The sequence below is a fragment of the Mesorhizobium sp. L2C066B000 genome (assembly GCF_000502335.1).
Lineage (GTDB): Bacteria > Pseudomonadota > Alphaproteobacteria > Rhizobiales > Rhizobiaceae > Mesorhizobium.
Map to the genome: position 1 here is coordinate 57,672 of NZ_AYWZ01000012.1, position 57,671 is coordinate 115,342.

Genomic DNA, 57,671 nt, shown 5'->3' on the forward strand with positions numbered 1-57,671 from the left:
GCGCCATCAGCGCCAGGCCGGCGACCGCCGAATTGACGAATGTCTTGGTCGCCGCGACGCTGCGCTCGGGGCCGGCCAGAATGTCGATGGCAAAATCCGAAGCCCGCGCCAGCGGCGAATCGGCGGTGTTGGTGATGGCGACGGTGAGCGCACCGCCGGCCCGTGCCGTCTCGGCCATGGTGACGATGTCAGGGCTCTTGCCGGATTGCGAGATGGCGAGGCAAGCGGAACCGGCGAGCTTGAGCTTGGCGCCGTAGATCGAGGCGATCGACGGACCGACCGATGCCACGGCCAGGCCGGCGGTCAGTTCGACGGCATATTTCATGAAGGTGGCGGCATGGTCGGACGAACCGCGCGCGACGGTAACGACGAAGCTCGGATCGCGCTCGCGAATGCCGCGTCCGGCCTCGGTCAGCACCGCCGCCGAGCCATCGAGCAGACGCGCGACGGCTTGCGGAATTTCGTCGATCTCGCGCCGCATATGGGTGGTCTTGGGGATCATGGTCGGCCCTCTTCGCTCGGCCCTGTCAGGCGCAGTTCGGCGACGAAATCATAGGCGTCGCCGCGGTAGATGGAGCGGGTGAACTCGATCACCTTGCCGCTCGCGAGATAGGAAATGCGTTCGATGTGCAGGCCGGCAATGCCGGATGGCACTTCGAGCAGACGCGCATCGGCGTCGCCGAGATTGGCGGCGGAAATGCGCTGCACCGCCCGCACCGGCCGGTTGCCGGTCAGTTGCAGCGCCGCATAGAGTGACGAGCCTATCCCGGCCGGATCCGGCAGCACGCTGGCCGACAACGAGGCGCGCTCGATGGCCAGCGGCGTGTCGTTTGCGATGCGCAGGCGCGCCACGCGCGCCACCAGCTCGTTCGAGGACAGGCCGAGCACCATCATCTCGTCGGGCGAGGGCGGGTAGAGGTCGCGGTCGAGCCAGGCTGAACGCACCGCCATGCCGCGCCTTGCCATGTCCTCGGTGAATGAAGTGAGCCTGGACAGCGACTGCTCGACGCGCTCCATGCGCGGCGCCACGAAGGTGCCGGAGCCGTGGCGCTGCACGAGGATGCCGCCCTTGACTAGGTCCTGCACCGCCTTGCGGACGGTGACGCGCGAAATGTCGGCCTTGGTGGCGATGTCGCGCTCGGAAGGCAGCGCATCGCCCGGCCCGATCAGGCCGCGATTGACGGCGTCCTCGATGCTTTTCCTGAGCTGCAGGTAGAGCGGGGCGCCGCTCTGCGACGACTGCCTCAGCGTGGCGAAGATCTGGTCGGCGGCATCGCTCATCGCGTCGCCTCCGCTTTGACGAAGATGCGGGCCGCCATCTGCACGGCGCCGCCCAGGGCATCGTCGAGCGGCGCTTTCAGCAGCGCCTGGTAGCGCTGGGAAAGGCGCGGCCCATAGAGCGGCGCCAGCCCGCCGAGCAGGCAGAGCGGGGCGTCATCAGAGAGGTCGAGCGCGTGGAGCGACGCCTCGACATCGGCAACCGACTTGTCCACGATCCAGTTGGCGACGCTGTCGCCCTTCTCGGCATGCTCGAAAACCTTGGGCGCGAAGCCGCCGAAATCGCCGGGCTTGGCATTGGTGGTGAACTCGACCACGTCTTCGGGATTGTTGCGGAAAATGGCCATCATGCTGTCGGTCAGGGCTGAGCGCGGCCGGACGCCGTCATGGGCGAGCAGCGTCTGCTCCAGCAGGTCGCGGCCGATCCGGGCGCCGCTGCCTTGATCACCGACCTGAAAGCCCCAGCCGCCGATGGCGCGCGACCTGCCGCCCTTGCGCGCCATATAGGCGGTGCCGGTGCCGAGGATGGCCATGGCGCCGTCACCAGAGCCGACTGCCCCTTCGAGCGCGATCTCGGCGTCCGTCTCGACGCGGCTGATGCTGAACGGCAGGATTGCTTCAAGCTGCTGGCGGTAGGTGCCGACATTGGCGCCGGCAAGGCCGAGAATGGCTGGTGTCTGCGGGATCAGGTCCGGATCTTGCCCGGCGGCGATGAAGGCCTGACGAGCAGCCTCGACGATGTGGGTGCGAGCGCCGGTGAGATCGGTGCGGATGTTGGCGGCGCCGCTTTTGGCACGGCCAATGACAACGCCATCGCCTGTCGCAAGGGCTGCCCTGCAGCTGGTGCCGCCGCCGTCGATACCGAGCACGAATTTCACGCGATGTCTCCTCCGGGCGGATAATACCAATAAAATACCAATAGCCAAGGGATTAATTTCCGTTTTCAAAAAGATTAAGGCGTATCAGGTTGAAAAACCCGGGAATTTTGCCGGCTCAACGCTTTCCAGTTCGCAATTTCGTTAATGCGTGTGGACAAGTGGTATTTTTTTGGTATTGTTCTTCCATCGGAGGGACAGGGATGGCCGAACCGCGCACCGAAGCGCTTCACAGCAATGCCGAGGGACTGGACATCCAGGCCCCGGACGCCATCCTTTCTTCTTTGGTCAATGCGCAGATCGAGGCCGCCAAGGCTGTGCGCGACGCCATTCCCGCCATCGCCGCCGCAGCCGAAATCATCGCCGGGCGGCTGAACGGCGGCGGCAAGCTCGCCTATGCTGCGGCCGGCAGCTCCGGCCTGATGGCGCTGGCCGACGCGCTGGAGTTGCCCGGCACCTTCGGCATCAAGCGCGAACGCATCGCCATCCTCATCGCCGGTGGCGACGACGCTTTCAAGACCCTGGCCGGCGGACCGGAAGACGACACCGACGAAGCCTCGACGGCAATTGCCGGCGCCGGCATCGGCAAGGGCGACTGCCTGATCACGATTTCGGCCAGCGGCTCGACGCCCTATGCGGTGCAGGCGCTGAAGGATGCGCGCAGCCGGGGCGCGGCAACCATCGCCATTGCCAACAACAAGGACACGCCCCTGCTCAGGCTGGCCGACGTCGCCATCCTGCTCGAGACGCCACCGGAGGTGATTGCCGGCTCGACGCGCATGGGCGCCGGCACTGCCCAGAAGATCGCGCTCAACATGCTGTCGACGCTTACCGCCATTCATCTCGGCCATGTCCATGACGGCTACATGGTCAATCTCACCGCCGACAACATCAAGCTGCGCGACCGCGCGGCTCGCATCGTCGCCGCTATCAGCGGCCGCGACCGGCAAGACGCCGTGCGGCTGCTCGAAGCGAGCGGCGGCGTCGTCAAGACAGCCATTCTGCTCGCCGCCGGCGCTGCCAACGCCGTTGCGGCCGAGAAGATACTGGAAGGGACCGGCCAGAAGCTGCGGCCGGCCCTTTCCGCGATCGAGGGGAACAAGGGCGCGAAGGCCCCTGTTCTCAAAACCGAACCTGAAAAAGGTCAACAGGGAGACTAGCATGACAACGAAATTACTGACGGCACTGCTTCTCGGCACCAGCATTCTCGGCACCGCCGGGTTGGCTCACGCCGATGACGTAACGCTCAATATCGAAAGCTGGCGCGGCGACGACCTTGCCATCTGGAAGGACAAGCTGATCCCGGCTTTTGAGGCCAAGAACCCGGGCATCAAAGTGGTGTTCGCACCGTCGGCGCCGACCGAGTATGACGCAGCACTCGGCGCCAAGCTCGCCGCCGGCTCGGCTGGCGACCTGATCACCTGCCGCCCGTTCGACAAATCGCTCGAACTGTTCAAGAAGGGCAACCTTGCCGATCTGTCTTCGCTGCCCGGCATGGAGAACTTCTCACCGGTCGCCAAGGCGGCATGGCAGACCGACGACGGCAAGGCGAGCTTCTGCGTCCCGATGGCCTCGGTCATTCACGGCTTCATCTACAACAAGGACGCCTTCGACAAGCTCGGCCTCAAGGTGCCGACGACGCGTGACGAGTTCTTCGCCGCGCTCGACAAGATCAAGGCCGACGGCACCTACATCCCGATGGCTATGGGCACCAAGGACCTCTGGGAAGCCGCGACCATGGGCTATCAGAACATCGGTCCGAACTACTGGAAGGGCGAAGAGGGCCGCGCAGCGCTGATCAAGGGCGACCAGAAGCTGACCGACAAGGACTGGGTTGCTCCCTATGAGGAACTGGCCAAGTGGAAGCCTTATCTCGGCGACGGCTTCGAGGCCCAGACCTATCCGGACAGCCAGAACCTGTTCACGCTTGGCCGCGCCGCCATCTACCCGGCGGGATCGTGGGAGATCGGCCTGTTCAACACCCAGGCGCAGTTCAAGATGGGCGCCTTCCCGCCGCCGGTCGAGAAGGCCGGCGACACCTGCTACATCTCCGACCATACCGATATCGGCATGGGCCTGAATGCGGCGTCGAAGAATGCCGACGCGGCCAAGACCTTCCTGTCCTGGGTCGCCTCGCCGGACTTCGCCACCATCTACGCCAACGCACTGCCGGGCTTCTTCAGCCTAAATTCCACCCCGGTGAAGATGGAAGACCCGCTGGCGCAGGAATTCGTCTCCTGGCGCGACAAGTGCAAGTCGACGATCCGCTCGACCTACCAGATCCTGTCGCGCGGCACGCCGAACCTCGAGAACGAAACCTGGGTTGAATCGGCCAACGTGATCAATGGCACCGACACGCCGGAAGCTGCCGCCAAGAAGCTGCAGGACGGCCTCGACAGCTGGTACAAGCCGGGCAAATAAGAGCTCAGACAACAGACAGGGCCCCAAGTGGACGGCCCTGCGTTTTTCGACAGCATCATCGACTGCGAACGACGGCGCCGCCCCTCATCCGCCTGCCGGCACCTTCTCCCCGTATAGTGACGGGGAGAAGGATCAGCCGAAACGCAGCCGCCCCCTCTCCCCGTCCTTCACGGGGAGAGGGTAAGGGTGAGGGGCAGCGCTGCCGTCGAAGGCATTGCTAAACCTGATCGGCGGGGACCGCACTCATGGCCGCACAAACACGACCGAAACGACCGTTCCGCTGGCATATCGGCGTCTTCCTGGCGCCGGCGCTGCTGGTCTATACGGCGATCATGATCCTGCCGCTGGCCGGCACGCTGCAGCTGTCGCTGTTCCGCAATGTCGATCAGCATCAGGTGTTCGTCGGTTTCACTAATTTCCGTACGTTGTTCGGCGACCCCAACTGGTCGGTCGGCTTCTGGAACGCGCTGCGGAACAACACCTGGTTCTTCATCATCCACATGGTGGTGCAGAACCCGATCGGTGTCATGCTGGCGGCATTGCTGTCCAGCCCGAGGCTGAGATTCGCCGCCTTCTACCGCACCGCGATCTTCGTGCCGACCATCCTGTCCTTCGTCATCGTCGGTTTCGCCTGGAAACTGATCCTGTCGCCGTTGTGGGGCGTGGCGCCGCATCTGATGGACCTGGTCGGCCTGAAAAGCCTGTTCACGCCGTGGCTCGGCAAAGAACAATATGCCCTGACCGCGCTCAGCCTGATCTCGGTGTGGCAGTTCGTCGGCATCCCGATGATGCTGATCTATGCAGCCCTTTTGTCGATCCCCGAAGAGGTGATCGAGGCGGCCGAATGTGACGGCATCACCGGCATGTCGCAGTTCTGGAAGATCAAGCTGCCGCTGATCCTGCCGTCGATCGGCATCATCTCGATCCTGACCTTCGTCGGCAATTTCAACGCCTTCGACCTGATCTACACCGCGCAAGGGGCGCTCGCCGGCCCGAACTATTCGACCGATATTCTGGGCACTTTCCTCTACCGCGCCTTCTTCGGCTTTCAGCTGCAGACCGGCGATCCCAATATGGGCGCGGCGATCGCCACGATGATGTTCCTGATCATCCTCGGCGGCGTCTGCGTCTACCTCTTCCTCGTCCAGACGCGCCTGCGTCGCTACCAGTTCTGAGGGGCGAGATGTCGAGCTTGAACACCCCCCTCTGGCCTGCCGGCCATCTCCCCCGCAAGGGGGGAGATTGGCAGCTCTGGCCTTGCCGCTCGGCTTGCAACGTTGGCGATTGGCGAAAGCAGTCGCGGCATCTGATCTCCCCCCTTGAGGGGGAGATGTCCGGCAGGACAGAGGGGGGTGCCTTGGCGCCAACCTCGCCTGCCTTAGCTCGTCAGGAGACCTTCCAATGAGCACCGCCACCCGTTCGCTGCCCCGTACGGTCGGCGCCCACGCGATCCTTCTGACCTATACGGCGATCGCGCTGTTTCCGGTGATCCTGGTCATCATGAATTCGTTCAAGTCCCGCGCCGGCATCTTCAGCGAACCGCTGACGCCGCCGACGCCAAAGACCTTCGACCTGATCGGCTATACCACCGTGATCGGGCAGGGCGACTTCATCCATTACTTCCAGAACAGCCTCGTCGTCACCGTCGCCTCGCTGTTCTTCGTGCTTCTGTTCGGCGCCATGGCGGCGTTCGCGCTGTCGGAATATCGCTTCCGCGGCAACACGCTGATGGGGCTGTATCTCGCGCTCGGCATCATGATCCCGATCCGGTTGGGTACCGTCGCCATCCTGCAATTGATGGTGGCGAGCGGGCTGGTCAACACGCTGACGGCGCTGATCCTTGTCTACACCGCGCAAGGCCTGCCGCTCGCCGTCTTCATCCTGTCAGAATTCATGAAGCAGGTGTCGGACGATCTGAAGAATGCCGGCCGCATCGACGGGCTGTCGGAATACACGATCTTCTTTCGGCTAGTGCTGCCGCTGGTGCGGCCGTCGATGGCGACGGTCGCCGTCTTCACCATGATCCCGATCTGGAACGATCTGTGGTTCCCGCTGATCCTGGCGCCGTCGGAAGAGACCAAGACGGTGACGCTCGGCGCGCAGTTGTTCCTCGGCCAGTTCGTCACCAACTGGAACGCCATCCTGGCCGCACTCTCGCTGGCGATCATGCCGGTGCTGACCCTCTACGTCATCTTCTCGCGGCAGCTGATCCGCGGCATCACATCCGGAGCCGTCAAGTGAGCGGAGCCTTACAAATCTCTGCTGGAGCCTTCACCCCACCCGGTGCTGCGCGCCGACCTCCCCATCAAGGGGAGGTAAAAGGTCGTGGCTTCATTCACGACCGCCAAAGGGCGACTTTCGGAGAAGCTTCTTTGGCAGTGAGGGTGTTCGCGCCAACGTCCTACCTCCCCTCGATGGGGGGGTCGGCGCGAAGCGCCGGGTGGGGTGACACCCTCTCAGAAGGAATAACTGGAACGTCTGGAGTAGTTAGGTGACCTCTAAATCGCCCCTTCGCGTCGTCGTAGCAGGCCTCGGTAATATGGGGCGTAGCCATGCGCTGGCCTACCACACTAATCCGGGCTTCGAGATCGCGGCCCTGATCAACCGCTCCGACGTGCTGTTACCGGGCGGGCTGTCGGGCTATGACATCTGTCGTTCCTTCGACGATGCATTGCGCGATGAAAAGCCCGACGTCGCCTGCATCGCCACCTATTCCGACAGCCATGCCGACTATGCGGTGAAGGCATTCGAGGCCGGCTGCCACGTCTTCGTCGAGAAGCCGCTCGCAACGACGGTGGCGGACGCCAAGCGCGTCGTCGCCGCGGCCAAGGCCAACGGCCGAAAATTGGTGATCGGCTACATCCTGCGCCACCACCCGTCCTGGGTCAGGCTGATCGCCGAGGCGCGCAAGCTCGGCGGCCCTTACGTGTTTCGCATGAACCTCAACCAGCAATCGTCAGGCCCGACCTGGCAGACGCATAAGCAACTGATGCAGACGACCTCGCCAATCGTCGATTGCGGCGTGCACTATCTCGACGTCATGCTGCAGATCACCGACGCCAAGCCGGTCGAGGTGCGCGGCATGGGGCTGCGGCTGACCGAGGAAATCGCGCCGGCCATGTACAATTACGGCCATCTGCAGGTGCTGTTCGATGACGGTTCGGTCGGCTGGTACGAAGCTGCCTGGGGACCGATGATTTCGGAAACGGCGTTCTTCGTGAAGGACGTGATGTCGCCCAATGGCTGCGTGTCGATCGTCATGAAGGAAGGTGTGAAGTCGGACGACATCGACACCCACACCAAGACCTCGACCATCCGCCTGCACAGTGCGGCGACCGGCGCGGACGGCAAGTTCGCCAGGCCGGACGAGATGCTGTCGATGGACGGCGAACCCGGCCACCAGGATCTCTGCGACCTCGAACAGGCCTTCGTGCTGAAGGCGATCCGGGAAGACATCGACCTGACCCGCCACATGGACGACGCGGTGAAATCGCTCGCCGTCTGCCTTGCCGCCGATGAGAGCGTGCGCAGCGGCGCCCCAGTTAAGCTCTAGTAGGGCAAACTCTAGAACAAGGACGAAGCCGTGGGCTCGCTGGTAATCGAGAATGTGAAGAAGGCCTTCGGGCCGGTCGAGGTGCTGAAAGGCATCAACCTCGAAGTGACCGACGGCGAATTCGTCGTCTTCGTCGGCCCATCTGGCTGCGGCAAGTCAACCTTGCTCAGGGTCATCGCCGGGCTGGAGGATTCGACCTCCGGCAGGGTGGTGATCGACGGCGCCGATGTCTCGGCCACGCCCCCGGCAAAACGCGGCATCGCCATGGTGTTCCAGACGTACGCGCTCTACCCGCATCTGACGGTGAAGAACAATATGGGCCTCGGCCTCAAGCAGGCCGGCACGCCCGCCCCGGAGATCGAACGCCGCATCGGCGTCGCCTCGTCGATGCTGTCGCTGGAACCGTATCTCGAGCGGCGGCCGGCGGAACTGTCGGGCGGCCAGCGCCAGCGCGTCGCCATCGGCCGCGCCGTGGTGCGTGAGCCGAAACTGTTTCTCTTCGACGAGCCGCTTTCGAACCTCGACGCTGCGCTTCGCGTCAACACGCGACTGGAGATCGCGCAGCTGCATCGCCGGCTGAAGGCAACGATGATCTACGTCACCCATGATCAGGTCGAGGCGATGACGCTGGCCGACAAGATCGTCGTGCTCAACGCCGGCCAGATCGAGCAGATCGGCGGCCCGATGGAGCTTTACAATTCGCCGGCAAACGAGTTCGTCGCCGGCTTTATCGGCTCGCCGAAGATGAATTTCATCGACGGCGCCAGATTGGGCGAGACGGCCAAGACGATCGGCGTGCGGCCGGAGCATCTGACCGTGGATCCAAGGTCCGGTGCCTGGAAGGGAACGGTGGTGCACGCCGAACATCTCGGCGCCGACACCAACCTCTATCTCGACTGCGAAAAGGCCGGGCTGATCACGGTGCGCATTTTCGGTGTCTACGACGCCGAGCCCGGTGCGACGCTGTATGCAACGCCCGAGCCCGGTAAGACATACCGGTTTGGGGCGGACGGCAAGACGATCAAGTAATCCTTCGCCGACAGCAACCACGGCGATCACACCGCGCCGAGCAGCACCGCGCCATGGATCGCCGCCTGCCAGCCCAGGGCCGCCCAGCGTATGTCCAGAGGCTCTACAACAAGCGAATGCGGCAGGCTGTCCGCGATGCGCTGCTTGAGCGTCTGGCGGGGATAGGACTTCATGTCGACGATACCGCCGCCGATCAGGATCGTCTGCGGGGAAAACAGGGCGGCTGCCGTTGCGACGGCCACCGCCTGCTGCCAGACGATTTCGTCGAGCCATTCGCGCAGCGATGGCGGCTGCCCGGCCGCCGAAAACAGATCGGCCACCGGGATATCGTAGTCTGTCGCGAGTTCGACGAGCGTTGCCCCTGAGGCATAGGTCTCGACCCGGTTTGGCGGACCGCTTTCGTCGGGCCGGTAGATCGGCATGTGGCCGATCTCGAGAGCCCAGCCGCCACCCCTGAAAATGCCGTCCTTGCCGAGATAGGCCGCACCGATGCCGGTGCCGAGATAGACCGCCAGCACCTCCTTTTGCCGCTTCACTGCGCCGGCGACGCTTTCACCCAGCAATTGCAGCACGACGTCGCGTTCGAGCCGCACGGGAACGCGGAGCCGCAATGCCAGTTCCGTACGCAGCCGGATGCCGTTCAGCTCGGGAATGTTGGCCGTGTGCAGCACCGTGTCGAAGTCGCGGTCGATGAACCCAGGCACCGTCGCAACGACCCGTGCAGGTTTGAGCCCGGCATCGCGGCAGGCTGCGGTGACCGCATGGGCCAACCCCGCCACAGGCGCGCCCTGGCGCAGTTGCGCGGTCGGGTAGGTGCGGGCAAAATCCACCGGGATGCCGTGGTCGGCAAAGCCAACCTTGACCGACGTGCCGCCGATCTCGACCACGGCGATCGTGTCGTCCATCGTTGATGCGTCACGCCAGCGCTTCCAGGAATTCCGAAAGACAGGCGCGGAATTCCCGCCGGTAGGCGGCGCGATCCTGCGATTTGGCTGTGATGGTGCAAAGCCGGGCCGACGGGATAAGCCCGGCCAGCGTCTGTGCGTCGTCCAGTCGATGGACGAGGTCATGGTCATGGCCGATGACAAGAGTCGGCACCGCGATAGCGCGGATGTCCGCCTCGCTCACGCCGGGACCATCGCCGGCGATCGCCGAAAGCAGCCTGCCGAACAGAACCGGGTCCGGGCGAGTGAAGAAGCCTTGCAGGCTGCCGAGATTGTCCGGCGCCAATCTGGCCAGTTCGCCGGCAACAGCGCTGTCATCGAACAGACGCCTGGCGTCTTGGGGCGAATGCCGCATCAAGAGATCGCCGACGACGGCATAGGGCTTCATATTTTCCGGAGCCGCCTGGACCACCCAGGCGGGCCGCGCGAGCACCAGCGCGCGCACGCGGGCCGGCTTATGCACCGCCAGGCGCAGTGCCAGCGCCGCGCCCATCGAAATGCCGCCGACGACGGCCGGACCGATGCCCAGATCGTCGGCCAACGCTTCGATGTCCTCGGCAAACGTCGCGATCGAAAGCCGCTCGACCGGCCCGTAGCCGGATCCACCCTGGCCACGGCATTCGAGCGTCACCCGCCGTGTCTGCGGCAGGTCGGGAAACACGTCGGCGACCTGCGTCTCATCGCCGCCCAGCCCATGCTGGAAGATGACGGAAAGGCCGGCGCCGACGTCCCGGTAGGCAAGGTCGACGCCATCTCGGCTGAAGGTCTTTTTCACGTGTCGTCGCTCGCTTCCAGCACGGTGCGCAGAAAGGCGCCCACGCCGGGCGCCTCGGCCTCTGTCAGGCCATGCGTGATCAGGGGTCCGCCGAACCCAGCGGCTTTCAGACGGCCTACGAAATGCGGGAAGTCGACGACGCCTTGTCCGGCCGCGGCAAAACTGCCATCCGCGTTACGGTCCTTGGCGTGGGCGAGATCGATCTCCACAGCCAGCAACTCAACAGCCTCGTCGATCAGGCGATGACGCTCTGCGCCGTCAGCCACTTCGAACAGATTGGCCGGGTCGAGCACGATGCGCAGGCGCTTGCTGTTCATTTCGTCCAGCAGGCGGCGTGCGGCCCGCGCGCTGGAAACGACATTGGCCAGTTCCGGTTCGATGCCAAGCTCGATGTCGAAGCGCTTGGCAATCGCGATCGCCGCTTCCATCTCCGTCCGCAGATCGCTCCATGCCGCCTCGCTTGCATTGTCGGGATGCCAGCGCCACTGATCCTGCGCATCCCTTGTGCCGGTGCACAGCGTAATCAGTCGCGTGCCCATATCGGCGCATGAGGCGGCGAGCACCTCGAGCCGGGCAAGACCTGACACACGAACCGTGCGATCCGGGTGGATCATGTTGTAGGTTCCCGAAACCGCCGCGATCGAAACGCCGGTTTCACCGCTCGCCTCAGCGACGGACTGGGCCGCGCCGAGCTCAATGCTGTCCGGCATCGACGGCAGTCCAAGGCACGCCATGTTGAACTGCGCCGCCGTGTAGCCGCCGTCCGCGACCGCGCGCAGCACCGGAAAGGCGCCGGTGGTGGCGAAGGTCTTGGCGAAAATCCCAAGCTGCATCACACGACCCCGTCGACATCGGCCAGACGGACGGCGCGGCCGGCGGCAGCGGCCGAGCGGGCGATGGCCGCCATGCCCCTGACCGAGGCGATGCCGTCCTCGATGCTGGCGCCGATCATGGGCGCGCCATTCAGCACGACATCGGCAAGGCCTTCGAGCTGCCGGCGATAGAAGTGGCCATCCGCGCCAAGCGTCCGGTGCCAACTGCCATCGGCCTCGCGGAAAATGTCGACCTCGCTGCTCTTGTAGTACCAGGGGTTATAGGTCTTCGCGAGAACGCTGCCGTTCTCGCCGTAGATCTGGAACCCTTCGTGCCAGTCCATGCGCACGGCGACCGTCAGGTCCAGATGGCCGATCGTGCCGTCGGCGAAGATGGTGGTGACGAACCAGCAACAGGCGCCATAGCGCTCGGTGAGCCGGGCCTCGATCGCCTCGATCGGCCCGTGCAGATGGCGCGCCGTATCGAGGAGATGGCTGCCATGCGCCAGCATATAATACTGGCGCAGATCCGCCTTGGGATTGACGGCAGGCTTGCGCGCCTTGGCGCTGGTGATGATCAGCGGTTGCACCGCATCGGTCATCGGGTAGCGGTGGGTGCTGTCGCAGTACCAGCCTTTGAACGCCAGCCGCTCGCCCATTTCGTCGTCGACGAAAGCCTTTGCCGCCTGGATGCCGGGATCGAAGCGCTTCATATGGCCGACCTGGAGCACCTTGCCGCTCTTGTCGAGCGTGGCCCGCAAGCCTTCGACCTCCTCGACCGAAACGCCCAGCGGCTTTTCGCAAAGCACATGCTTGCCGGCATCGAGCGCCAGTTCCGCGGCCTTGACGTGAAAAATGTCCGATGTCGCGATGATGACGGCATCGAGATCGGGATCGGCCAGCATCAGGCCGTAGTCGGCATAGGATTTTTCAGGCGCGTAGGTCGCGGCCATCCTGTCGCGCAGATCGTCGGCGACATCGCAGATGGCATAGAGATCGGCATTGCGTGCCTTGGTGCAGGATTCGAAATGCGCCGCCTGGGCAATCGGACCGCAGCCGAGCACGCCGACACGCAGCCGCTTTTCGTCTTTGCGAGGCATTGAATCTCTCCTGATTAGCGCGCGGCGAGGCCGCGAAGTTGAAATTGCGGATCGCCCGACAAAGCTGCCTGATGCAGCAGACAGGCAGCGCCCAATGCCGGACCGTCGGCGCCGACGCGCGACAGTTCGACTGTGGGAACCGGATAACCTTCAGCCAGGAAGTCCGAGAGGAAAGCTTCCACCTGTTTGGCGACAAAGGGATAAACCGCATTGACCGAGCCGGAGAGGATGATGCGCTCCGGCTGCAAGGTGCAGGCAAGTGTCGCCAGGCCGCGGCCGAACCAGAGCGCCCAGTCGCGCGCGGTGGCAACGGCTTCCGGATCGCCGCCGGCCAGCGCTGCGACAAACTCATCCACGCCGGCGCGCAGTCCGCTTATGTGCAAATAGCGAGCCAGTAAAGCATCCTTGCCGACATAGGATTCCAGTCGGCCCGGGCGCTTCGCGTCGAAGACAAAACCTTCGTCGCCGATGCGCAGATGCCCGATTTCCCCGGCGCCGCCGAGCCGGCCGCGATGCAGCCTGCCGGCATTGATGATGCCGCCGCCGACGCCGTTCTCGATCAGGATGATCAGCGCATCCTCATCGTCCTTTCCCGGCTGCGCCCAGTATGTCTCGGCCACAGCGACGGCATTGGCATCGTTTTCCAAGAGGATTGGAAAGTCCGCGCCAAAGGCAGTGCGCAAAAGCTCCGCCAGATTGACCCCGTGCCAGCCAAGGATGGTGGCATGGTATGAAACGCCATCAGCGGCGGGGAAGCCGGGCACGGCGACATTGAGCCCGTAGGGGCGCGTGCCCGCAGGCAATTGTGAGCGGATCTCGGCGACGAGTTCCCCGATGATGTCGACCGCGGCTTCGGGCGTGCTACCGGGGCCGGCAAATGCCCTAGAGGCGCTCGCACGCCGCGCGCCGGCAAGGTCGACAGTCACGACTGCGATCCAGTTGACGCCGATATAAGCGCCAAGGAAGAAGCCGCCATTGCCGTCGATCTCGACCAGGATACCGGGACGGCCGACCCGACCCTCGCTATCCTGCTCGTCATCCGCTCCATCCGACCGCTCGCGCGCCAGACCGGCTTCCGTCAGCCCCAGCACCAGGGCGCCGGTGGTCGACCGGGTCAGGCCGAGATCGCGTGCGAGCGCCGCTCGGCTCGACGCGCCGGCACGAAACAGCGCCGCAAGTGCCCGCGTTTCGTTCGGCCGAAGATCGGTCGACACCAGCACGTCGTTCTCCACAATTTGTTTGATTGACATACTAATAGAATTTCTAGGCGGTTTGAAAGACCCACGGTTGGGGGCATTGCAACAAATATTCAGCATCCCCAAGCCCATTGACCCAAGTTTCAAACGATGATTTGTGTCAGAAACTTACAAATTTGCATGGGAGGATGCGATGCCGGTTCTAGCGCATCTCGAACACATCGTGAAGGATTTCGGTGCCGTTCGCGCGCTGGACAACGTCTCGCTCGACATCAATGAGGGCCAGGTTCTCGGCCTGACGGGCGACAATGGTGCCGGCAAATCGACGCTGGTCAAAACCATCGCCGGAAATTTGCAGCCGACGTCAGGCGCCTCCCAAGCCTGTCCTCCGGCCGCATCGGACGGGGGACATCTCCTCGAAGGAAGGCTTGTCAGTTGCCCGCTTCGCAATCAGAGACTGCTTGCGTCTCTCCAGCAGGCGATCAGATGACCGTCGCCGGCCTGCCTGACGGGTGGTTGCGCCTTTCGGCAATCGGGCAGCGCGACAGGACAGCGGGCGGCAAAGGAGCATCCGGAGGTCTCGGCATCGTGTGCCGCGGCGTGGAGCTGAGCCGGAGCCCTCGGCGCCGTCTCATCCGAGGACGCGGCCAGAAGCAGCTTCGTGTAGGGGTGGTTGGGGCCACGGAAAATCTGCTCGGATGACCCCGTCTCGACCAGCCGGCCGCGATAGAGCACGCCGATCCTGTCGGCCATATAGCGCACCACCCTGAGGTCGTGGCTGATGAACAGATAGGTGGTGTCCTTGTCGCGCTGCAGGTCGTTGAGCAAATTGAGCACGGTCGCCTGCACGGAAACGTCGAGCGCAGAGGTCGGCTCGTCCAACACCACGAGCTTCGGCACGCCGGCAAAGGCGCGCGCAATCGCCGCCCGTTGGCGCTGGCCACCAGACAGCGATCTCGGCTTCTGGTCGACGGTCGTAGCGGCAAGACGAACCGAGGCCAGGAGATCGCCGACACCCTGCTTCACCTCGCTGCGGCTAAAGCCGGCGAGCCGCCGCAGCGGACGGCCGAGGATCCTGCCGATCCGCTGGCGCGGATTGAGCGTGCGGTCGGGTGACTGGAACACCATCTGCACGTCGCGGCGTTCGCTCAGGCTTCTTTTCTCGACGCGCGGCGCGACAGTGCTGCCGAACAGCTCGACCGACCCAGCGTCCGGCGTCTGCAGGCCGGCCACGATCCTGGCCAATGTCGACTTGCCGGAGCCGGATTCGCCGATCAGCCCGAATGTCTCGCCCTGGGCTATCTCCAGGCCGATATCGTGCAGGACGGGCTGGGGGCCGAAGGCGTGGCTGACGCCTTTGCAGGCGACGGCGATCGGACGCGCGGCTTCCGGTTGATCGCTGCGGACAGGCTTCGACGGGCCGGTTGTGTGCATCTCAGCCAGCCTGCCGTCGCGCTTGGTAAAGTTGAGCGCCGGGATCGAGGCGATCAGCGCCTTGGTGTAGGCATGAACAGGGTTTTCGAAGACATCGTTGGCGACGCCGCTTTCGACGACTGTTCCCGACTGCATCACGGCCACCCGGTCGCAGGCGCGGCGGACCATGTTGATGTCGTGGCTGATCAGCAAGACGCTGGTTTTGTGGTCGCGGCGCAAATCCTGCAGGATGGCGATGATCTCGGACTGGACGCTGGCGTCGAGCGCCGTCGTCGGCTCGTCCAGCACCAGCAGCGACGGGTCGAGCGCAATCGCGATGGCAATGTTGGCGCGCTGCTGCATGCCGCCGGAGAGTTCATGCGGGTAGAGGTCGAGCACTCGTTCCGGATTGCTCACCCTGACGCGGCCAAGCAGCTCGGCGGCGCGGGTGCGTGCTTCGTCCTGCCGAACCGGGCGATGCCGCATGATCGTTTCGGTGATCTGCCGGCCGATCGTCATGGCCGGATTGAGTGCGGCGCCCGGATGCTGGTAGACGGCGGCGATGCGGTCACCCCTTAGCCGGCGAAGCTGCTCGCTGGAAAGATCGCGGATCTCGCGGCCCTGGAATTCGAGCGCCGACGCGGCGATCCGGGCGTTACTCGGCAGATAGCGCAGAATAGCGAGAGCCACCGAGCTCTTGCCCGATCCGGACTCGCCGACAAGGCCGAGCGCTTCGCCTTCGCCGATGGCGAGCGACACGCCGTTGACGGCCGGATGCGATCCCCGGCGTCCATCATAGGCGACGGTGAGCTGCTCGACGTTCAGAACCGATGACGACATGTCTTGCTGAAACCACTTTCTTTCGGCGCGGTCTTCGAGGGCAATCGCTTCCGCTTTCGCGCCGCACAATCTCTATAAAATTACTCGAATTAAGCTGGAGCGCAATCTACCTTTCACCGCTCAGGAGAGATTGTCGCAGCCGGTCGAGGCATCGCGACGGTCGCCTGAAGCAGTTCTGCAAGGAGACCGGCATGGCACGCGACCACATGATCCTCAGCGCGTTTTTCTTCAATCCGCAGGGCGATCATCGCATGTCGTGGCGCCATCCGCGCGCGCCGGGCCGCGAAGTGCTCGACTTCGACTTCTACCGCGATCTCGTCCAGTCTGCCGAGCGCGCCAGGATCGATACGATCTTCGTCGCCGACCATGTCGCGATCTGGGATTCCGTACAGAGCGGCGTAGCCCATTACGCCAATGCCCGCTTGGAACCGCTGACGCTGTTGTCGGCGCTTGCCGGCGTGACCAGGCATATCGGCCTCATCACCACCGCCTCAAGCTCCTACAGCGAGCCCTACAATGTCGCCCGCATGTTTGCCTCGCTCGACCATATCAGCAAGGGCAGGGCGTCTTGGAATGTGGTGACGTCGGCCATGGACGAGGAGGCCCGCAATTTCGGCCGCGACGGCAATATCGAGCACGCCTTTCGCTATGAGCGCGCCACCGAATTCCTCGATATCGTCAAGGCACTGTGGGACAGCTGGGAAGACGAAGCTCTGCTTATCGACAAGGCATCGGGCTATTTCGCCGATCCCGACAAGGTCCATGCGATCAACCACAAGGGCCCGCACTTCAAGGTGCGCGGACCGCTCAATGTCTCGCGCCCGCCGCAGGGCCATCCGCTGATCGTCCAGGCCGGCTCGTCCGAAGACGGCAAGAATTTCGCTACCGCGCACGCCGATGCGCACTTTGCCATCTACAGCACCAAGGAAGACGGCACCAAATATAGGCAGGACATCGACGAGCGCCTCGCCCGTTATGGCCGCAAGCCCGAGAGCTTCAAGATTCTGCCGGGCATCCTGCCGATCGTCGCAGCTTCCGAAGCGGAGGGACGCGAGCGGCAGGACTATCTGCAGAGCTTGCTTCCCGATCGGGTCGGCATCGACCTTCTCTCGAGCTGGAGCGGCGTCGATCTCTCCGTATATCCGCCGGACGGCCCGCTGCCGCCGCTGCCGGACGAGAGCACCTTCAATGGCGGCCGCACCTCGCTCAATCGCGTCAAGGAATGGTCGAAGCAGAACCTCACTCTGCGCGAGATCGCTCGCAAGCTCGCCAACAGCGGTTCGGTGCCGACCGTCGTCGGCACGCCCAACCAGATCGCCGATCAGCTGCAGGACTGGTTCGAGGCAGGTGCCGCCGACGGCTTCAACCTGATGTTCCCGCTGCTCCCGGAGGATTGGGTGAATTTTGCCGAGCAGGTCGTGCCGGAACTGCAGCGCCGCGGCGTATTCCCCACCGAATATGCGCCGGGGACGCTGCGTGACCGTTTCGGCCTGGCTCGGCCGGCCAACCGCTTCGCCGAACAGCGCGACAATGTGCGCGCCGTATCCTGACTTGGGGCAACTGATATGACCGCAGCGCCAAAACTTCAGCCCCGCGAAGCCACGGCTCCGCAGCTCATCAATGTTCTGCACAGCCCCAAGCGCATTCGGGTCAAATTCGCCGGCCGCACCATCGCCGACAGCCGCAACGTCCTGGTGCTGCGCTCCAACCATTTTCTGCCGATCTATTTCTTCCCGGCCTCCTCGGTGGACCGCTCGCTCTTGAAGCCGTCCGAGCATCGCCAGCCGCATCCAGTCGGCGGCGAAACCACCTATTGGGACCTGGAGACGGGATCGAAAGCTTCTCCCAATGCGGCCTGGTCGTTTGTCGCGCCGCAGGATGAAAGCCTGTCGCCACTGGCCGGCCGCATCGCCTTCACCTGGAAAGCGGTCGACCAATGGTTCGAGGAGGAGGAAGAAGTCTTCGTCCACGCCCGCGACCCATACGCCCGCATCGACGCTCTGCAGAGTTCAAGCCATGTCCAGATCTGGTTCGACGGCGAAGTGATCGCCGACAGCCATCGCCCGGTGCTGCTGTTCGAAACGCATCTGCCGACGCGTTTCTATTTGCATCCGGACGATGTCAGGCTCGACCGTCTGGTCGACTCGGACAGCACGACGCGCTGTCCCTACAAAGGCATCGCCTCCTACTGGTCGGGCCGGCGCGCCGACGGCTCGGTGAGCCCCGATGTCGCCTGGAGCTACCGCGATCCCATTGCCGAAATGCCCAAGATCAGGGGCCTCATCGCCTTTTACCCGCAAGCCGTCGACCGCATCCATCTCGACGGCGAACCAGTCGCTTAAGCCATTCAACAGTCATTTCAGACAGGGGTTCCAGAATGACCAAACGCAACGACATCGATACGCTTCGCAATCTGTCCGGCGACATCTGGAACGTCGCCGTCGATGAGCACCAGGCCGGCTTCCTCAAGCGCCGCGATCTGCTGAAATACGCAGCCTTGATCGGCCTCACCGGCTTTGCCGCCTCGCAGGGACTTGCTGGTTTCGGCACGGCGCGCGCTGCCGGCGCCGGCGGCACGGTCCGCGTTGGGCTCGGACAGCCGACCAAGGCGATCGATCCCGTCTCCATCACCGATCCGGCCAGCATCGGCGTCATCAGCCAGGTCGGCGAATATCTCATCCTCGACGATCCCAAGGACGGTCTGCAGCCCAAGCTCGCTCTGTCGTGGGAGGCCGACGAGACCGCCAGCCGCTGGACCTTCAAATTGCGGCCGGGCGTAAAATTCCACGACGGCCGCACCGTCACCGCCAAGGATGTGGTGGCGAGCTTCGAGCGGCTGGTCGATCCGGCCAGCGGTTCGTCCGCTTTGTCGGCCTATAAGGGCATCCTGTCCAAGGGCGGCGCCAAGGTCGTCGACGACCAGACAGTCGCCTTCGATCTCGACGGGCCCAACAGCAACTTCCCCTTCTATGTCTCGTCCGACGTCTACAATGCCGTCATCCTGCCGGCCGACTATGCCGGCGATTTCGAGAAGAATTTCAACGGCACCGGCCCGTTCAAGCTCGAATCCTTCCGCCCCAAGCAGGGCGCCAGCTTCGTGCGCAACCCTGATTATTGGGGCGACAAGGCGCTGCCCGACCGCGTCGAAATCAAGTTCTTCGACGACGAGCAGGCGCAGGTGCTGGCGCTGCAGGCCGGCCAGCTCGACGTCATCCCGAGCACGACCCGGCTGGAATTGGCGATCGAGGGCAATCCCAACTTCAAGCTGCTCAGCGTGCAGGCAAGTTCGCATGACGAGGTGCATCTGAGGACTGACCAGGCGCCGTTCACCGACAAGCGCATCCGCCGCGCCTTGGCGCTCACCATCGACCGCGAGGCGGTGGTCAAGGGCTTGCTCAAGGGCCGCGCCATCGTCGGCAACGACACCCCGTTCGCGCCGATCTTCCCCTCGGCCGATCCGTCGGTACCGCAGCGCAAGCAGGACATCGCCGAGGCCAAGCGCCTGCTTGGCGAAGCCGGCGTGCCGAACGGCTTCCCGGTGACGCTGACCACCGAGCGCGCCTATGACATTCCCGATTATGCCGTGCTGATCCAGAATTTTGCCAAGAAGGCCGGCATCGACATCAAGCTCAACGTGCTGCCGCAGGACGCCTATTATGGCTCGGCGAAGTTCGGCTCGTCGCCATGGCTCGATTCCAATCTCGGCATTACCGATTTTGGCCATCGCGGCACGCCCGACATCTTCCTCAATGCGACGCTGAAGAGTTCGGGCGCCTGGAACGCGGCGCATTTCAACAACCCGGCCTATGACGGGTTGCTGCTCGAATACGGCAAGGCCCGCGACCTTCAGGCGCAACGCCTTGCCGCGGGCAAGATCCAGACCTTGCTGCTGGACGAGACGCCGCTGATCATCAGCTACTTCTCGCAATACAGCCGCATCGTCTCGTCGAAGGTCGAGGGCGTCCGCTTCACGGCGATCTCGCATCTGCTGCTCGATCGCGTGACGTTCGCCCAGGCATGATTGCGAGACGTCCAGCCACTCCGGGCACTAAAATCCGATGCTGACCGGCCGCACTGTGTTGGTGCGGGCAGCCTCGCTTCTGCTCACGCTGTGGCTGGTCAGCATGCTGGTGTTCTTCGCCGGGCAGGTTCTGCCCGGCGATGTCGGTCGCCTCATGCTCGGGCCGTTCGCCGATGCCGAGGCCGTCGCGGCGCTGAACAGGCAGCTCGGCGCCGACCAGCCGGTGCTCGTGCAATACTGGCACTGGTTCAGCAGCGTGCTGTCAGGCGACTTCGGCACCTCCCTGTCGTTGCGTTTGCCGGTGGCGCCCTTCGTTCTGGAAAGCCTCAAGCGCTCGGCGGCCCTTGCCGGAATTATCCTCGTCTTTCTGTTGCCGCTGGGCATCGGCGCCGGCATCGTCGCCGGTCTCAACCAGGGCCGCTTTATCGACCGCCTGATCGTACTCGCCGGCGTGTCCTTCGGCATCGTCCCGGACTTCGTCTCCGGCCTGCTGTTGCTCATCGTCTTCGGCCTGTGGCTGAACTGGTTCCCGATCACCGGCGCTGCTCCCGATGGCGCCGGGCTGTGGGTCAGTGGCTATTATCTGATCCTGCCGGCGCTGCCGCTGGTGCTGAACCTTGCCGGCTACATCGCCCGCATGACGCGGGCCGGCGTGATCGAGGCGCTGGCCGCCGACTATACGCGCACCGCCGTCCTGAAGGGCCTCGAGCGTCGCGAGATACTCATCCGGCACGTGCTGCGTAATGCGCTGACGCCGACCATCGCCGTGCTCGCGACCCAGACCGGTTACATGCTGGGCGGTCTGGTGGTCATCGAAGCGCTGTTCGGCATACAGGGCCTCGGCAACCTTGTCCTCAACGCCGCGAAGGCGCGCGATTTCCCGATGCTCGAAGCCGGCGTGCTGGTCATGGCGACCATCTTCGTGCTGTCGGCCGCGGCAGGCGATCTCGTGAATGCCTTGCTCGATCCGCGGCAGCGCCGCCGTGTCTCGCCATGATGGAACTGATGGAATTGCCGGAGCGCCGTACGCTGCGCTGGCGGGCAGCAAGTCGCATCCGCGAGACTGTTTCGCAGCTGCCGCCCTCGGTCATCATCGGCTCGCTGATCCTGCTGTTCTGGGTCGGCTGTGCCGTGTTCGGCAGCCTGTTTGTGCCCTACGATCCCTATGCCGAGGATTTCCTCGTCATGCTGGCGCCGCCCGACGCGGCGCACTGGTTCGGCACCGACCAACTTGGCCGCGACGTGCTGTCGCGCATCGTCGTCGGCTCGCGTGACATCCTGCTGGTCGCGCCGGCAGCAACCCTGCTCGGCGTAGCCGCCGGCAGTGTGCTTGGCCTCGTGCTCGGCTATTTCGACGGGCTGATCGACGCCATCGGCGCCAGGCTGCTCGACACGCTGATGGCTTTTCCCTTCATCGTGCTCGTCACCATGACGCTGGTCGCGCTCGGGCCGTCCAACCTCACCGTCATCCTGGTGATCAGCATCGCCTATGCGCCGCTGGTGGCGCGAACGGTGCGCGCCGCCGTGCGCGAACAGCGCGAACGCGACTATGTCAGCGCCGCTCGTCTCGGCGGCGAGAGCGCTCTTTCCATCATGTTCCTCGAGATCCTGCCCAATGTCAGGGAAACCATCCTCATCGAGCTGGTCACAAGGCTTGGCTACGCCTTCTTTTCGATCGCGACGCTGAGCTTCCTAGGCCTCGGCATCCAGCCGCCTTCCGCCGATTGGGGGCTGGCCGTTGCCGACGGCTACGGCTTCCTGACCGGCGGCAAATGGTGGGTGGTGATCTTCAACTCGGCGGCCATCGTCTCGCTGGTCATGGCAACCAATCTGATCGCGCAAGGCATGGGCGCCTTCGAAAACAGCGACCGGTGAAGATCGGCGCTCACCAAAGCTGACGCGCAATCGCGGACCGTGCGCTAAAATCGTTCCTCGTGATTCGGCTCTGACAGGGCCTCAAAGCAAGGAACGGCATGAGCAAGGCCCTCATTACATTCGCATTGGTCGCGGTGCTCACCGCATTGCTCATGGCGCTCAGCCTGGCGGTGGCTAGGCACGGCTATCCCTATGGCGCGATCGGCGTGAGGCGGCTGGACGGCATTGCCGATGCCGGCTCGTTCCTGCCGCTCGCCGCCGTCTACTTCTTCAGCGCTATGCTGATGATGATCCTGCCGATCCGCGCCGCCGGCATCGTCTTGACCCATGCTGCGGATGCACTGTTCTGGGCGGTGATCGCCTTGTTCGCGACCATTGTCGGCTGTCTCGTCGCCCGCTGGGCCTTCGGACAGAGCAGCGTGCTGTGGGCACTGCTGAACTGGCGTTTCCTGTTCGCCGCGGCCATCGTTGGCAGCCATTTCACCATGAACGAGCTGCGCCGCAACATCCTGCTCAGGAGCCTGTTCTTCGTCATCTTCGCCGCGGCGACGCTGGCTTGCCTGTTCTGGACTTTTCCGACCTGACAGGGCCGCTTCATATTGTCCATCTTGAGGTCGCGGCTTTCATAGCCGCGCGCCATCGGCTATCCAGTCCGCAGCTAGACTTCAGGCCTCACAGTGTCGTCATTTGTCTGATAAATGATTCAGGCATACGGCACCGCCAGCGAACCATTACAAGGAAGACTGCGACATGACCCTGTTTCGTAAAAATCTGATCGACGGCGAGTGGGTGGGCGAAGCCGGCTCGCGCAACATCAATCCCTCGAACACGGGGGATGTCGTTGGCGAATATGCCTCGGCCGGTGCCGAACAGGCCAAGCAGGCCATCGCGGCGGCCAAGGCTGCTTTCCCGGCCTGGTCGCGTTCGGCGCCGCTGGTTCGCCATGCCGTGCTGAAAAAGGCGTCGGACGAGATCATGGCGCGCAAGGAAGAGATCGGCCGCGCCCTGTCGCGCGAAGAGGGCAAGACGCTGGCCGAGGGCATTGGCGAGACCATCCGCGCCGCCCAGATCGTCGACTTCTTCGCCGGCGAGACGCTGCGCCTGTCGGGTGAATTGGTGCCCAGCGTGCGCCCGGGCGTCGGCGTCGAGATCACCCGCGAGGCCGTTGGCGTCGTCGGCATCATTACGCCGTGGAATTTCCCGATCGCCATTCCCACCTGGAAGATCGCGCCGGCGTTGGCCCACGGCAACACCATCGTCTTCAAGCCAGCCGAACTCGTTCCCGAAAGCGCCTGGACCATCGTCGACATCTTGCACCGCGCCGGCCTGCCGAAAGGCGTGCTCAATTTGGTCATGGGCAAGGGCTCGGTGGTCGGCCAGGCCATGCTCGACAGCCCCGACCTCAACGCCATCACCTTCACCGGCTCGGTCGGCACCGGCAAACGCGTCGCCGCGGCAAGCGTCGAGCACATGCGCAAGTTCCAGCTCGAAATGGGCGGCAAGAACCCGATGGTCGTGCTTGATGACGCCGACCTCGCCACGGCTGTCGAGTGCGCCATCAACGGCGCCTATTTCTCGACCGGCCAGCGCTGCACGGCATCGTCGCGCCTGGTGGTGACCGAAGGCATTCACGACCGCTTCGTTGCCGCGCTCAAGGAGCGCCTGGAAAAGCTCGTCATCGGCGATGCGCTCGATGCCAAGACCCAGATCGGGCCCGTCGTCGATGCGAGCCAGCTGAAGCAGGACGAGGACTATATCGCCATCGGCAGCCAGGAAGGCGCCAACCTCGCCTTCGGCGGCGAGCGGCTGGACCGCGAAACACCCGGCTTCTACCTCCGGCCGGCGCTGTTCACCGAGAGCACCAACGCCATGCGCATTTCGCGCGAGGAAATCTTCGGCCCGGTCGCCAATGTCATCCGCGTCAAGGATTATGACGAGGCGCTGGCGGTGGCCAACGACACGCCCTTCGGCCTGACCTCCGGTATCTGCACCTCCAGCCTCAAGCATGCCACGCATTTCCGGCGCAATTCCGAGGCCGGCATGGTGATGGTCAATCTGCCGACGGCGGGCGTCGACTTCCACGTCCCGTTCGGCGGCCGCAAGGGCTCGAGCTACGGCCCACGCGAGCAGGGCCGCTATGCCGCGGAATTCTACACCACGGTGAAGACAGCCTACACATTTGCCGGCTGATTGACGGGTGACCCGATGACAGCGGCGAAAAAGGAACTGACCTGGCTCAACCCGCCGCCGCATCATGCCTTCGGTGATGGCATCGTGCATGTGCGCACCGGCGGGGAAACCGACTTCTGGCGCGAAACCTTTTACGGTTTCTGGCGTGACAATGGCCATTTCCTGTATCGGCCGGTCGAGGGTGACTTCAGCGCCGAAGTCACCGTCAAGGGCGACTACAAGGTGCTCTACGACCAGGCCGGGCTGATGCTGCGGCTGAGTGAAACGCACTGGATCAAGGCCGGCATCGAATACACCGACGGGCTGGCTTACTTTTCGGTGGTGGTCACCAACGACACCTCGGACTGGTCGCTGCTCAGCATTCCCACCGGCCCCGACGGCGTGCGCATCCGGCTGACCCGCCATGCCGAGGCGATCCGCATCCAATATCTTGATACCACCGATGGCAAGTGGAAGCCGGTGCGGCTGGCTTATTTCCCGATCTCCAAATCCGTCGATGTCGGTATGATGTGCTGCTCGCCGCAGCGCGAAGGGTTTGAGGTAACATTCTCCGGCTTTACTGTCGGCCCGCCGATTTCCAGGCAATTGCACGACTGACGGCCATATCGATGGCGGACTAACCGTCTGCCCGATGCTGGAAGAATTCCAAAAACAGCTCCCGTTCGGTGGTTATGTCGAGCTTCTCGTAGATGCGGCGGCGGTGGTTCTTCACCGTGCCGACGGTGATGCCGAGCCGCTCGGCGATATTGGCGGTCGGGTGACCCGCGAGGATCAGCTGCACCAGTTCGCGCTCGCGCAAGGAAAGCTCCGGCCACAGGCTGGCCGGGATGGTCGGCTCCTGCCGGGGGGAGGCGCCGGGGCCGGTTGGCGCCGATGTGCGGGAGAATTCTGTTCCCCGCGCCTTGGTGTCGAGTGCATGCAGCGCCTCGAACACCGGTAGCCGCTCGTCCAGCAGCGCGATCTCGCTGTCCTTGAATGAAGCGGTTGAGCGGTCGAGGAAGATGCCGAGGCACCAGTCGCCGCCATCCGCCAGCATGATGCCGACCTCGTCACAGATTTCCGACTGCGCCAGGAAACCGGCTATGTACTGGCCGCGCTTGGCCTCGTCATCGGCGAGCCGTTTCAGCGGCAGGATGCCCAGCCGTCGCTCGCGCCGCCACGAGGCATAGAACGGGTCGAAGACGTAGTAATTGTCGAGATAGCGCCGCACCATCTCATCCGAAAAGCGCCGGTGCTTGACAAACTCCGGTGTCTGCGTCGCCGAATATCGGGTCACGGTGACGAGATCGTGCTCGATGTCGGCGCCGATCAGGTCGATCAGGCAGTCGACATGCCTGTCCGTGCCGGCGGCGGCAATCGCCCTGGCCAGCGGCGCCCAGATGTTGCTGCCCATGCGCATGCCCTTTTCTCGGCGATCCCAGTCCGGCGGTCATTGTGTCTTTTGGCATATGGCGCAAGGCCGCCCAAGGAATCTAGCTTGAGCCATCCTAGAGCAATCCTGAGGCGACCGTGACCCAACCCAACCTCACCAGCCCCATCGTCGGCAATCCAATCGTCATCGGCATCGACGCCGGCGGCACCATGACCGACACGATCCTTGTCGACCAGGACGGCCACTTCAAGATCGGCAAGTCGGCAACCACGCCCAAGAACGAAGCCGAAGGCTTCCTTGCATCGGCCGAAGACGCGGCCGACGCCTGGGGTATCTCGCTGGAGCAGCTGTTCTCCGGCGTCAACGTCGTGCTCTATTCCGGCACCGGCATGCTCAACACACTGTTGTCGCGCACCGGGCGCCGGCTTGGCCTGATCACCACCAAGGGTCTGGAAGACATGATCCTGATGGGTCGCGGCCTGCAGGCCTGGGCCGACTATTCCTATGCCGACCGGCTGCATGCGGTGACCCACCATCATCCCGATCCGCTGGTGCCGCGCCGTCGCACCCATGGCGTCACCGAGCGCATCGACCAGTTCGGCGACATCGTGCTGCCGCTCTACGAGCATGAGGTCGCGACTGCAGCCAGGAAGCTGATCGCCGACAAGGTCGAGGCGATCTGCATCATGACGATCTTCTCGCACGTCAATCCGGTGCACGAAAAGCGCATCGCCGAGATCTGCCGCGAGGAGATCGCAAAGGCCGGCGCCGACATCCTGGTCTACACCAGCCACGAAGTCCGCCCGGTCATTCGCGAGCAGTCGCGGCTGAACTCGGTGCTGATCGAAGCCTACGCGACGTCGCGCGGCCGCAAGCAGCTTAGGGGTATCGAGGACGTCTCGAAGAAATACGGCTTCAAATACGGCGTGCAGACGCTGCTCTCCTTTGGCGGCCTGACCTCGATCAACCACCCGCGCCTGCACGAAACCATGATCTCCGGTCCGATCGGCGGCATTCTGGGCGCGGCCTATGTCGGCAAGCTGATCGGCAACGACTCGCTGATCTGCTCGGATATGGGCGGCACGTCCTTCGACATGGGCGTGATTTCGCGCGGCCAGACGCGGATCGAGAACGAGCCGCTGATGGACCGTTTCAAGCTCAACGTGCCGACGCTGCATCTCGACACGATCGGCGCCGGCGCCGGCATGATCCTCAAGGTCGACCCGCTGACCAAGAAAGTCTCGCTCGGGCCGGAAAGCGCCGGTTCCGACCCCGGCCCCATCTGCTTTGCCAAGGGTGGCACCGAACCCACCATCGCCGATTGCGACGCCATCCTCGGGCGCCTCAACCCGTATTATTTCCTCGGCGGCAAGGTAGTCTTGCAGGTCGAGAAGGCGCGCAAAGCGTTTGAGGAAAAATGCTCCAGCATCCTTGGCGTCGGGGTCGAGGAGGCTGCCGAAGGCATGATCGACATGCTGGAAGCCGATGCCAACAACGCGCTGCGCCGGGTCATTTCCGGCCAAGGCATCCATCCCTCGGAATTCACGCTGCTGTCCTATGGCGGCTCGGGTCCGCTGCATCTGGCCGGCTGCTCCAGGGGCATCGGCTTCAAGGACATCATCACCTTCCAGTTTGCCGCCGCCTTCTCGGCCTTCGGCTGCACCACCGCCGATTTCATGCGTCGGCATTCGGTGTCGACGCAGCACGACATCGGCGCCCGCGCAAGCGATGACGAGCTGCTCGCTTTCGGCAAGAAGGTCACCGACGTCTGGAATGATCTCACCAAGGCGGCGGTCAACGAGATGATCAGCGACGGCCATATCAGAGACAAGATCAAGACCGTGCCGTTCCTGATGATGCGCTACACCGGCCAGCTCGAGGATGTCGAGGTCATGGCACCGCTTGCCGAGGTCAATTCGGCTGACGACATGCGTAGGGTCATCGACGAATTCGAGGCGGTCTACGCCAAGGTCAACCATCGCGTTTCGCGCTATGGCGAAGCCGGCTTCACCATCACCGAGCTCGGATTGATCGCCACCGCCGACAAGGTCAAGCCGGTGCTCTTGAAGCGCCCGCTCGGCAAGTCGGCCCCGGCAGCAGCGCACAAGGGCGTGCGCGAGGCCTATATCGGGGGACGCTGGCACAAGGCCAATCTCTACGAGATGGACCTATTGCAGCCCGGCCATGAGGTGATCGGTCCGGCCATCATCGAACATCCCGCCACCACGCTCGTTGTTCATCCGCAGGACCGTGTCCACGTCGATGAGTGGACGCTGCTGCATTACACCCATTCTTGAAAGGGCACCGCCATGTTGGACAAACCTGCCTCGGCCCTGCGCCTTCGCGAACGGCTGCTCGATTCAGAACGGCTGATGGAAGAGACCGGCTGCTATGACGGCATCACCGAGCTCACGCTACGCAACCAGGACCCGCTGAAATTCGAGACGCTGCACACCAAGCTGCGCGCCTATTGCGTCTCGGCCCGCGAAATGGCCCGCCGCATCTCGGCCTCGCCCGGCGTGCGCGAAGTCGGCGAAATGGTGGTGGCGATCTATACGCCCGAGGGCGATGCGATCGCGCTGTCCAACGGCATCATGGTCCACGTCCACACGATGAGCCGCTTCATCAAATGGATGATCAAGAACAATTACGAGGAAAACCCGAAGATCCGCGAAGGCGACATCTTTGCCAACAACGATGCCTTCATCGGCACCGTGCAGGTGCCCGACGTCATGGACGTGGTGCCGATCTTCCATGAAGGCACGCTGGTCGGCTGGGCCGGTGCGGTCTGCCACGAGCTCGAAGCCGGCGGCATCACGCCCGGCGGCGACGTCTGCCTGGCGCAGGAGCGCTTCACCGAAGGCCTGTTCGTCTGCGCCGAAAAGATCGGCGAGAATGACGAGATCCGGCGCGACTACGTCATCCGCTGCGAGCGCAATCTGCGCATGCCGATCTACTGGGTGCTCGACGAGAAGGCTAAGGTCGCCTCCTGCATCGACATGCGCGAAAGCGTCAAGCAGTTGATCTCGGAGATCGGCCTCGACTACTGGATGAAGGTATCGAAGGAGTTCATCGAGGAGGGTCGTCGTGCCCAGCTCGCCCGCACCCGCCAGCTCACCGTGCCCGGCATCTATCGCGGCCACACCTTCTATGGCCATGTCACAGCGGGCAAGCCCGGCTTCCAGCTGCTTGGCGATCCCGACTGGCTCTACAACATCCCGATCGAGATGGAGATCACCACCGACGGCAAGATCACCATGGACTTCGAGGGCACGCAGCCCTGGGGCTACCATTCGATGAACTGCACGCCGGCCGGCATGGATGGAGGCATGTTCGTCACCTTGACCCAGCACATGAATTTCGAGGGCCTGGTCAATGACGGCGCCTGGATGGCGACCGAGCTGAAGCTGCCGCACGGCACCTGGACCAACCCCGACAATGAGATGGTGGCGACCGCCACATCCTGGGCGCTGCTGCTGCCGGCCTATGGCGTGTTCCAGCGCCTTTTGTCGCGCGGCTTCGTCGCGCGCGGCTTCGTCGAGGAAGCCTTCGTCGGCCAGGTCAACAGCCCGATGATCGAGATGGGCGGCGAAAGCCAGTACGGCACGCCGTTCGGCATGGCGCATTTCGAATGCGCCGCCGCCGGCTCCGGCGCGCTCGCCATCGCCGATGGCCTCGACACCGCCTATGTCGGCTGGAATCCGGAATCCGACATGGGCAACATCGAGGTCTGGGAACAGTCGATGCCGATGGTCTATATCGGCCGCTCGATCATGCCCAATTCGGGCGGCGCCGGCAAATATCGCGGCGGCTGTTCCTTCGTCTCGACCTGGCTGATCAACAAGACCTCGCACCTGCGACTGCACACTTCGGAACACTCCTCGCGGGTATTCGACAATGGCGGCATGTGCGGCGGTTATCCCGCGCCGACCTGCCAGAAGCATCGCGCGGTGCGCAACTCCAACATCCACGAACTGGCGGCGAAAGGCGAACCGCTCGCGCATGCCCCAGGTATCGATCCGCATGTCTCCGACTACGAGAAGAACATCGGCGGCGACCATGCCGTGGTCGAAGGCCCCTACATCACCTCGCCGCACAAGTCGGGGGACATCTTCAGCCATTCCTACAATGGTGGCGGCGGTTACGGCGACGTGCTGGAGCGCGATCCGGTCAAGACCGCCTGGGATGTCGAGAACGGTTTTCTCACCCGCCAGGCGGCGATCCAGATTTTCGGCATCGTGCTGAAGGACGACGCCGAGGGTTATCCGGTTGCCGATATCGACGCCACCGTCGAACGTCGTGCCGCCATGCGCAGAGAGCGTCTGGCCAAGGCGATCCCGGTTTCGGACTGGATCGCTGCCGAACGCGGCCGTGTCGAGAAGGCCGACTTCGCGCCCGAGGTGAAGAAAATGTATGCCAGCGCGATCAAGCTATCGTCGCGCTTCACCAGGGATTTCAGTGATTTCTGGACCGTCGACGCCAGATCAATCTTCATGCCGGGAGCAAAGCCATGACCTCATACAGCAAGGAAGTCCTCGGCGATCTCTCAGCCGGCAAGCTGCCCTGGCCGCAGACAAAGCGCATCATGAGCGCCTACAAGGACGACGACCGCTTCTTCAAGATGCTCGCCGTCTATCAGGACCGTGTCGCATGGAAGGACCCGATCCTGCTGCCGGTCTCGGATCACCTCTTCATCTGCCAAAGCGGCGATGAACGGATCACCCGCTGCGAATGCGGCCACTCCTTCGGCGACTACCGCAAGAACTGGAAGCTCAAGGCCGCGATCAACGTGCGAAACACCGAGGAAGCGCTGCGCGAGATCTATCCCAACAGCGATATTCCCGATCCGCAATGGATGGAAATTCGCGAATTCATCTGTCCACAATGCGGCACCATGCACGAAGTGGAAGCGGCGGCGCCGGGCTACCCCATCGTGCACGACTTCGAACCCGATCTCGAAGGCTTCTATCGCGAGTGGCTGGGCAAACCGCTTTAGCGACGTGGTGACCAGCGCTGCAGGCAAGGTAGCGCTCGTCACCGGGCTGGGTCTAAGACTATGGCATCAAACGTCGGCATCGGAGATTCACTGCCCATGACAGACCTTTCCGGCCGCAGCGCGATCGTCACCGGCGGGTTTTCCGGCATGGGCTTCGCCATTGCGACGGCGTTGGCGCAGGCCGGCGCAAATGTAGCGGTCGGCTCCTACATCGCCCCCGCCGGCGCCGACAGAACCGACGCCGCCTACTATCCCGGCGCCGATGAAATCCAGCGCGTGCGGTTGGCCCTGTCGGCACACGGCACCAGGGTTTATGCCGCCCACCTCGATGTCCGCGATAGCGAGGTGACCAACCGGTTTGCGGCTGACGCACAAGCCGCCATCGGCCCGGGAGACATACTGGTCAATGCCGCGGGCACCACCGCCGAACAGCCGGTCTGCGGCCATCCCGACGCACTGTGGGACAAGATCGTCGACACCAATCTGAGCGGAGCGTTCCGCGTCACCCGAGCTGTGCTGCCCGGCATGATCGCGCGCGGCTGGGGCCGTATCGTCAACATCGGCTCGACAGCGGCTTCCGTCGGCTGGAAGGACAACCCGGCCTACTGCGCCTCGAAGGCCGGGCTGCTCGGTCTTACCCGCTGCGTGGCGCTGGAAGGCGCCCCGCACGGTGTCACCTGCGTCATGATCAGCCCGACCTGGGTCGAGACCGAACTGATGCGCCGCAACGTGGCGCAGGTGGTCGAGCGTGAGGGCAACGGCAGAACCGCCGAGGAAGCGATGGCCGAGATCGCCAAGGGCAATCCCCAGCAGCGCATGCTGCAGCCGCAGGAAATCGCGGCTCTAGCCGTGTTCCTGTGCTCGGATCTGGCCAAGGGCATCACCATGGAAAACATCCAGATCACCGGCGGGGCGCTGTGGTAGCGGCCACAGTTTTGAATTTTCGAACGAGCGAGCCGCATTACCGCCATTTGTCCGTTGCATCGTGGTTTTGACCTTGCCCGCGGCAACTTTACCCCTCGCGGCAAATTTACCATTGAGTGACAGGCGATAGAGGTTATATTGCACTGCACAATGGATGCCCGTTGTGCGGGTTCCGGGAAGGGCCGTTTCGGCAGTCGCGCCTGCAGCAAGGGCGGACCTGACGCAGAAAAGCCGACCATGGGCGCTTCAGCCCAGCTGAAAGGCGGCAGCATGAGAAATCCGGTACGGATATGAAGATCCCGAAATCCATTCTGATCGATCCGGACAACAACAAGGCCTATGCCGCCTTCGCCGTTGCGGTGTCGGTCTTTGCCTTCGCCTACTCCACCAATTTCGGCCAGATCCTGATCCTCGCCTACTATCTGGTATGGCTGCCGCTGCTGTTCGTCGATTACCGGCGTTTCGCCCGCGATCTCTCCAGCGCCTGGCTGCCGCTGCTGTTTGCGGCCTATGTCTGCCTGTCGCTGTTCTGGTCGCAAGCGGCCGGCACCAGCGCGCGGGCGGGGCTGCAATATTTCTCCCACATGCTGTGCGCCTACATCGCGGCGCGCACCATCAGCACGCGCACGCTGGTGCTGGGCTCGCTGATCGGCATCTTCATCGTGCTGCTGTATTCGCTGAAGGTTGGCGCCTATGCGCTCGACACTATCGACGGCACCACCAATTTCGTCGGCGCCTTCGGCTCCAAGAACCAGATCGGCTTCTTCGCCTCGCTCGGCATCTTCTTCTGCTTCGCTTTTCTGGCCTTCTACCGGCGCAACTGGATGAGCTTCGTCTGGACCGCGCCGATCATCCTGCTGTCCGTCTATATGCTGGCGATCGCCCACTCGGCGACGTCAGTCGCTTCGCTTCCGGCGGTGATCGGTGTCGTTGCCTTGCTTGCCATGAGCAAGGTTCTGTCACGCCGCTACCGCCGCGTGCTGTTCGTCGTCGGCGCTACGGCGCTGGTCGGCGGTGTGATGGCTGCGCTGAACCTTGGCCTGCTCGATGTCGTGCTCGGCATCTTCGGCAAGGATTCGACGCTGACCGGCCGCACCTATCTCTGGGAACAGGGCTGGGCCGCCGCGCAGCAGCGTCCGGTGCTCGGTTATGGCTATGCCGCCTACTGGATCCAGGGTTTTGCCGATCCGGAACGGCTCTGGGCCGAGTTCTACATCTCCACCCGCACCGGCTTCCATTTCCACAACACCTATATCGAGACGCTGGTCGAGCTCGGCTTCATCGGCGTGACGATGCTGGCGCTGATCATCCTGCGCTCCTTCTGGGGCCATGTTTCGAAGGTGGTGTTCGGTGACTGGAGCGCCGATTCAGTGGTGCTCGCCGGCGCGGTCGGCATGATGCTGATCCGCTCCTTCTTCGAGGTCGAGATCCTCGGCCCCTATTTCATGGCCTCGTTCATCGTCTATTACGGCCTGTTCAAGCTGCGCCCGGTGCCGCTCGCCAGGGCAAGGCGGGCCTATGTTCCGGTGCCGGAAGAGAACACCGCCAACGGCCGCATGCCGGCGCGCGTCTGACTTACTTATCTTAGGCGACGGCGCGCTTGCGCAGCATCAGCCGCTGCAGGAAGCGGCGCAACGGCTCGTCATAGACGCGCGTGGCGATGTCGGCGATGACGATGACCGAAACCGCCATGACGATGCCGAACCATGGATGATGCGCGAACGGGTCGATCGCTGCGGCCTTGCCCGCCCCGGCGATGATCATCAGCAGCGGCGTGTGGATGATGTAGATCGGGTAGGAAATCCGCCCCAGCCAGCCATAGAGGCCTGACAGGCGCGGCGCCGTCGGCGCAATAGTGCCGACCACCACCAGCGCCGGGAAGACCAGGACGACGCAGGCGAGATCGTAGGCGACGCGCGCGCCGCCGGCCGGCGCGATGGCAAAGACGATGAGCGTCAGCGCGATCGCACCCTCGACCCACCAGCCGCGCCGCAGGAAGCCGAGCCCGCTTTGATAGCGTGTCATGGACCGGCAAAGCAGCACGCCCAGGAAGAACGAGAAACAGACGCGCGGCAGGCCGCTGATGATGGTCGATCCGGTCATGCCGAAGTCGAGGGTGCCGGCCACGATCGAAGCGATGACCAGCAGCACCAGGCTGACGGCGATGAGCACGCTCAGCACGCGTTTCGTCAGCAGGAAGAAGAAGGCGACATAGGCTATGTTGACGATCAGCTCGAAGAACAGCGACCACGACGCGGGGTTGAGCGGAAAGATCGTGTGATAGGCATCGCTGACCAGCGGGATGAAGAACATGCCGGTCGTCAGCATGGTGCCGATCTCGGAGATCGGCATGTATTCCGCCGGAATCAGCCGGTTCTTGACGACGAGATAGAAGAAACCGAGCAGCGTGCCGGCGAGGTAGAGCGGGTAGAGGCGTATCAGGCGGATCGCCACGAAGGTGCCGACGCCCATGCCGTTTTCGATCTTGCGGTCATAGGCATGCGCGATGACGAAGCCGCTGAGCAGGAAGAACAGGTCGACGGCCAAATAGCTCGACGGCAGCACCTTGCCGGCGGCCAGGAACGGCGAGAAGTGGTAGAGCATGACGCTGATCGCCGCGACGCCGCGGATGGCATCGAGATTGAGGTAGACGTGGCGCGGTGCGGCGGGCTGCATGGAATGCCTTCAAGCGGTCGAAAAACGGAAGTTCCCGCCCGCACCCTGGCGCGAACGAGCCGAACTGGTTCCCGCCCCTCCGTCGTTCCGGTCTAGCTGAGCGAGACAGGAACTTACTGGCTGGCCGTCGGCGCCAGCTTCACCTTAATGACGTCGCCTGGCAGCACCGGCGTATCTTCCTTGGCGTCGATCTCGCTGGTCTTGCCGTCGGTCACGCGCACCAGCGAATAGATGAGCGCCGGCTCTTCATTGTTGTTTGTGATGGCGGCGGTCGTGGCCGGGTCCGATGCCTGGGCCATCAGGCCCTGTTGCATGTTGACCCTGAGTGCGGCTTCGTTGAGGTCTGCTTCGACCTGCTGCCGGTCGGCGGCAAGTCTCGAGTTCAACGTGTTCTGGGCATCGATGGCATCCTGCGTCGCCTTGCTGACCGACTGCTTGGCGGTGAGGATCGCCGTCTCATAGTCCAGGATCTTGCCCTGCAGATCGGTGACCGACTGTTGCGAGGAAAGCAGGCGTGCGTTGGCGACCAGGCCCTTTTGCGCCAGCGGACCGATACTGTCCGCCTGCTGCTGCGCCAGGTCGACCTGCTTTTGCTGGTTGACGATCTTTTTCTGCAGCGCCTCGATTTCGGACTGCAGGACCCCTTTCAGATCGTCAAGCGCCTGCAGCTTCAGCTTCAACGCTTTCTGGTCGGAGATCAGGATCTGCATTTCGTCGGAGACGATTGTCGCCAGGCGCGGGTCGCCCTCGACTTCCTTAGGCGCCTCGAAACTCTCCTTGCCGGCGAGATCGGCATCGATGCGGGCACGCTTGACGATCAACCGCACGCGCTGGTCGTCATAAATGTCGAAATTGCCCTTGGCGGTGATCAGATCCTTGCCGAGCTGGGTGCCGAAATCGGCGTTGCGCCGGATGCCGCCGGCGATGCTGATCGCCTTGAGCACGGTCAGCTCCGGCACATAGGGAAACTGGCCAGGCGTCTGGATCTCGCCCGAGATGTAGAACGGCCGGAACTGCACCATTTCCACCGAGGCTTCCGGCTTGTCCGACAAGGCAAGCTTGCGCTGCAGGGCGACGCTGATCGCGGCCGCAACCTCCGACGTGGTCTTGCCGGCGGCCGGCAGTTCGCCGACGAACGGCACCGACAAATTGCCGGCTGGACCGACCGAATATTCGCCGTTTACCGCCGACCAGTCACGGAACGTGCCTTCCACCGTCTGCCACTCGGCGACGCGGATGTTGAGCTTGTCTTGCGAGCCGAGCCGGTACTCGTCGGCCATGGCCGGAACCGCGAGCGACAGAGCGAGGCACGTGGCGACGAGCCGTGCCGGCCGCATCGGGCCGGCAAGGCGAAAATACGCTGATATGTCTGTTTTCAACTGAACGTTTCCGATCCGTTTTGGCCCCATCCGCCCGATAGGCCTGCTGCCGAGTGCCTCCTTCGGAACCTGGCAGAATACTATGGCTGCAATGCGAGACCGGCCCATCGCCGAATAGCTTTGGACCGGATTGGCTCGGGCCGTACCGGCCCGATTGCTGACCAGTTGCGGTCGGTCAGTAGGAACCGCGCGACATCCACACCGCAGGCACGGTCTTGAGGATGATGCGAACATCTTCGAACAGCGACCAGTTCTCGACATAGTGACGGTCGAACGCGACGCGGCTGTCATAGGAGACATCGTTGCGTCCGCTGACCTGCCAGAGCCCGGTCAGGCCCGGCCGCGACTTCAAATAATAGACCGCGGCGCTGCCGTAGATCTCAAGCTCGTCGCGCACCACCGGGCGAGGCCCGACAAGGCTCATGTCGCCCTGCAGGATGTTGATGATCTGCGGCAGCTCGTCGAGGCTGAGCTTGCGCAGAACGGCGCCGACGCGGGTCACGCGCGGATCGTTCTTCAGCTTGCGGGTCGCGATCCATTCGGCGTTGGCTTCCGGATTGGCCGCAAGATAGGCGGCCAGCACACGTTCGCCGTCTTCGACCATAGTGCGGAACTTGAGGCAGGGGAAAATCCGCCCACCGCGTCCGATGCGCTTGTGGCCGTAGAAGATCGAGCCGCCGTCGGAAAGCTTGACCAGAAGGGCCACCATCAGGAACAGCGGGCTAAGCGCCACCAGGCCGACAAGTGAACCGAAAATATCGAAACTGCGCTTCAGCAGCCCGCCGATGGGTGGCGGAAAATCTACGCCGACATGCGAAAATGCCGCATTGGCCGACTTGGCAACGTCCCTCATGCAAAAGCTCCATACGTTGAACGGATGGTTTATGCCACGATACCAAAAAAATGCTGCAGCGCAACACACAATTTCCCATATGGCTGAAATAGTCACGTCAGGAATTGACTAAATAATAAACGCTCCTTGCCCAAATTTTGCCCTTTATGGCGGGTTTGTGACGAATAATTAGCAACCGTAGGAAATGTAATGCCTTTTTTCGGCGGGTTTTGGGCAAATCGTCCTTTGCCGCAGAGGGAACGGCTTTAACTGATTTTCGAATCACTGGCTTTGCTAAATTAATCAAGTAAAATACTAATCAACATTGTAGATTCTACTGTAGTATAAAGCGCATGACGAGTTAGGTCACCACCCCTGCGTGTGCATCGCAGCATGGCGGAGTCCAAGCCGCCGCCAAGCCGAAAATTATTGCAGGTTGCCCTTGCCGTCAGTTTCGCGCCTTAATAGAGTCGCAAATTATTCCTGATAGAGTCTGGATGGGTTGGGAAGGCCGGAAGCAACCGGCCGAAAAAGAGCAGCTAAATAAGCTCGCATGGCGAATGGGGAGATACTCGGGTGGGTAAGTCATCGCTTTTGCATGCTCGGGCCGGTTGACGGGCCGCCGAACATGTCATTACCAAAATTCGTCATTGGAATGGTTTTCGCCCTCGCGATCGTGGTCGCGTGGTCCTATGTCGACGGCGCGACGGTCACCACAACGGTGCTTCGCGTCATCGGTTGCGCTGTCCTCATCCAAGTCGGTTATTTCCTGCTGGTGTATGTTATGATCGCCAGGAGCGCGCCGACATCGGCCGACAGGGCTCGCGACGCCGAAAGAAGCCTCGGCGCCGACAAGGCGGTTGAAGGCGAGAAGCTCTCGGCGAGGCGCAGCGTGCATTGAGCAGTCTGAAGCCGCAAGGTCGGCCTCGGATCATCTTGCAGCCGGACTCAGCCTGCTTCGGCCGGCTCGGGTTCCGATTGCTCGCCTGAAAGCATTTTCGACAGGCGGCTGCCGGCCTTCGCTTTCAACCTCTGATATTGCCCCACTTCGACGATTCGTCCGTTTTCGACTGCAACCACCCAGTCGGCGAAGGCGATCATCGATGGCCTGTGCGCAATGGTCAGGATCGTCATCGATCCGCGCAAGCCGTCGATCGATTTGGCGATCAGGGATTGGTTCTGCCAGTCGAGCGCGCTGGTCGCCTCGTCGAGAATGAGCAGCGAAGGTTTGCGCAGCAGCGCGCGCGCCAGCGCGATGCGCTGGCGTTCGCCGCCCGAGAGCCGGACGCCGCGGTCGCCGACCACCGTGTCGAGCCGCAACTCCAGCCGCTCGACGAAGTCGGCGCCATGCGCAGCGCGCAGTGCAGTCCACAGCTCCGCGTCACTGGCTTGCGGCGCGGCAAGGCGCAGATTGGCGGCGATCGTATCGTGCAGCAGGAACACGTCTTGCGGCACATACGCCACCTGGTCGCGCCAGCGCCGGCGGTTGGCGGCGCCGATCTCGACGCCATCGGCCAGGATCTTGCCCTCGCTCGGTTCGAGCAGGCCAAGCAGCATGTCGGCAAGCGTGCTCTTGCCCGAGCCTGACGGACCGATCAGCGCCGTTACCTTGCCGGCGGGAAGGCCAAAGGTGACATCGCTCACCACCGGCTTGCCGCCGGCCTCATAGGCAAAGGAGACATTGCGGATGTTGAGTCCGACATCGAGCGACAGCTTGGCATCCGATTCGAGGTTTGCCGGCTCGCGTTCGGCATCGAAACGCGCCTGCATGTCGCGCATCGAGGCATAGGCCGGCAGGTTGATCAGCACCTGCTGCGCCTGCATCTGCATGTCCATGAAGCGCGGCGCAATGCGCATGAACACCAGAAGCAGGACAACGATCTCGGCCAGCGAGAGGTTGAAGCGCACCAAAGCGACATAGATGAACAGGCTCAGACCAATGACGCTGGCGACCTGGAACAGAGCGGTGCCGATGGTGCTGTTGCGCACATAGTTGATGTTGTCGGCCTTCATCTTCTCCAGCGTCGCGCGAAGCTGCGCGTAATAGGTCGCCTCGACATTCAGGCTCTTGGCCACCTTGATGCCGCCGAGGAACTCCGAGACCGTTCGGTACTGCTCCTGGCGATTGCTGGTCAAAACCCGGCCGAAGGCGCTGGCTCGTGCCCGAAACGGCTGCAGTGCCAGGAAGGTGACGATGCCGACGACAATGGCAAACGCCGTCATTACTGTCGAAATGAACAGCGAGACAACGAGATAACCCGCCAGAAGCACGGCGATCTGCACCAGCATCAGCAGCGAGAACGCCGCCGACTGCACGCGGTCGATATCGCCGGTCAGCGCATGGTCGAGATCGGAGCTGCGCATGCGCGCGAATATCCCCCACCGCGCCTTGCCGATGCTCTCGAACAGGTTCATGCGCAGGCGATTGATGAAGTCGAGCAGCAGCCGCGCCATGTAGACGGATTTATAGCGGTTGAACGCTGCCTGCAGCGCGACAAGCCCGACCAGCAGGCAAAGCACCGTGGTCAATTGCAGCGTTCCGTCCGGAGCCAGCCAGCGCACCCAGTCGCGGTCAGGCAACCTGACCGCGAAATTCTGCTCGGGTCGCCCGACCAGATGCAGCAGCGGCACCAGAAGCAGGATCGAGATGCCTTCGGTCAGGCTTCCCAGGATCAGGAACAGCAATGCCGTGAAGGTCCTGCGCCCGCCGATCCGGGCCATGGCGGCGCCGAAGCCGGCGACATCGCGGTAAAACGAAAAGCGTAGGATCTGCGATGCGGCCATGTCAGCTCACCGCGGTCCTTTGTCGGCCGCCAGATCGTTTTCGATCAGGGCGACAGCTTCGCCGATACGGTCGAGCCCGGTCGGCACTTCGAGGCGACAGACGCCGATCTGGCTGGCCAAGGCGGCGCATTGGCGAAGATGTGTCGTGGCAAAATCGCCGACCAGGGCTGGACGGCCGAAACGCGTCACATAGGAAAATTTGATGATTGCCGGCAGGGCGCCGATGCCTGGCAGCGGCGTGATCGCTGCCTTGTCGCCGCGCTCGAGGATATAGATCCGGGTCGCCGGCACCGCGTCTGCCGCAAATCCGGCGTGCAGGCGATGCTGCATCTTGTCGATCGCCGCATGCACCTGCGGGCGTATTTCTGCCTGGCGGATGGGAAACGCGGCGGCGGCATCGGCGGCGAGCTTCAACTGCGGAAAACCCGGAACGATCATCGGCCGGTCCGTGAGATCGAGCGCCACGACATCGTCGGTCAGCAATCGATGCCCGGCACGGATCATCGCGCTCGCCGTCGTCGATTTGCCGGCGCCCTTGTCGCCCATGAAGACAGCGCTCTTGCCGCCGACCGCAATGGCGCTGGCGTGCAGGATGAGCAGGCCGCGCTGGTGCAGGAGCAGTGCCATGACCGGACCGAGCAGCGGAAACGCCAGCAGCGCATCGTCGACATCGGGCGCCGGCTCCACCTCGATGCGGCAGGCATCGGTGATCAGGAAGGCGCCGACCGTCTGCCATGCCAAATATTGCTGCCGCGGCTCGAAACGGAAAGCAGTTCCGGTCTCGGGCGAGGGTTTTGGCAGGTCGATCGGGCCGACCGTGATCAGCACATCGACGCAAGCTGGTTCGCTCGGCTCTAGCTCAGGCAGTTCGACCTGCGAAGCGATCGTCAGCCCATAGGCTTTGTAGAAGTGCTGTGCGCGAGCAGCAATTGCATGGCGGTCATCAGCGGCAAGAGGCATGTTGGCCGGCATCATCAGTGGCTCCCGCGCTGTTGCACCTGCCGCAGCCACAACGATAGCGAAATCGAACGCCATACATACTGGACATCGGGCAAGGTCGCGGCCTCGGGTTGGCTGGAAATGCGGCCATAGGCGGCGGTCACCTCAGGCAGGTTGACGTAAGGGGCAATCCGCGCCGCATCTTTCACCAGCACCTTGTCCAGGAGATCGCGGTGATTGCCCAGCATGCCTTTGACCAAATTGGAGGTGAAATCGATCTTGTCGCGCCGCCACTGCACCGCCGGGGGCAAAATTCCTTCCATGGCACGGCGCAACACCGAGCGGCCAAAGCCCTGGTTCAGCTTTTCCGCGCCGGGCAGTGCCAGGCAGAACTCGACCAGCGGCTTGTCCCAGAAGGGGTAGCGCGGCTCGACGCCGAAATTGGCGGCGGCCTTGTCGAGAACCTCGAAGGCGTGCGGCACCATGCCGTTCGACAGCAGCCAGCGATGGGTCAAGGTCTCGCTGGCGCTGACCGCGGGCGGCATATAGCCGGCCCTGCGGAACCGTTCGACGAGGTCGGTACGCATCGCCAGGTCCGGATTGATCAGGGCGCGCCAGCTCGTCGCCGGCCGCCCAGTGGGATGGCGCCGCAATTTGCCAAGCACGCGGTTCGCGAACCGCTTGATTCTCGCGATGCGCCAGGCCGGCCCGTAAAGGGTAAGGAACTGGTAGTAGAGGCCGAGCATGCCATCGCCATAGGTGTTGGAGGCGCTGCGCAGCTCGCGCCACAGCTCCATCCATTTGCCGGCATAGGCGAGTTCGTGCAGATGGCCGTGGCCCTGCGAAACCACCTCGTCGCCGCCATGGCCGTCCAGCAGCACCTTCATGCCCTTGGCGCCGGCCGTCCTGTAGATGTCGCGGGTCAGCGACAGGCCGGGGGCCAGGAACGTTTCTTCCTGCTCCTCCAGAATGCGTTCGAATTCCGCGAAGGGCGCGTAGTTGCCGACGGAAATCAAAGTGCCGTCGACCTGCTCCTGTCCAAGCACTGCCTCGATGAAAGGCCGCTCGTCCATCGGCGAACCCTTTTCGAACACCAGCGAGAAGGTCGGCAGCCTCGGCTTGCGCTGCGCGGCATTCTGAAGGCCCGCCACGCAGGCGATCGACGAGGAATCGAGGCCTCCGCTCAGCATCGCCCCGACCGCAGGCGTGCCGCGCATGCGGTTGCGGACCGATTGCGAAAACAAATGCCGGAATTCCTCGGCCGTATCCGATCGCATCGGCCTTGGCGAGGGTTCGATCTGCCAGTAGCGACGCAACACCACCTGGTTCCCGGTCACCGTCAGGCTATGGCGCGCGGGCAGGCGGAAGATATCGGCATAGGCAGTTGATTGCGGATTATCGGGCAGCCCGGCGAGGAAGCCGGAAATCTGGTGTTCGCTGATGCGCATGTCGACGCCGCCGACATCGAGGATCGGCCCGATCTCGGAAGCAAAGACGAAACGCCGGTCGCTTGAATGGTAATAGAAGGGTTTGACGCCGAAATGATCGCGCACGCAAAACAGCTTCTGGCGCTCGGCGTCCCAGATGGCAAAGGCGAAGTCGCCTTGCAGATGCTCGGGGCAGGCTTCGCCCCAGCGCAGATAGGCGCGCATCAACAGCACGGCGTCGGCAACCGAACTGTCCCTGATGCCGAGCCTGGCCAGCAATTCGTCGCGATTGTCCAGCCGGCAGTCCGCGGTGATCGCGAGCTTGCCGCCGGCCATGGTCAGCGGGCCGGGGCCGGCTTCATCGGTGGTGTTGAGCCAGGCGTGGCCAAGAACGACGCCCTCGTCCATCCACCACGAACTGCCGTCAGGCGCGCGATGTTGCATGCGGGTAAGCATGCGCTGGATGTCGGCCGCGGCGGCCTGCCTGCCTTCCTGCCTAAGCAGAATTCCGGCGACGCCGCTCATCGCTCACTGGCCGTGGTCGACGAGATGGTTAAACCTGCCAAGCGAGCCGCCGAGCACGATATGGTCGCCGCTGACCAGCCAGGCATGCGCCTTCAACTCGGTGCCGGTGTCGCGCTCGATGCCGATGCGGATTTTTGAGGCGTTGCCCTGGCGAGCAAGCAAATACTGGCCGGAAAGCGCTTGGGTCAGACAGCTTGCGCCAGGCACCAGGCGGGCAGCCGCAGCCACGCCCCAGGCGACACGCCTGAGATCGCCGATGTCGGCTGGTTCGCGCGCGTCGAGCCGGGTCACCATGCGGCGCACTTTGTTGTAGGAAAGCAGCGTCAGCCCCAGCCGCACCGCCACGACCACCGCAAGGCAGTGGGCGAGAAAGAGCATCTCCGGCCCGCTCAGTGAGAAAGCTCTAGACAAGTTCCTCATCATGGAGCCTCGCAAGCCCGGCGTCCGCCAAGCCCTTCAACAATCCATCGACATCGGCCTTGCAGCGTTCCGGATCGACATTGTAGCGATCCAGCACGGCGCTGCGGATTTCGGAAATCGGCCGCGGCTCCTGGATCAGCTCCCAGATATAGGCGCCGACGCTGTTCAGGCTGTAATAGATGTTGGACCTCATATCGAGCAGCGCCAGGCCGTTGCCGAATTCGCAGGCCACGGCATCCTTGCTCGCGCTCATCCGATCATGGTCCGTGGGGTTCCAGTCCATCCTAAACCTCGCTCACAACCAACGCTTCGGCAATTCCGGACAAAGACGCGAGAGCCGGGGTTTGACCCCCGACTCTCCTTAGTGCGCTCTGTTTGCAGAGTCCGGACTTTGTCACCCCAACGAGAGAATACTCAGGAGAAGGTGAGTTCGCCGACCGGCGTATGTGCCGGAAACGAGGCGTCGAGTGCCGTAGTACCGCTACCGCCTTGCGTGATGGTCTCGATCGAGCCGTGGACCGTCAGGCTAGGGGTTTCGTACTCATGCTTTTCAACATTCTGTTCCAATTTACTCTCCACTTGTGGACTGGAAGCGGCCTGTCGATTGCCGGCAGCGAGCTATTGCTGCACCGCAATAGCTGCATGGCAGCATTTATGAGTCAAGCCTGATTTACCAGCCGTTAATCAATTCTCGGTTGCGACTCCCTTCAATGGTGATCAAAGCGCTTTGCATTTTCACATCCCAGGAGAATTCAGCAGAGTGTCCGAGGCCATCAACTAAGTATCTGATTTAATTACGTTAAATTTTCCTTCGAATGCTCCTCACTTGGGCGCTGGCGCATTCCCACAAAATTGTTGCTGACGTACCCGCCACAAGCCCCGATCAGGCGGCGCCTTGCATCTCGTTGTAGGACTGTGTTGCGAAACGTTCAGGTTGCAGGAAAATTGGCGCCAAAGGAAAAACTGGACGCGGCGCATGAATTTGGCGATGCTTTGCTTCGCAGTTGCAATATAACGCGCCTGGCGAATTTTTTGCGGAGATGCTGCAGCATATGGCATTGCAGGAAGGGACCTTCGAAAGGTTGCGCGCCGCTGGCTGCGCCGACGAAGTGGCCTATGTGCAGGCTTGCCTGCGGCTGTTCTTCGCCTCCAGGGCGAGCCCCGGCGCCGCGCCTGCACCGGCCATCTCCGTTGCCGATGTTTGCGATATCGCCAGGCTGAACAAGGTCGCCACCTTCATGCTGAAGGCGCTGTCGCGCCCACCGGCGGGCGAGACGCCGCCGGGATTGCTCGAGTGGCTCGACACTTATCGCCGGCGCACGATTGCGATGAACTCGTCCGGCATCATGGATTCGATGGCCGTCGACAAGGCGCTGCGCGGCAGCGGCATCGATTTCGTCTTCCTGAAGGGCCCCCTCCAGCAGCAACTGCTCTATGGCGACCATTTCATGAAGCCGTCCGGAGATGTCGACATATTGGTGTCGCCGGCCGGCTTCTTTAGAGCTCGCGATGCGCTGCGCTCGATCGGCTACGAGGTCGCCGGCAAGTCCCGCTCCGTCTGGTGGGTGCGCTTTCTGGGCGAGCAGCACATGGTTCGCAGCCAAGGTCGGAAATTGTCCACCGTCGATCTCCATTACCGGCTCCAGCAGCCGGGATCGCCCAGCCCGCGCGATACGGAAGGGTTCCTGCGCCGCAAGCGCGCGCTTGCGATCGCCGGCTCCAGCGTGCCGTTCATCTCGGCCTCCGACACTTTGCTTCTGTCCTGCATCAGTGTCGCAAAGGCGCTGTTCAACCGCGAGCCATGCGCGGGCTATGTCTGCGATATCCGGGCCGCTGCCGGTCGGCTGAGCGAGGCCGAGCAGCAGACTGTGCTCGACTACGCGGCCGAGCAGGGGCTGGCTGACACCCTGCTGCTGGGCCTGCGCGCCGCCGATGTGCTGCTTGGTGGCGCCGGCACGCTGCTGTCGGATCGGGCCACCAGGATCCTGTCACGCATCGGCAATGAAGACCTGTTCCACATGGTCATCGCGCCGTGGCTGTCGTCGCTCAGATGGCCGCAACGGCGCACCGTTTTGTGGGAATTGTGCGGCCGCGAACCTGTCCGCTACCTGACCGAGGCCGGCTGGGCCGCGTCAGCCGACCTCAGCCGGCGGATTTTCGAGCGGGAAAGCCGGTGACGATGAGGGTCGTCATGCAGCAGGCAGATAACGTTCCGTCCCGATCCGCTGGGGATGGATCGGGGGATGGATCTGGGTCCGGCGCCGCGCGCCGGGAGGGCGAGGGACCAATGCGACACTTTATGCAATCGAAAGGCCACCCTATGTCCATGACAGAATCCCGGGTCTGCGTGATCATCGCGGCGCGCAACGCGGCCCGGACCATTCCCGCAGCCATCGCCTCGGCGCTGCGCGAGCCGGAGGTGGCGGAAGTCGTTGTCGTCGACGACGCCTCCACCGACGACACCGCAAAAGTGGCCAGCGCTGCCGACGATGGCAGCGGTCGGCTTTCGGTCATCCGGCTCGACGTCAATCGCGGCCCGTCCTTCGCTCGCAATGCCGCCATTGCCGGGTCGAAATCGCCTTTCATCAGCATTCTCGACGCCGACGATTTCTTCCTTCAGGGACGGTTTCGCCAGCTGTTTGCCAGCACCGACTGGGATTTCGCCGCCGACAACATCATGCTGATCCGTGACGATACGGCGACCGACGTCTCTAAGATCGTCGCCCCGTCCTTTTCGGCGGACCCGGAATTCCTCGACTTCGAGCGGTTCATCGAGGGCAACATCTCCAGACGGCGTGTCCAGCGCGGCGAACTCGGCTTTCTCAAGCCGGTGATATCAAGAGCTTTCCTCGACAGGCATGGGCTGCGTTACGACGAGAACCTGCGTCTCGGCGAAGATTATGAACTGTACGCCCGCGCCTTTGCCCTTGGCGCACGCTTCAAGGTCATCCGTTCCTGCGGCTATGGCGCGATCGTGCGCGCCGATTCGCTGAGCGGGCGCCACAAGACACAGGATCTGAAGCGCCTCGCCGATGCGGATCTGGCACTGCTCAAGATCGACAGCCTGCCGGAAGGCTCCAAGGCCCTGCTGCGCAAGCACGAGCGGCATGTGCGTGACAAATACCGGCTGCGCAATTTTCTCGATGTGAAGGCCGAGCGCGGCATGGCGTCTGCCGCCGCCTACGCGCTGGCCAGCCAGTCGAACTTCATTCCCATCGTTGTCGGCGTGGCCGCCGACAAGCTCGATGCGTTGTTTCGCCACGCCGGTCTGCCCCCGCGGCAGCAGCCCGTGCCGCCCTTGCGCTTCCTCATGGCCGCTACCAGCACGGCGGCGCAAAAGTAGGCTCCGCCAAGTCCGGGACGGCGGCCGCAAGGCTGAAAAAATTGCCTTTCTGAAACTCGGAGGTTGCCTACACGCCCCGACGATGGCACTGTATGTTGCGGTGCAGCAATTTTGGAAGGCCAACCGGATGGCTTCAATTTTCGGCTTCAGGTCCAGGGACCCAGCGCGCGACAAGCAGACCGATCTGGCGCGTTTCGACCGTCTGGCAAAGCTGTTGGATCAGATCACGGCCGAGATTGCGGCCGAGAAGACCGGGTTGGAGGCCCGCTACCGGTCGAAGTCCACCAACGCGGCCTTCCTGGTCGAGTCGATGGAGAACGGCTCGGCGTCGGCAAGCAAGCTGTCGGAAGTCGGCGAGCTGACGAAGTCCATCCTGAACTGCGAACAGCGCATCGCCGAGCTGGTGCGCCAGACGAGCCGGATGAAGGAACTGCGTCATTCACTCGACGCGATCGTCGGCGAGGATGGCCAGAGTTCTGATTCGCACGGGGAATATGTCAAACCCGCAGGTCGCTTCGGCTGAACACGGTCACACGAGACACAGAAGAGAAAGTTCGGGGACGGAGGATCGGGATCGGCCCGTTAGCAATGTGGGCCAATCGGTGACTTTGGGTTGGGGCGGAACAGCACAAAGGTGAATTGATATGAACGCAGATCCGAAGACGACGCCCATGGCGGCAATCGATGCCATGATTTCAACGCGGCCAAATCGGCCAATGCGTCTTGTAAACCCAACGCGTCTTCTATCCGTTGGTGCGCTTCTGTTGGCGGCAGCCGCAGCTCTGCTCGGCGCCGCCCACCCCTCCCGCGCCCAGGACGCCTCCCCGGAGATGCAAAGCGCACCGTCCTTCGTCGACGATTTCAAGAGTTTCGATCGTTCGCGCTGGTATGTCTCCGACGGTTGGTCGAACGGCAATCACCAGAACTGCACCTGGTCGAAAAGCCTGGTAAAATTTTCCGACAACATGCTGACGCTCGGCTTCGAAAAGCGCAAACTGAAGGACCGCGAGTTCGCCTGCGCCGAGATCCAGACCAAGCAGCGCTTCGGATATGGGACCTATGAAGCACGGATGAAGACCGACACCGGATCCGGTCTCAACGCCGCTTTCTTCACCTATATCGGCCCTGCCGACAAACAGCCCTGGTATGAGATCGACTTCGAGGTGCTGACCAAGGATACATCCAAGGTGCAGGTCAACAGCTACATCGCCGGCAAGCCCAAAAACGAGAAGCTGGCCGAGGTCGAAGGCGGCGCCGACAAGGGCTTCAACGACTATGCCTTTATCTGGGAAAAGGACCGGCTGCGCTGGTACGTCAACGGCAAGCTGGTCCAGGAAGTGACCAATCCCGAGCAATTGCCGACCCACTCGCAGAAGATATTCTTCAGCCTCTGGGGCAGCGACACGCTGAAAAACTGGATGGGCGCCTTTTCGGACCCCGGCCGCCAGGTGACGATGCAGGTGCAGCGCGTGGCCTTCACCGCGCTCGGCCAGCCGTGCCAGTTTCCGGAATCGCTGGCATGCAGTGTAAGCAGCATAAAGTAATCTGAACCGGCCCGGCCATATAAGGCCAAAGGGCGTGAACAGGAATTAACCCGAATGAATTTGACGGTCTTTGGAATTGGCTATGTCGGTCTCGTGCAGGCTGCGGTGCTGGCTGAGGTCGGGCACCAGGTGGTGTGCGTCGATGTCGATGAAAAGAAGGTCGAGCGGCTCAACCAGGGCCTGGTGCCGATTTTCGAACCGGGACTGGAGGCCCTGGTCAAGGAGAACCACGCAGCCGGCCGGATCAAGTTCACCACCGATGCCGCCGCCGGCGTCAAGCATGGCGAGATCCAGATGATTGCGGTCGGCACGCCACCCGGCGAGGACGGTTCGGCCGACCTCAAATATGTGCTGGCGGTGGCCGAGACCATCGGCCGCGAGATGGACAGTCCCAAGATCGTCGTCGGCAAGTCGACCGTGCCGGTCGGCACCTGCGAAAAGGTGAAGGCCAAAATCGTCGCGACGCTGAAGGCGCGCGGGCGCCAGGACCTGGCTTTCGACGTCGCTTCCAATCCTGAGTTCCTCAAGGAAGGTTCCGCCGTCGCCGACTGCATGAAGCCCGACCGCATCATCGTCGGCACCAACAGCGAGGACACCGAGGCGGTGATGCGCGAGCTCTACGCGCCGTTCAACCGCAACCACGAGAAGATGATCGTGATGGACGTGCGCAGCGCCGAATTCACGAAATACGCCGCCAACTGCATGCTGGCGACCAAGATCTCCTTCATGAACGAAATGGCCAATTTGGCCGAGCAGCTCGGCGCCGACATCGAGGAGGTGCGCAAGGGCATCGGCTCGGATCCGCGCATCGGCTATCACTTCATCTATCCCGGCCTCGGCTATGGCGGTTCGTGCTTTCCCAAGGATGTCCGCGCGCTGATCAAGACAGCCGAAGGCGTCAAGTTCGACGCCAAGCTGCTGCGCGCCGTGGAGGAGCGCAACAATGCCCAGAAGTCGGTGCTGTTCGACAAGGTGCACCGTTATTTCAAGGGCAGTCTCAAGGGCAAGACCTTCGCGCTCTGGGGCCTCGCCTTCAAGCCCAACACCGACGACATGCGCGAGGCGCCGGCGCGCGTCCTGATGGAGGCGCTGTGGCAGGCCGGCGCCAATGTGCAGGCCTACGATCCCGAGGCGATGCAGGAATGCCAGGCCATCTACGGCCTGCGCGACGACCTTTTGTTGTGCGGCACCAAGGAGGCGGCGTTGCGCGGCGCCGACGCGTTGCTGATCGCCACCGAGTGGAAGAGTTTCCGCGCCCCGTCCTTCGACGCGGTGAAGGATGCCCTGACCACGCCGGTCATCTTCGATGGCCGCAACCTCTATGATCCCAAGGTCATCGCCCGTCACGGCATCGAGTATTTCTCGATCGGCAGGATGGCGGCGTGAAGGCAGGGCGGCACAACGCGGAGCCAGGTTCATGAAAGTTCTGTTTGCAGGCGGCACCGGCTACACGCCGCAATTCAGCGGGGGCGTCCAGTCGAGCACCCACCACCTGGTCGAGCAATTGCGCGAAAACGGTCACGAGGCATCCGTTCTGGCAGCCCTGTTCGGCGACGGCATGTTCGGCTTCAGGGCGCGCGCCAAGATGAAGCTCCTTCGTCAGCGCGCGGTCATCGACAATTTCCCGGGCTATCCGGTTGTACGGGCGTGGTTCCCCTGGGAAGCGGCCGACTTCGCCGTCAAAAAGTTGAGGCCGGATGTCGCGGTCGTGCAGTGCCACAATTCGGTGCCGATCGGCAGAGAGTTGCAGAGGCTTGGCGTGCCGCTGACCGTCTATCTGAGGAATGTCGAATTCGACGAATTGGCCGGCGATCTGCGTGAGCTCCATTCGGCGGTCTATATCGCCAACTCCGAGTTCACCGCGCGCGCCTATAAGGCAAAATTCGATATCGATTCGACGGTTATTCCGCCGACCATCAATCCCGCGTTCTACTGCACACCGACGACCGGTGAATTTGTCACGCTCATCAATCCATATGAGGAAAAAGGCTTCGATCTTGCGGTGCGCATTGCCGCCGCCTGTCCCGAGATCCCGTTCCTGTTCGTCGAAAGCTGGAAGCTCGACGACGATCATCGAGCCCGGATCGAAGCAACAATCTCTCCCCTCCAGAACGTCAAGCTGGAAAGCCGCACCAGCGACATGAAGACGGTCTACGGCCGCACGAAAATCCTGCTTGCGCCCAGCAAATGGGAAGAAGCCTGGGGCCGGGTGGCCTCGGAAGCGCATTGTAGTGGCATTCCCGTGGTCGGCTCGCGGCGCGGCGGTCTGCCGGAAGCGATCGGCGCCGGCGGCGTGGTACTGGACTACGACGCCCCGCTCGCCGACTGGGTCGCAACGGTCAGGCGGCTGTGGAGCGACGAGGCCGAGTACAAGCGGCTGTCAGCGACAGCACGTCAGTTTTCGGAGCGGCGGCAAATGAACCCCGACAGCCAGTTCGCAACGTTCATGGGCGTTCTCGACCGCGCAAGACGTGTCGGTTTGGAGCGCGCAGCCTAAACGCGTCGTGTTGCAGTTCAGCTGAGACGCTGCACGACCGTGGTCGCGCAAAGTTCCCGTTAGCCAGGTCCAGGCGTCGTGCGCCCGTCCGGATCACTTTTAATTGCTGCAGTGCAATATCTTGTGGCACTGCAGCAATCAACGTGTATTCTGCCTGTCTACATTAGGGCTTGTGCGATATGGACCGCTTGGTCCGAGCAAGCCCCAACCTTATGGGCGGGTCATGCGCGTGGGCTTTGTCGTCGGCGAATTCCCTCTGCTTTCGGAAACCTTCGTCGTGGACCAGATGGCTGGGCTGCTGGCGCGGGGCTTTCAGGTCGAAGTGGTCTGCGAAAAGATGCAAGGTGACCACCGAATTGACCGGCAAAGCGAGCCGATGGCGACGCTGCTCGCCAGAACCCGACATTGGTGGCGATGGGCCGCTGTAATCAGCAAATTTGTACAGCGTCTGCCGCCGCGTCTGCGATACAAGGCCTCGACCGTTCTCGACATCGCCTTTGCACGCCGCCTGAACCGCTGCGACGTGATTGTCGCCCACTTCGGACAGAACGGCGAGAGAGCAGCCGCACTGAAGAAATGGAAGGTGCTCAAACCACCGATCATAACCATCTTTCACGGCGCGGACGTGGCGATCCCGGCGCGGCAGGCAGTGCTCGCGACACAATATGCCGGGCTGACCAAGCATGGGACCCTGAACCTGCCCGTCAACGATTACTTCCGCACGATGCTGCTGGAAGCCGGCCTGTCCCAGGCGAGCACGACGGTCCACCATATGGGAATTGACACCCGCGAAATCGGCTATCGCTGGGAATCGTGGGAAGGCACCCAACTGGTCGTGACGACGGTTTGCCGCCTGGTCGAAAAGAAAGGCGTCGAGTTCGCCTTGCGAGCCCTGGCCTCCCTCAAGGCCTCCCAGCCGCAGCTAGACTGGCGTTACGACATTGTTGGCGACGGTCCTCTGCGGATGAATCTGGAGAGGCTGGCCGTAGAGCTGGGCTTGGCTGGTCGCGTAACATTCCTCGGCAGCCTCCCTCACGCAGAGGTGAAAAGACGGCTTCGCATGGCGCATCTCTTTTTGCTGCCAAGTATCACTGCCAGCGACGGGGATATGGAAGGCATTCCGGTCGCGCTCATGGAGGCCATGGCCGCCGGATTGATTGCGGTCAGCACGTATCATTCGGGAATCCCGGAGCTCATCAAGGATGGGGAGACGGGGTTGCTTACGCCCGAGCGAGATATTTCAGCGCTTGCCGGCAAGCTTACCTGGGCCGCGGAGCACCCGACCGAATGCGAGCGTATCGCGCTTGCCGCACGCCGCAAAGTCGAGGAGGACTTCAACGCAGATGTTCTGAATGAACGTTTTGCGCAGATCGTTACCCAACTGGCCACATCGAGCCCTGCGCATGCACCCACCGGTCATGTCGGCGTTTCCGAGGGCTTGGCGGATCCTTCATCTGCCGGCTGACACTGCTCCTCTGCGTTTGATCGGCAGGCACGCCAAGCTGAGGGAAATCTTGCTACACTGCACCAAAAATGTTGCAGTGCAGCAAGACCTGTACTAACGTTCCTGCGGGTGGGCCAACAGCGGTAGAGTTCCATGCTGCATGTCTTGTGCTTCCGCCACCCTGTCTTCGGCCCGGCTTTTGTCAAAGGGACACCGGCTCCCCGGACGAGCGCATCCTGCCGATGAAGATCTGCTTTGTAGTCGACAAGTTTCCCTCATTGTCCGAAACCTTTGTTCTCGACCAGATAGCCGGATGCCTTGAGCGCGGCATGGAAGTCGGCGTCGTCTGCAACGAGACGTCCTTCGGCAGGGACAGCAACATCGATGATCCGCGCTGGCAGGCGTTGCCAGGAAAGGTCGTATGCTGGTGGGGTGGCCTGGGTCGCTATCGCCCGCTGCTCAGGAAGTGGTCCGGCAGGTTCTGGGACAAGCTCTCGACCGCCATCGACATTGCTCATGCGCGAAAACTGCAGGGCGCCGACGTCATCGTTGCCCATTTCGGCAACAACGGCATGCGCGTGGCCCGCGCGATCAAGCGCGGGAGGATTTCCGCTCCCCTGGTGACGATATTTCACGGCCGTGATGTCGGCGAACCGCTGCATGACAATACGCTCGCGCGCTACAAGATTGTGTTCGAAAAGGGCGTTCTTCAACTGCCGGTGAATGCGTTTTTCCGCGATGCCTTGATTGAGGTCGGTGCATCGCCGGAGCAGGTTGTGGTTCACCATATGGGGGTGCGGCCGAGTGACATCGACTATCGGTGGCGTTCATGGGAGCAGGCTACGCTCTCCTTCATCTCGGTCTGCCGCCTGACTGAAAAGAAGGGCATCGAATATGCGCTTCGCGCGCTTGCTGGCCTGCCGCGGCGAGACTGGATCTACTCGGTGATCGGCGGCGGAGAACTTCTCGAGCAGCTGAAGGGGATCGCCGCAGAGCTTGGCATTGCCGACAGGGTGAATTTTCTTGGGCCCCGGCCGCACAGCGAAGTCAAACAGCGTCTGCGCGATGCGCATGTGTTCCTGCTGCCCAGCGTCGGCGCCCGCGATGGCGATCTGGAAGGCATTCCGGTTTCCCTGATGGAAGCGATGGCCGCCGGCCTGACGGTGGTCAGCACGTATCATTCCGGGATCCCTGAACTGATCGATGATCACAAGACGGGTTTTCTCGTGGCTGAGCGGGACGTTGCGGCGCTGACCGGAAAGCTTGCCTGGATCGCCGAGAATCCGAAGCCGTGTGAAGAGATCGCTCTCGCAGCGCGCAAGAAGATCGAGGCCGAGTTCAACTCCGATCTGCTGAACCAACATTTCGTGGAAATCGCCATGCGGCTTGGCGAAACGAGGTCGCTTGCATGAACGCCAATCCGCCCCCCCAGTTCGGTCGTGTCGCCCTGCGCGGCGGGCTGGTAACCATCGGCGCCCAGGGCTTCAAGATGGCGATCCAGTTTCTCTCCGTCATCGTGCTGGCCCGTCTGCTCGTCCCCGAGGATTTCGGTCTGGTGGCTTCCGTCGGGCCGATCGTGGCCTTCGTCGGGCTGCTTCAGAATCTGGGCCTGCAGCAGGCTGTGGTTCAGCGCAAGGACATCAGCAACCAGCAGCTCAACCAGGTGTTCTGGATCAGCGCGCTCGTCGGGCTGGGTAGTGCCGTGGTAGTGGCCGGCCTGGCGCCTGCCATCGCCGCGTTCTATGGCGATCAACGTATGTCCGGCATCACCCTTGGCTCCGCCCTGCCGCTGCTTCTCGGCAGTCTCGCCGCAGTGCCGCTGGCGTTGATGAACCGGCACCTGCAGTTCGGCCAGCTCGCACTGAACGACGTGATAAGCGCCGCCGCCGGACTTCTGGCCGCCGCGATCGCGGCCTATGCGGGGTTGGGCTACTGGTCGCTGGTCATCGGCCCGGCGGTTTCGGCAGCTATCGCCCTGGCTGCCGCCTGGCTGGTGGCGCGTTGGACGCCTTTGCGGCCGGACCTGAAGGTCGATGCCGATATATTGTCGTTCGGCGCCAACCTGACCGGCTTCAACCTCGCCAACTTCTTCTCGCGCAATCTCGACAACATTCTCATCGGAAAATATTCCGGGGCGATCGAACTCGGCTATTACGACCGCGCCTACAAGCTCCTGTTGTTCCCGCTTCAGAACATCAACCAGCCGCTTACACGGGTCATGGTGCCGCTGCTCAGCCGCATCCACGATGACAAGGCCCGCTTTCGCGATATCTATGTGCGCACCAACTGGATGCTGGCGGCCGTTACCATGCCGGGCATCGCGGCGCTGACGCTGACCTCCAATCAGATCGTCGGACTTCTCTTCGGCGCGGGCTGGGCACCGGTCGCACCGATCTTTGCCTGGCTGGGCATCGCCAGCCTGGTCCAGTCCGTTTCAAGCACGACGGGATGGATATTCATCTGTCAGGGCAAGACGAAGACCATGTTCCATTGGGGCATCTATTCGTCGCTGACGACCGTCGCTGCCTTCGTCGTTGGCCTGCACTGGGGCGCCGTCGGCGTTGCCGCGGCCTATGCCATCAGCGGTTACGTGCTGCGCGTTCCCGTGCTGGCGCTACTGGTCCATCGCGTCGGTCCGGTGACCGCCGCCGACTTCCTGCTCATGCAGGGGCTTTTCATCGCCTCGTCCCTGCTTGCCTGGTTCCTGTACCTGTGGTTGCCGGCGTCTCTAACGGGCCAGTCAGACCTGCTCGCGGTCTTTTTGGCGCTTGCCCTCAACTACGGCATCGGTCTCGTTTTCATGCTTGCCGTCCCGCAGTCGCGACGCGCTTTGTTCACCACCCTGTCCAACGCCGCGCGCAATATCCGCTGAGCGGCCGGCGATCAGCGGCGCCAGCAGGTTTGTGGCCGACATTGCCGAAGCATGTTCTTCGAGCACGGCCTGAAGGCTTGTCTTGCGATAGCGGTCGAGATTTCCCGCAAATCGGCCGAGCTTTTCGCGCGCCTCTTCGGGCGTCACGGTGTCGATGTCGAGCAGCACATCGTCGACACCGATTCGCTTGGCCACTTCCTTGGTTTTGAACTCGTAGGCGATCGGCAGCACCGGCGTGCCGACGCAAAGCGACATGATCATCATATGCATGCGCGTCGCGACGACGAAGTCGAAGCCCTTCACCAGCGCCATCAACTGGTCCGGCGTGTGGAACGAAGCGTCCACCGTCACGTGGCTGGCGATCTCAGGATCGAGCTCGGCAACGATGGCCTGCGCGGTCTTGGAATCGTCATGGGCATATTCCGGCACACCCTGACACGTGGAGACGAAGGTCACCTCCTTGCCAAGGTCCCTGACAAGAATTGTGGCGATCTCGCGGATCGAATCCAGATAGCGGCGCATGCCGCCCTCACCGTCGCTGACGTAGTTCCAGTGGCGGACCGAAATAGCGACGCGGCCCGTCGACGCCGGCGGCTGGCTGGAAGCGAGACGCTTGCGGATCCTGTCGGTATCGGCCAAGGCGAATACCGCATCGGCCACCACGTGGCACTTGCCGAGATCCTTCACCAAGTCCCGGATATGGGTCCGCGACCGTTCGTCGCGCAACAGGATGAGCGGACTGCGGTCAAAGATCGGGCCGAGCTCCTGGCGGTTGTAACTTTTGTCGAACGAACCGAGGGATTGCGTGAAGAAGACCGGATCTTTGCCAAATACGGCATCGAGCCTGAACTGATTGAGGCGTCGTTCGAGATTGTAGTTCTCGACGAGATAGGTTCCCCCTGTGGTGACCACCATGTCCGCGTCGGCGTAGATATCGAGACCGCGCCGGTCGCGATGGCTGAAAAAATTGCCTAGCGCGCTGCTGCCAAACCAGCGCAGGGCCTGGAGAACGAGCCGATTGTAGATCGGCTTGAACCGGTCCCTCAGCCCGCTGCCATTCTTGTATCGGAACAGGGATTCCGACAGCAGCTTATGGAATTCGAGGTCGGGATAATCCGTCTTCGGATAGAGTCGTTCCGCAACCTCGGGNGCCTTGCACGATCGTCTTGAGAATGTGGCGGATCGCCAGCAGAATCGCCGCATCCCCGGTATTCAGGCAGACTGTGTTTTCAACGACGATCTTCATGGGATACCTCATTTCGTCAGCAGATTCCGCGGCGTGGCCTGCGGTGCCTAGGACGGGCATGGTGACCAAAAATACCCACGCCAGGACGATCCCGATGCGGCTCGCGTCACAATCCATCGCTGCATCGGGCTGGGTGACCAGCCAGAGCGGCGCTCAAGCCCGACGGAGGGTAACGCATCAATTTTGCAGTGCAACAAAAAACGTGCACTTATGCTACGGCGCACCAAAAATGTTGCGATGCAGCAAAAGCTGGGTTAGCATTCCCCTGGGTGGGCCAACAGCGGTCGAGTTTTCATGCTGCATGTCTTGTACCTTGTGCACGATGTTTCCGACCCGGCGGTGCGCCGGCGGATCATAATGCTCAAGGCAGGCGGCGCGCGGGTCACGTTGGCCGGCTTCCGTCGGACCACAAATGCTGTTCCCGACGTCGAGGGGCTGCAGCCGGTCGACCTCGGCGCGACGCGTGACGGCCGATTCGGCCAGCGTCTGGCGGCGGTCGCCAAGGCGGCGCTGTCGATAGGCTCGAAGCTTGCGGCGATGCCGAAGCCCGACCTCATCATCGCGCGCAATCTGGAAATGCTGGCGCTGGCCAGGCGCGCCAAGGCCGCCTTTCGCGGCGGCGTGCCGATCGTCTACGAATGCCTCGACATCCATCGCCTGGTGCTGCGCAATGACATGCTGGGCAAAGCACTGCGCACAGCGGAGCGTTATCTCGCCCGCGACGTGAAGCTTCTGGTGACGAGCTCACCGGCCTTCATCGCCAATTATTTCAAGCCGTTCGGGCAGGTCGCCGCACCGGTGGAACTGGTCGAAAACAAATACTTCGAAACCGCGCCGATCGCCTTGGATGACAGGTCAAAGGCCGAAAACCCTGCAGCACCCCCGTGGCGCATCGGCTGGTTCGGCGCGCTGCGCTGCCGCCGCTCGCTGGAGCTGCTGGCCGACTTCACGCGCCGTCAGGGCGGGCGCTTCGAGGTCGTCCTCCGGGGCCGTCCGGCACTCTCGGAATTCCCGGATTTCCACGCTTTTGTCGAGGCCGAACCCTATCTCTCCTTTCGTGGCCCCTACCGCAACCCGGAAGACATGGCCGCGATCTACGGCGAAGTGCATTTTTCCTGGGCGATCGATTTCTTCGAGGAAGGGCAGAATTCGGAATGGTTGCTGCCCAACCGCCTCTATAGATCGGAAGAGCACACGTCTGAACNTACCGAGACGGGGCGCTTTCTCAACCAGCAGGACATTGGCATCCTGCTTTCCGATGCCACGCCCGAAATCCTGGAAACCGCGCTCGGCCGCATGGACCAGGAGCACTTCGGCAAGGCCAAGGCGCGCGTGCTGGCCCGCAACCCACGAACCTGGAGCTACGACGGCAGCGACTGCCGCGCCTTTGTCGACAGGTTGCGCGGTCTGGCGGCGGTCCCCGGTCCCTTCGTGACCGAAGCGCTGGCTTAGCGATGGCTGATGATGGGAAAAATACAGAGTATGGGAAGGCGCCGATGACGCAAACCGAAGCGCTTCCGTCGAGCCTGATCGTCATTCCGTGCCTGAATGAGGCAGCCCATATCGGCGCGCTGCTCGAGCAGCTCAGGCCGGCAGCGCTAAGGCTCGGCGCCCGCATCGTCGTTGCCGATGGCGGCAGCACCGACGGCACTTTGGCCATTGTCGAAGCGGTTGCGGCCAAGGACCCTCAGGTCGTCCTCCTGCACAACCCAAAACGTATCCAGAGCGCGGCGATCAACCTCGCCGTTGCCTGCCTCGGTGACGGCGCCGAATATCTGATCCGCATCGATGCCCATGGCGGCTATCCCGCCGATTATTGCGACCGGCTGGTCGAGGAGGCGCTCGCCACTTCAGCCGATTCGGTCGTCGTCTCGATGCTGACCAGCGGCAGCGGCGCGGTGCAGAAAGCGGTCGCGGCGGCGCAGAATTCCAAGCTCGGCACCGGCGGCTCCAAGCACCGGCACCTTTCCGCCGGCGAATGGGTGGACCATGGCCATCACGCGCTGATCCGGATCTCGGCCTTCACCGCGGTCGGCGGCTATGACGAGACCTTCAGCCACAATGAGGATGCCGAACTCGACTACCGGCTGCGCCAGGCTGGCTACTGCATCTGGATGAGCGGCAAGACC

General features: G+C 62.9%; 49 protein-coding genes and 2 pseudogenes (2 of these 51 cut by a window edge). 31 read left to right on the plus strand and 20 right to left on the minus strand.

Annotation, left to right across the window (positions count from 1 at the left end; all coding sequences use genetic code 11):
* The 3 genes in view from X733_RS143890 to X733_RS143880 are tightly spaced (each overlapping or abutting the next) and all read right to left on the minus strand, a layout consistent with a single transcriptional unit that may run on beyond the window.
* Positions 1 to 502: the start of an SIS domain-containing protein gene (locus X733_RS143890; protein WP_023694234.1), read on the minus strand. The gene continues 530 nt to the left of window position 1, outside the view; the window shows 502 of its 1,032 coding nt (coding positions 1–502); the start codon lies at positions 500 to 502; the stop codon falls past the left edge of the window.
* Positions 499 to 1,281: a GntR family transcriptional regulator gene (locus X733_RS143885; protein ID WP_023668847.1), complete on the minus strand. Its 783-nt coding sequence runs from the start codon at positions 1,279 to 1,281 to the stop codon at positions 499 to 501. The genes X733_RS143890 and X733_RS143885 overlap by 4 nt, the downstream gene beginning before the upstream one ends.
* Complete coding sequence (locus X733_RS143880) at positions 1,278 to 2,156, minus strand: N-acetylglucosamine kinase (RefSeq protein ID WP_023819484.1); 879 nt, start codon at positions 2,154 to 2,156, stop codon at positions 1,278 to 1,280. The genes X733_RS143885 and X733_RS143880 overlap by 4 nt, the downstream gene beginning before the upstream one ends.
* Positions 2,157 to 2,356: 200 nt before the next feature.
* Between X733_RS143880 and X733_RS143875 the strand changes: the two genes are divergently transcribed.
* From X733_RS143875 to X733_RS143850, 6 genes are all read left to right on the plus strand, one after another.
* Entirely contained in the window at positions 2,357 to 3,313 is a 957-nt protein-coding gene (locus tag X733_RS143875) for an N-acetylmuramic acid 6-phosphate etherase (RefSeq protein WP_023694233.1), read from the plus strand.
* Position 3,314: 1 nt separating this feature from the next.
* The gene (locus X733_RS143870) at positions 3,315 to 4,574 is read left to right on the plus strand and encodes an ABC transporter substrate-binding protein (protein ID WP_023711281.1); all 1,260 of its coding nucleotides are present in this window, start codon (positions 3,315 to 3,317) and stop codon (positions 4,572 to 4,574) included.
* 245 nt (positions 4,575 to 4,819) lie between these two features.
* Positions 4,820 to 5,749, plus strand: a complete 930-nt coding sequence (locus X733_RS143865) for a sugar ABC transporter permease (RefSeq protein ID WP_023696936.1) — start codon at positions 4,820 to 4,822, stop codon at positions 5,747 to 5,749.
* 226 nt (positions 5,750 to 5,975) lie between these two features.
* Entirely contained in the window at positions 5,976 to 6,815 is an 840-nt protein-coding gene (locus X733_RS143860; RefSeq protein WP_023819485.1) for a carbohydrate ABC transporter permease, read from the plus strand.
* A 250-nt stretch (positions 6,816 to 7,065) separates the two neighbouring features.
* Positions 7,066 to 8,127, plus strand: a complete 1,062-nt coding sequence (locus X733_RS143855; RefSeq protein ID WP_023819486.1) for a Gfo/Idh/MocA family oxidoreductase — start codon at positions 7,066 to 7,068, stop codon at positions 8,125 to 8,127.
* Between the two features lie 30 nt (positions 8,128 to 8,157).
* Positions 8,158 to 9,156: an ABC transporter ATP-binding protein gene (locus tag X733_RS143850; protein ID WP_023668840.1), complete on the plus strand. Its 999-nt coding sequence runs from the start codon at positions 8,158 to 8,160 to the stop codon at positions 9,154 to 9,156.
* 26 nt (positions 9,157 to 9,182) lie between these two features.
* On the opposite strand, the gene X733_RS143845 is transcribed toward X733_RS143850, so the two are convergent.
* Genes X733_RS143845 through X733_RS143825 form a run of 5 tightly spaced genes read right to left on the minus strand, consistent with a single transcriptional unit; the run spans position 9,183 to position 14,037 of the window.
* Positions 9,183 to 10,061 (minus strand): ROK family protein, encoded by an 879-nt coding sequence (locus tag X733_RS143845; RefSeq protein WP_023819487.1) that lies wholly within the window; start codon positions 10,059 to 10,061, stop codon positions 9,183 to 9,185.
* Between the two features lie 10 nt (positions 10,062 to 10,071).
* Positions 10,072 to 10,875: an alpha/beta hydrolase gene (locus tag X733_RS143840; protein ID WP_023819488.1), complete on the minus strand. Its 804-nt coding sequence runs from the start codon at positions 10,873 to 10,875 to the stop codon at positions 10,072 to 10,074.
* Positions 10,872 to 11,708, minus strand: a complete 837-nt coding sequence (locus X733_RS143835) for a sugar phosphate isomerase/epimerase (RefSeq protein WP_023819489.1) — start codon at positions 11,706 to 11,708, stop codon at positions 10,872 to 10,874. The genes X733_RS143840 and X733_RS143835 overlap by 4 nt, the downstream gene beginning before the upstream one ends.
* On the minus strand, positions 11,708 to 12,787 hold the full coding sequence (locus X733_RS143830) for a Gfo/Idh/MocA family oxidoreductase (RefSeq protein ID WP_023819490.1): 1,080 nt from the start codon (positions 12,785 to 12,787) through the stop codon (positions 11,708 to 11,710). The genes X733_RS143835 and X733_RS143830 overlap by 1 nt, the downstream gene beginning before the upstream one ends.
* A 14-nt stretch (positions 12,788 to 12,801) precedes the next feature.
* Complete coding sequence (locus X733_RS143825; RefSeq protein ID WP_050588697.1) at positions 12,802 to 14,037, minus strand: ROK family transcriptional regulator; 1,236 nt, start codon at positions 14,035 to 14,037, stop codon at positions 12,802 to 12,804.
* Between the two features lie 139 nt (positions 14,038 to 14,176).
* On the opposite strand from X733_RS143825, the pseudogene X733_RS1000000170945 reads away from it, so the two are divergent.
* A pseudogene (locus X733_RS1000000170945) lies at positions 14,177 to 14,356 on the plus strand (ATP-binding cassette domain-containing protein); the annotation flags it as partial.
* Between the two features lie 77 nt (positions 14,357 to 14,433).
* On the opposite strand, the gene X733_RS143815 reads toward X733_RS1000000170945, so the two are convergent.
* Positions 14,434 to 16,236, minus strand: coding sequence for an ABC transporter ATP-binding protein (locus X733_RS143815; protein ID WP_023819493.1), 1,803 nt, complete (start codon positions 16,234 to 16,236; stop codon positions 14,434 to 14,436).
* Positions 16,237 to 16,427: 191 nt separating this feature from the next.
* Between X733_RS143815 and X733_RS143810 the strand changes: the two genes are divergently transcribed.
* The 8 genes from X733_RS143810 (at position 16,428) to X733_RS143775 (ending at position 24,919) form a co-directional block, all read left to right on the plus strand.
* Entirely contained in the window at positions 16,428 to 17,786 is a 1,359-nt protein-coding gene (locus X733_RS143810) for an LLM class flavin-dependent oxidoreductase (protein WP_023819494.1), read from the plus strand.
* Between the two features lie 15 nt (positions 17,787 to 17,801).
* Entirely contained in the window at positions 17,802 to 18,578 is a 777-nt protein-coding gene (locus X733_RS143805; protein ID WP_023725876.1) for a DUF427 domain-containing protein, read from the plus strand.
* Positions 18,579 to 18,613: 35 nt separating this feature from the next.
* Complete coding sequence (locus X733_RS143800) at positions 18,614 to 20,257, plus strand: ABC transporter substrate-binding protein (protein WP_023738076.1); 1,644 nt, start codon at positions 18,614 to 18,616, stop codon at positions 20,255 to 20,257.
* 37 nt (positions 20,258 to 20,294) lie between these two features.
* Complete coding sequence (locus X733_RS143795; RefSeq protein WP_031193744.1) at positions 20,295 to 21,254, plus strand: ABC transporter permease; 960 nt, start codon at positions 20,295 to 20,297, stop codon at positions 21,252 to 21,254.
* On the plus strand, positions 21,251 to 22,132 hold the full coding sequence (locus tag X733_RS143790; protein WP_023819495.1) for an ABC transporter permease: 882 nt from the start codon (positions 21,251 to 21,253) through the stop codon (positions 22,130 to 22,132). Before X733_RS143795 ends, X733_RS143790 begins: the two co-directional genes overlap by 4 nt.
* Positions 22,133 to 22,230: 98 nt before the next feature.
* Complete coding sequence (locus tag X733_RS143785) at positions 22,231 to 22,716, plus strand: hypothetical protein (RefSeq protein WP_023729656.1); 486 nt, start codon at positions 22,231 to 22,233, stop codon at positions 22,714 to 22,716.
* Between the two features lie 166 nt (positions 22,717 to 22,882).
* Positions 22,883 to 24,322, plus strand: coding sequence for an aldehyde dehydrogenase family protein (locus X733_RS143780; RefSeq protein WP_023819496.1), 1,440 nt, complete (start codon positions 22,883 to 22,885; stop codon positions 24,320 to 24,322).
* Between the two features lie 15 nt (positions 24,323 to 24,337).
* Positions 24,338 to 24,919 carry a DUF1349 domain-containing protein gene (locus X733_RS143775; RefSeq protein WP_023819497.1) on the plus strand — a complete coding sequence of 194 codons (582 nt, stop codon included), beginning with the start codon at positions 24,338 to 24,340 and terminating at the stop codon, positions 24,917 to 24,919.
* A 19-nt stretch (positions 24,920 to 24,938) separates the two neighbouring features.
* On the opposite strand, the gene X733_RS143770 is transcribed toward X733_RS143775, so the two are convergent.
* Positions 24,939 to 25,721, minus strand: a complete 783-nt coding sequence (locus X733_RS143770) for a helix-turn-helix transcriptional regulator (RefSeq protein ID WP_023819498.1) — start codon at positions 25,719 to 25,721, stop codon at positions 24,939 to 24,941.
* A gap of 110 nt (positions 25,722 to 25,831) precedes the next feature.
* Here X733_RS143770 and X733_RS143765 point away from each other — a divergent pair, with 110 nt between their 5' ends.
* From X733_RS143765 to X733_RS143745, 5 genes are all read left to right on the plus strand, one after another.
* The gene (locus X733_RS143765) at positions 25,832 to 27,991 is read left to right on the plus strand and encodes a hydantoinase/oxoprolinase family protein (RefSeq protein WP_023819499.1); all 2,160 of its coding nucleotides are present in this window, start codon (positions 25,832 to 25,834) and stop codon (positions 27,989 to 27,991) included.
* A gap of 12 nt (positions 27,992 to 28,003) precedes the next feature.
* Positions 28,004 to 30,208, plus strand: a complete 2,205-nt coding sequence (locus tag X733_RS143760; RefSeq protein ID WP_023819500.1) for a hydantoinase B/oxoprolinase family protein — start codon at positions 28,004 to 28,006, stop codon at positions 30,206 to 30,208.
* Entirely contained in the window at positions 30,205 to 30,690 is a 486-nt protein-coding gene (locus X733_RS143755; protein ID WP_023668821.1) for an acetone carboxylase subunit gamma, read from the plus strand. The genes X733_RS143760 and X733_RS143755 overlap by 4 nt, the downstream gene beginning before the upstream one ends.
* A gap of 96 nt (positions 30,691 to 30,786) precedes the next feature.
* A complete protein-coding gene (locus X733_RS143750) occupies positions 30,787 to 31,614 on the plus strand; it encodes an SDR family oxidoreductase (RefSeq protein ID WP_023819501.1) in 828 nt (275 codons plus the stop codon).
* Positions 31,615 to 31,904: 290 nt separating this feature from the next.
* Entirely contained in the window at positions 31,905 to 33,188 is a 1,284-nt protein-coding gene (locus tag X733_RS143745; protein ID WP_023819502.1) for an O-antigen ligase, read from the plus strand.
* 10 nt (positions 33,189 to 33,198) lie between these two features.
* Here the strand turns inward: X733_RS143745 and X733_RS143740 are convergent, their stop codons facing one another.
* The 3 genes from X733_RS143740 to X733_RS143730 all read right to left on the minus strand — a co-directional run bounded on the left by X733_RS143740 (position 33,199) and on the right by X733_RS143730 (position 36,522).
* On the minus strand, positions 33,199 to 34,290 hold the full coding sequence (locus X733_RS143740; protein ID WP_023819503.1) for an acyltransferase: 1,092 nt from the start codon (positions 34,288 to 34,290) through the stop codon (positions 33,199 to 33,201).
* A gap of 113 nt (positions 34,291 to 34,403) precedes the next feature.
* Positions 34,404 to 35,627 carry a polysaccharide biosynthesis/export family protein gene (locus X733_RS143735; RefSeq protein ID WP_032896262.1) on the minus strand — a complete coding sequence of 408 codons (1,224 nt, stop codon included), beginning with the start codon at positions 35,625 to 35,627 and terminating at the stop codon, positions 34,404 to 34,406.
* A gap of 217 nt (positions 35,628 to 35,844) precedes the next feature.
* On the minus strand, positions 35,845 to 36,522 hold the full coding sequence (locus X733_RS143730; protein WP_023668816.1) for a sugar transferase: 678 nt from the start codon (positions 36,520 to 36,522) through the stop codon (positions 35,845 to 35,847).
* Between the two features lie 607 nt (positions 36,523 to 37,129).
* Here X733_RS143730 and X733_RS143725 point away from each other — a divergent pair.
* Positions 37,130 to 37,402, plus strand: a complete 273-nt coding sequence (locus tag X733_RS143725) for a hypothetical protein (protein ID WP_023711266.1) — start codon at positions 37,130 to 37,132, stop codon at positions 37,400 to 37,402.
* 47 nt (positions 37,403 to 37,449) lie between these two features.
* On the opposite strand, the gene X733_RS143720 is transcribed toward X733_RS143725, so the two are convergent.
* The 6 genes from X733_RS143720 to X733_RS1000000168505 form a co-directional block, all read right to left on the minus strand.
* A complete protein-coding gene (locus tag X733_RS143720; RefSeq protein WP_023819504.1) occupies positions 37,450 to 39,285 on the minus strand; it encodes an ABC transporter ATP-binding protein in 1,836 nt (611 codons plus the stop codon).
* A gap of 6 nt (positions 39,286 to 39,291) precedes the next feature.
* A complete protein-coding gene (locus X733_RS143715) occupies positions 39,292 to 40,260 on the minus strand; it encodes an HPr kinase (RefSeq protein WP_023819505.1) in 969 nt (322 codons plus the stop codon).
* Positions 40,260 to 42,176, minus strand: a complete 1,917-nt coding sequence (locus X733_RS143710; protein WP_023819506.1) for a lasso peptide isopeptide bond-forming cyclase — start codon at positions 42,174 to 42,176, stop codon at positions 40,260 to 40,262. Before X733_RS143710 ends, X733_RS143715 begins: the two co-directional genes overlap by 1 nt.
* Positions 42,177 to 42,179: 3 nt before the next feature.
* Positions 42,180 to 42,554: a lasso peptide biosynthesis B2 protein gene (locus X733_RS143705; RefSeq protein WP_245261015.1), complete on the minus strand. Its 375-nt coding sequence runs from the start codon at positions 42,552 to 42,554 to the stop codon at positions 42,180 to 42,182.
* Positions 42,555 to 42,579: 25 nt separating this feature from the next.
* Positions 42,580 to 42,849, minus strand: a complete 270-nt coding sequence (locus X733_RS143700; RefSeq protein ID WP_245259933.1) for a PqqD family protein — start codon at positions 42,847 to 42,849, stop codon at positions 42,580 to 42,582.
* A 161-nt stretch (positions 42,850 to 43,010) separates the two neighbouring features.
* Entirely contained in the window at positions 43,011 to 43,163 is a 153-nt protein-coding gene (locus tag X733_RS1000000168505; RefSeq protein WP_023684233.1) for a lasso RiPP family leader peptide-containing protein, read from the minus strand.
* Positions 43,164 to 43,648: 485 nt separating this feature from the next.
* Here X733_RS1000000168505 and X733_RS143695 point away from each other — a divergent pair, with 485 nt between their 5' ends.
* From X733_RS143695 to X733_RS143655, 9 genes are all read left to right on the plus strand, one after another.
* On the plus strand, positions 43,649 to 44,773 hold the full coding sequence (locus tag X733_RS143695) for a nucleotidyltransferase family protein (protein WP_023819507.1): 1,125 nt from the start codon (positions 43,649 to 43,651) through the stop codon (positions 44,771 to 44,773).
* A 143-nt stretch (positions 44,774 to 44,916) separates the two neighbouring features.
* Positions 44,917 to 45,939, plus strand: coding sequence for a glycosyltransferase family 2 protein (locus X733_RS143690; protein ID WP_023742531.1), 1,023 nt, complete (start codon positions 44,917 to 44,919; stop codon positions 45,937 to 45,939).
* A gap of 127 nt (positions 45,940 to 46,066) precedes the next feature.
* A complete protein-coding gene (locus X733_RS143685) occupies positions 46,067 to 46,462 on the plus strand; it encodes a hypothetical protein (protein ID WP_023696966.1) in 396 nt (131 codons plus the stop codon).
* A 121-nt stretch (positions 46,463 to 46,583) separates the two neighbouring features.
* Entirely contained in the window at positions 46,584 to 47,483 is a 900-nt protein-coding gene (locus X733_RS143680; protein WP_023668806.1) for a glycoside hydrolase family 16 protein, read from the plus strand.
* 54 nt (positions 47,484 to 47,537) lie between these two features.
* Entirely contained in the window at positions 47,538 to 48,869 is a 1,332-nt protein-coding gene (locus X733_RS143675) for a UDP-glucose/GDP-mannose dehydrogenase family protein (RefSeq protein ID WP_023819508.1), read from the plus strand.
* Between the two features lie 31 nt (positions 48,870 to 48,900).
* Positions 48,901 to 49,980 (plus strand): glycosyltransferase, encoded by a 1,080-nt coding sequence (locus tag X733_RS143670; protein WP_023696968.1) that lies wholly within the window; start codon positions 48,901 to 48,903, stop codon positions 49,978 to 49,980.
* 223 nt (positions 49,981 to 50,203) lie between these two features.
* On the plus strand, positions 50,204 to 51,445 hold the full coding sequence (locus X733_RS143665; RefSeq protein WP_023819509.1) for a glycosyltransferase: 1,242 nt from the start codon (positions 50,204 to 50,206) through the stop codon (positions 51,443 to 51,445).
* Positions 51,446 to 51,666: 221 nt separating this feature from the next.
* On the plus strand, positions 51,667 to 52,836 hold the full coding sequence (locus tag X733_RS143660) for a glycosyltransferase (protein ID WP_023736209.1): 1,170 nt from the start codon (positions 51,667 to 51,669) through the stop codon (positions 52,834 to 52,836).
* Positions 52,833 to 54,296 carry a lipopolysaccharide biosynthesis protein gene (locus tag X733_RS143655; RefSeq protein ID WP_023684224.1) on the plus strand — a complete coding sequence of 488 codons (1,464 nt, stop codon included), beginning with the start codon at positions 52,833 to 52,835 and terminating at the stop codon, positions 54,294 to 54,296. The genes X733_RS143660 and X733_RS143655 overlap by 4 nt, the downstream gene beginning before the upstream one ends.
* A gap of 273 nt (positions 54,297 to 54,569) precedes the next feature.
* Here X733_RS143655 and X733_RS07260 read toward each other — a convergent pair.
* Positions 54,570 to 55,499: pseudogene (locus X733_RS07260) on the minus strand (polysaccharide pyruvyl transferase family protein); the annotation flags it as partial.
* A gap of 1,539 nt (positions 55,500 to 57,038) precedes the next feature.
* On the opposite strand from X733_RS07260, the gene X733_RS143645 reads away from it, so the two are divergent.
* Positions 57,039 to 57,671, plus strand: partial view of a glycosyltransferase family 2 protein gene (locus X733_RS143645; protein WP_023819512.1) — the 5' portion only. The gene runs 363 nt beyond the window's last position; only the first 633 of its 996 coding nucleotides appear in the window; it begins with the start codon at positions 57,039 to 57,041; its stop codon lies off the right edge, out of view.

What these genes read in the sequence shown, in the direction of transcription:
- X733_RS143885 (WP_023668847.1), bottom strand. Translation starts at nt 1,281, where the DNA reads ATGAGCGATGCCGCCGACCAGATCTTCGCCACGCTGAGGCAGTCGTCG.
- X733_RS143875 (WP_023694233.1), top strand. Translation starts at nt 2,357, where the DNA reads ATGGCCGAACCGCGCACCGAAGCGCTTCACAGCAATGCCGAGGGACTG.
- X733_RS143870 (WP_023711281.1), top strand. Translation starts at nt 3,315, where the DNA reads ATGACAACGAAATTACTGACGGCACTGCTTCTCGGCACCAGCATTCTC.
- X733_RS143865 (WP_023696936.1), top strand. Translation starts at nt 4,820, where the DNA reads ATGGCCGCACAAACACGACCGAAACGACCGTTCCGCTGGCATATCGGC.
- X733_RS143860 (WP_023819485.1), top strand. Translation starts at nt 5,976, where the DNA reads ATGAGCACCGCCACCCGTTCGCTGCCCCGTACGGTCGGCGCCCACGCG.
- X733_RS143845 (WP_023819487.1), bottom strand. Translation starts at nt 10,061, where the DNA reads ATGGACGACACGATCGCCGTGGTCGAGATCGGCGGCACGTCGGTCAAG.
- X733_RS143835 (WP_023819489.1), bottom strand. Translation starts at nt 11,708, where the DNA reads ATGCAGCTTGGGATTTTCGCCAAGACCTTCGCCACCACCGGCGCCTTT.
- X733_RS143830 (WP_023819490.1), bottom strand. Translation starts at nt 12,787, where the DNA reads ATGCCTCGCAAAGACGAAAAGCGGCTGCGTGTCGGCGTGCTCGGCTGC.
- X733_RS143825 (WP_050588697.1), bottom strand. Translation starts at nt 14,037, where the DNA reads ATGTCAATCAAACAAATTGTGGAGAACGACGTGCTGGTGTCGACCGAT.
- X733_RS143815 (WP_023819493.1), bottom strand. Translation starts at nt 16,236, where the DNA reads ATGTCGTCATCGGTTCTGAACGTCGAGCAGCTCACCGTCGCCTATGAT.
- X733_RS143810 (WP_023819494.1), top strand. Translation starts at nt 16,428, where the DNA reads ATGGCACGCGACCACATGATCCTCAGCGCGTTTTTCTTCAATCCGCAG.
- X733_RS143805 (WP_023725876.1), top strand. Translation starts at nt 17,802, where the DNA reads ATGACCGCAGCGCCAAAACTTCAGCCCCGCGAAGCCACGGCTCCGCAG.
- X733_RS143800 (WP_023738076.1), top strand. Translation starts at nt 18,614, where the DNA reads ATGACCAAACGCAACGACATCGATACGCTTCGCAATCTGTCCGGCGAC.
- X733_RS143795 (WP_031193744.1), top strand. Translation starts at nt 20,295, where the DNA reads ATGCTGACCGGCCGCACTGTGTTGGTGCGGGCAGCCTCGCTTCTGCTC.
- X733_RS143790 (WP_023819495.1), top strand. Translation starts at nt 21,251, where the DNA reads ATGATGGAACTGATGGAATTGCCGGAGCGCCGTACGCTGCGCTGGCGG.
- X733_RS143785 (WP_023729656.1), top strand. Translation starts at nt 22,231, where the DNA reads ATGAGCAAGGCCCTCATTACATTCGCATTGGTCGCGGTGCTCACCGCA.
- X733_RS143780 (WP_023819496.1), top strand. Translation starts at nt 22,883, where the DNA reads ATGACCCTGTTTCGTAAAAATCTGATCGACGGCGAGTGGGTGGGCGAA.
- X733_RS143775 (WP_023819497.1), top strand. Translation starts at nt 24,338, where the DNA reads ATGACAGCGGCGAAAAAGGAACTGACCTGGCTCAACCCGCCGCCGCAT.
- X733_RS143770 (WP_023819498.1), bottom strand. Translation starts at nt 25,721, where the DNA reads ATGCGCATGGGCAGCAACATCTGGGCGCCGCTGGCCAGGGCGATTGCC.
- X733_RS143760 (WP_023819500.1), top strand. Translation starts at nt 28,004, where the DNA reads ATGTTGGACAAACCTGCCTCGGCCCTGCGCCTTCGCGAACGGCTGCTC.
- X733_RS143755 (WP_023668821.1), top strand. Translation starts at nt 30,205, where the DNA reads ATGACCTCATACAGCAAGGAAGTCCTCGGCGATCTCTCAGCCGGCAAG.
- X733_RS143750 (WP_023819501.1), top strand. Translation starts at nt 30,787, where the DNA reads ATGACAGACCTTTCCGGCCGCAGCGCGATCGTCACCGGCGGGTTTTCC.
- X733_RS143745 (WP_023819502.1), top strand. Translation starts at nt 31,905, where the DNA reads ATGAAGATCCCGAAATCCATTCTGATCGATCCGGACAACAACAAGGCC.
- X733_RS143740 (WP_023819503.1), bottom strand. Translation starts at nt 34,290, where the DNA reads ATGCAGCCCGCCGCACCGCGCCACGTCTACCTCAATCTCGATGCCATC.
- X733_RS143735 (WP_032896262.1), bottom strand. Translation starts at nt 35,627, where the DNA reads ATGCGGCCGGCACGGCTCGTCGCCACGTGCCTCGCTCTGTCGCTCGCG.
- X733_RS143730 (WP_023668816.1), bottom strand. Translation starts at nt 36,522, where the DNA reads ATGAGGGACGTTGCCAAGTCGGCCAATGCGGCATTTTCGCATGTCGGC.
- X733_RS143725 (WP_023711266.1), top strand. Translation starts at nt 37,130, where the DNA reads ATGTCATTACCAAAATTCGTCATTGGAATGGTTTTCGCCCTCGCGATC.
- X733_RS143720 (WP_023819504.1), bottom strand. Translation starts at nt 39,285, where the DNA reads ATGGCCGCATCGCAGATCCTACGCTTTTCGTTTTACCGCGATGTCGCC.
- X733_RS143715 (WP_023819505.1), bottom strand. Translation starts at nt 40,260, where the DNA reads ATGATGCCGGCCAACATGCCTCTTGCCGCTGATGACCGCCATGCAATT.
- X733_RS143710 (WP_023819506.1), bottom strand. Translation starts at nt 42,176, where the DNA reads ATGAGCGGCGTCGCCGGAATTCTGCTTAGGCAGGAAGGCAGGCAGGCC.
- X733_RS143705 (WP_245261015.1), bottom strand. Translation starts at nt 42,554, where the DNA reads ATGCTCTTTCTCGCCCACTGCCTTGCGGTGGTCGTGGCGGTGCGGCTG.
- X733_RS143700 (WP_245259933.1), bottom strand. Translation starts at nt 42,849, where the DNA reads ATGAGCGCGAGCAAGGATGCCGTGGCCTGCGAATTCGGCAACGGCCTG.
- X733_RS143695 (WP_023819507.1), top strand. Translation starts at nt 43,649, where the DNA reads ATGGCATTGCAGGAAGGGACCTTCGAAAGGTTGCGCGCCGCTGGCTGC.
- X733_RS143690 (WP_023742531.1), top strand. Translation starts at nt 44,917, where the DNA reads ATGTCCATGACAGAATCCCGGGTCTGCGTGATCATCGCGGCGCGCAAC.
- X733_RS143685 (WP_023696966.1), top strand. Translation starts at nt 46,067, where the DNA reads ATGGCTTCAATTTTCGGCTTCAGGTCCAGGGACCCAGCGCGCGACAAG.
- X733_RS143680 (WP_023668806.1), top strand. Translation starts at nt 46,584, where the DNA reads ATGAACGCAGATCCGAAGACGACGCCCATGGCGGCAATCGATGCCATG.
- X733_RS143675 (WP_023819508.1), top strand. Translation starts at nt 47,538, where the DNA reads ATGAATTTGACGGTCTTTGGAATTGGCTATGTCGGTCTCGTGCAGGCT.
- X733_RS143670 (WP_023696968.1), top strand. Translation starts at nt 48,901, where the DNA reads ATGAAAGTTCTGTTTGCAGGCGGCACCGGCTACACGCCGCAATTCAGC.
- X733_RS143665 (WP_023819509.1), top strand. Translation starts at nt 50,204, where the DNA reads ATGCGCGTGGGCTTTGTCGTCGGCGAATTCCCTCTGCTTTCGGAAACC.
- X733_RS143660 (WP_023736209.1), top strand. Translation starts at nt 51,667, where the DNA reads ATGAAGATCTGCTTTGTAGTCGACAAGTTTCCCTCATTGTCCGAAACC.
- X733_RS143655 (WP_023684224.1), top strand. Translation starts at nt 52,833, where the DNA reads ATGAACGCCAATCCGCCCCCCCAGTTCGGTCGTGTCGCCCTGCGCGGC.